Below are 57,671 nucleotides of genomic sequence, written 5' to 3'. Positions count from 1 at the left end.
ACCGGTTGCAACGCGGGACGAGTGCATATGCCCGATCGCGCCATTGCCGAAGCGGCACATCATGTGCACCTGGTCGTCATTGGTGACCTCGCCGCCGGGGCGCTTGGGATGCACCGTTTGCAGTTCCGTCATCACCTCGTCGACCGGCCCCATCAGCGCCAGCGCGCCGTTGAACAGGTGCACCGCAAGGTCGCCCAGGCAGCCATTGGCCAGACCCTGGCAGCGCCAAGCCCAGGGCTCGTTCACATCGGCAAAGAAGTCTTCCGTATGCTCGCCGCGGAACCAGGTGATGTCGCCGATCGCGCCTTCCTGCATCAGCTTGCGGGCATATTGAGTCGCCGGCGAGCGGCTGTAGCAATAAGCGACCTGGTTGATCAAACCGCTCTTCTCAGCGGCTGCAACCATGGCTTCGGAGTCCTCAAGCGAGGCTCCCATGGGCTTTTCGCAGAGCACATGCTTGCCGGCGGCAAAGGCATATTCCGCAATCTCGCGATGGAAGCGCTGCGGCGTTGCGATGATGATCGCGCCAATCGCCGGGTCATCGACCAGCGCGCGCCAATCATCCGTGCAGCGATTGTAGCCAAAGGCCTGGCGGTACTTTTCCGCCAGTTCCATATTGGCTTCGCCGATCATTTCGAGTCGCGGCTTGAGATTGGTTTCAAAGATGGTGCCGACTGCTGCCATGGCCGCCGAATGGGCCTTGCCCATATAGCCGCCACCCAGCATTCCAATTCCGATTTCGGGCATCGCGATCCGCTCCTCCACAGATTCAAATTGCAACCGGTTGCAAAAGTTGTATCCTCAGACTCGGAATTGCGCAAGCGGCAATCGGAAGCAGCCCACCGCCTGCACGCCAATCAAGGGATGGAGACACCTATGAGTGAAGCAACGATCCGGCTGACCACAGCCCAGGCCATCGTGCGTTGGCTGGCCAACCAGTTCATCGAAATCGACGGCGAGGAGTACCGAATCTGCGGAGGTGGTTTCGGAATTTTCGGCCATGGCAATGTGACTTGCCTCGGCGAGGCGCTCTACAACTACCAGGATGAGCTGCCCCTTTATCGCGGCCAGAACGAGCAAAGCATGGGCTTTGCGGCGGCCGCGTATTCGAAGCAATGGCTGCGCCAGCGTTTCATGTTCGCGACCGCCTCGGCCGGCCCCGGCACGTCGAACCTGTTGACCTCCTCGGCGCTGGCCCACGCGAATCGCCTACCGATGCTGATGCTCTGCGGTGACGCCTATGTCACCCGCCTGCCGGACCCGGTCCTGCAGCAGATGGAGAATTTCTACGATCCGACCTTCGGCGTGAATGACGCGTTCAAGCCCGTCACCCGCTACTGGGATCGAATCACCCATCCCGCGCAGATCCTGAACTCGCTGCCCAACGCGCTGGCGACGATGATGGACCCGGCCGATTGCGGCCCCGCCTTCATCGGCCTGCCGCAGGATGTGCAGGGCTGGACCTATGACTACCCGGAGATCTTCTTCGAGAAGAAGGTTCACCGTATCCGTCGCCAGATGCCCGACACGCTGGAAGTCGCCGATGCGGCGGCCCTGCTGAAGACGGCCAAGCGGCCGATGATCATCGCCGGTGGCGGTGTCCAGTATTCGCGCGCGGTCAAGGAACTGACCGAGTTCGCCGAAGCGCATGACATGCCCGTGGTCGAAACCATCGCTGGTCGCGCCAACATGTTGAACGATCACCCGCTGAATATCGGCCCGATCGGCGTCACTGGCTCCGACTCGGCCAACGCGATTGCCGAAAAGGCGGACGTGGTCCTTTGCGTCGGCACCCGGCTTGCGGATTTCATCTCCGGCTCCTGGACGGCTTTCTCGCATGACGCCAAGCTCGTCTCGCTGAACGCCGCGCGCCACGACGCCGGCAAGCACCTCTCCCTGCCCGTCGTCGGCGACGCCAAGCTCGGCCTGCTGGCGCTGGAAGAGGCGATGGCCGATTACAAGACGCCCGAGGACTGGACCGGTTTCGCCAAGAGCGAGCGCAAGACCTGGAACGAATACGTCGTCGAGAATACGTCCTGGGGCACCAACAAGCCCAACACCTATGCCCAGGCTATCGGCATGGTGAACGGGCTCTGCGACAAGCGCGACCGCGTGGTCGTGGCGGCTGGCGGCTTGCCGGCCGAGGTCACCGCGAACTGGCGCACTCTGGATATCGGCACGGTTGATGTCGAGTTCGGCTATTCGTGCATGGGCTACGAGATTGCCGGCGGCTGGGGTGCCCGGATTGCGCAAGCCGAGCGGGAGCCGGACAAGGACACCATCGTCTGGGTCGGTGACGGCGCCTACATGATGCTGAACTCGGATATCTACTCCTCGGTCCTGACCCGGAAGAAGATGATCGTCATGCTGCTCGACAATGGCGGCTGGGCCGTCATCAACAAGCTGCAGAACAATGTGGGCTCCGAGAGCTTCAACTGTCTCTACGAGGATGCGCCGACCATCCCCGAGGCTTTCGACGTCGATTACGAAGCGCATGCCGCCTCCATGGGTGCCACCGCCGAGACCGTCTCCAACCCCGAGGAACTGGGCGAGGCCTTCAAGCGCGCCAAGGCGTCCGACAAGACCTATGTGATCGTTATGAAGGTCGCGGCCTATGACAGCTGGACCGACCAGGGCCACACCTGGTGGGAATGCGGCACACCCGCCGTCTCCGAAAGCGAGAAGGTCCGCGCTGCCCACGAAGATTGGGAATCGGCCCGTCCCAAGCAGCGGAAAGGTGTGTGATCCATGAGCGCTTTGATTGACGGCATCCGCCGCAACAAGTTCGCCGTGTTCGGGCGGGCGGGCATGGACATGTTCGCCGACCCGCAAGGCACGAAGGCGGAGAATGCCGGGATGTTCCGCGCCGATCTGGGCGGCTCCTCGGCCAATATCTGCGCCGGCCTGTGCAAGCTCGGGGGCCAGTCGGCCCTCGTCACCTCCGTCTCCAATGATTGCGTCGGCCGCTTCTGCACCAACAAGCTGCAGCATTACGGCGTCGACACCCAGTATCTGAAGGTGCTGGACGGCGAGTATCGGATCTCGCTCGCGGTCTATGAGAGCGTGCTGGAGGATTTCCAGAACTGCATCTACCGCAACAACGCGGTGGATTTCCAGGTCACCAACGAAGACGTGGACCGGGTGAATTACAGCGAGTTCGGCGCGCTGATCACCGCAGGCACCGTCTTCGCCGCCGAGCCGTCCCGCGGCTCCACCTTCCGGGCGTTCGAAAATGCCCGGAAGGTCGGCATGCCCGTCATCTTCGATGTCGACTACCGTCCCTATTCCTGGCCGTCGCCGGCGGTTGCCGCCGAGGTCCTGTCGCGCGCGGGCGAAGAGAGCGATCTCATCGTCGGCAATGACGAGGAATTCGGCTTCATGGCCGGCGGTATCGAGAAGGGCATGGATAAGGCGCGAGAGCTTGCGCAGCGTCCGGGCCGGATGGTGATCTACAAGATGGGCCAGTCGGGCGCCGTGACCTTCTTCGAAGGCCAGGAAATCCGCACCGGCATCTACCCCGTCACTGCCGTCAAGCCGAATGGCGCGGGCGACAGCTTCATGGCCGGCCTGCTCGCGGGCATCGCCGAAGGCCGCCCGCTCAAGGAAGCCGTCCTGCGCGGCTCCGCCTGTGCCTCCATCGTCGTCTCCCAGCCCGGCTGCGCACCCGCCATGCCGACCACGGCGCAGCTCGACGCGTTCCTTGCAACACATCCCGGCCCGACCGAGGCCTGAAAGGGAGAAGACAATGCACATCCCTCCGTTTGACAACCAGAACAAGCCGATCGTCGATGCCGGCGACAAGCTCGTTCCGCTGAACTACTTCAACATCGTCAAGCTCAAGAAGGGCGATGCCTTCGAATACCAGGTCCCGGGCTACGAGACCTGCGTCGCCCCCGCCACCGGCACGGTCGATCTCGATGTCGAAGGCGTGGCCTTCCCCAAGCTCGGCAATCGCGGCGTTGATGTCTGGGACGGCGAGCCGGAAGGCGTCTATGTGCCCACGGGTGCGAAGGCGACGATGGTCTGCGTCTCCGACGAGGCGGAAGTCTTCGTGGCCGGTGCCAAATACGAGAAGGTGCTGGACCCGTTCGACGTGCGCGGCGACGAGATCGACCTCGTGCAATACGGCTCGGACGACACCAAGACCCACCGCAAGATCAAGCACATCCTCGGCCAGAAGCAGCATGACAAGGTCGGCCGCCTGCTGGTCTCGGAGCTGTTCACGGTCGGGCAGGGCGGCTGGTCCGGTTTCCCGTCGCACAAGCATGACACCGATCGCCTGCCGGACGAGACGCGCCATGACGAGACCTACAATTTCCGCTTCAAGCCGAACTATGGCTCGGGCCTGCAGATGCTCCAGCGCGAGGACAACCTCTCGGGCGATGCCTATCACATCGTCGATGGCTCCACGATCATGATCGACAAGGGCTACCACCCCTGCTGCGTGCTGCCGGGCTATGAAATGTACTACTTCACCATCCTCGGTGGGTTGAGCCAGCGCTCGCTGGTGCAGTATTTCCAGCCGACCCATGCCGCCCAACTCGACACGATCCCGGGCATCAAGGACATGGTGGCGAAGTTCAAATGAGCCTCGTCACTCTCTCCGACGTCCTCCAGCCGGCCCTGCAACAGGGCTATGCCGTGGGTGGCCTCGTCACCCTCGGCTGGGAGGACATGCGCGCCTTTGTCGCCGCCGCCGAAGCCGAGAACTGCCCGGTCATCCTGCAGGCCGGCCCCGGCTGCCGCGAGCACACGCCGTTGCCGATCCTGGCCAGGATGTTCATCACCCTGGCCGAAGAGGCCAGCGTGCCCGTCGTGGCCCATCTGGACCACGGCTACACCCAGGAAGACTGCAAGATCGCGCTCGATTGCGGCTTCACCTCGGTGATGTTCGACGGCTCCCGCAAGCCGCTGCAACAAAACATCGACGAGACCGCCGCCATCGCCCAGATGGCCCATGCCGCCGGTATCTCCTGCGAAGGCGAAATTGGCTTCGTAGGCTATGATGCGGGCGAGGAATCCGCCGGAACCGACCCCGAGGAAGCGGCGAAATTCGCCCGCGAAACCGGGGTGGATGCGATGGCGATCTCGGTCGGTAATGTTCACCTGCAAAAGGAGGACGGCGCCGGGCTCGATCTCGACCGCATCCGCGACATCGAGGCCGTAACGGACGTGCCGCTGGTCATCCATGGCGGCTCCGGCGTGCCGGATGCGCAGCGGCTGGAGCTGTCGCGGAATTCGAAGATCTGCAAGTTCAATATCGGCACCGAGCTGCGAATGGCCTTCGGGGCGGCGCTGCGCGAAGCGGTCAATCGCGACCCTGAGCGTTTCGACCGAGTTTCGATCCTCAAGGAGACCCATGACCCCGTGGTCGCCGCGACCCGCAAGGCGCTTCGGAGCCTCAAACCGGCCTGATGAACAAAGAAAGACCGCGCCGCCCCTCGGGGCAGCGCGGTTCCGGAACCCGACGCAATCTCCTCCCTGCGCCGGGTTCTCTGTCTTGCGGGCCTTCCTTGCATCGGCGGGCTGGCGCTTTGTCACCCGCGCACAACGCCCTGAACTCTTGCGAATCTGCCCGGGATAAAGCGCAGACCACAAATGTCGCAGCGCCACCCCACGGGCAGGCGCTGGCCCGGCTCTGTCCGACTTTCCGCCGCTCTCTCCCGCGTCGTCCTAGTTGCTCAATGCGGTTTCCGCCGGCACGAAATCATAGCCAAGCGCCTCGGCGACGGCTTCACAGGTGATCTTCCCGTCCCAGACATTCAGCCCGTTGCGCAGATGCTCATCCCGCCGCAACGCTTCCTGCCAGCCCAGATCGGCCATGCGCAGCGCATAGGGTAGGGTGACGTTGTTGAGCGCATAGGTAGAGGTGCGCGCCACGCCGCCCGGCATGTTGGCGACGCAGTAATGCACGATCCCGTCGACCTCATAGGTCGGCTCCGCATGGGTCGTGGCATGAGATGTCTCGAAACACCCGCCCTGATCGATGGCAACATCGACCAGCACCGCGCCCGGATTCATCGTTGCCAGATGCTCTCGTGTGACCAGTTTCGGTGCTGCCGCGCCGGGGATCAGCACCGCGCCGACAACGAGATCCGCCTCTGCCACCAGCTCCGCAACGCGGGTCCGGGTCGAATAGGCCGTCTTAGCACGGCTCTCGAAATGCGTTGCCAGCCGTTCCAGCACGTCCGGGTTGCGATCGAGGATGGTCACGTCGGCGCCGAGGCCGACGGCCATCTGTGCTGCGTTGAACCCGACAACACCGCCGCCGAGCACGACAACCTTGCCTGGCCGAACACCCGGCACCCCACCGAGCAGCACGCCGCGCCCGCCATGCGCTTTTTCCAACGCAGTGGCCCCGGCCTGGATCGACATGCGGCCCGCGACCTGACTCATCGGCTTGAGAAGGGGCAGCGCACCGGAGGGGCTGGTGACAGTCTCATAGGCGATGCAGGTCGCTCCGGAGGCGACCAATGCCTTCGTCTGTGCCGGGTCCGGTGCGAGATGCAGATAGGTGTAGAGCAACTGCCCGGGCCGCAGCATGGCGCATTCGTCCGGTTGCGGTTCCTTGACCTTGACGACCATATCAGCGGTGGCAAAGACCTCCGCGGCCGTGGCTGAAATCGTGGCACCAGCGGCCGTGTAGGCCGCATCATCCGCCCCGATTCCAAGCCCCGCTCCGGTCTCGACCAGAACCTTGTGACCATGGGCTACAAATTCGGCCACGGATTCAGGCGTCAGCCCAACGCGATATTCGTGGTTTTTGATTTCCTTGGGGACGCCGATTTGCATGACAGCCTCTTTCTACCTGAACGCGATGGAGAGATTATTGCGCGAAATCTTCCGTTTCTCTTCCCTTTTATCTGCGCCTCCCTGATGTATCATGGGAAAAATTCCGAATATTTCGGCAATAAAGAGAATGAAGACATGGATCGATTCGATGCTCACATCCTGCGTGAACTTCAGAAGGACTCGCATATCGCGGTGGCCGAGCTTGCCGATCGGATCGGCCTGTCGACCTCGGCCTGTCACCGGCGCGTGAAGCTGCTGGAAGCGGGCGGCATGATCGACGGGTACTCCGCTCGCGTGAACCCGCGCGCGCTTGGGCTGGATCTCGAGGTCTTCGTCGATATCACCCTGACCTCACAGAGCCAGGAAGCGATGGACGCGTTCGAGAAGGCCGTACAGCTCTACGACGAGATCCTCGAATGCGTTCTGACGACCGGGACGGCGGATTATATCCTGCGTATCGTCGCCCGCGATGTTGCCCACTACGACAATATCCACCGTCGCTGCCTCGCGCGGCTTCCGGGCGTTTCAGGAATGCAGACCAGCTTCGCCTTGCGCTCGATCAAGTCGTGGCGCGGTTACCCGGTCCCGGGCTGACCCACGCCGCGTAGCGGCGCCATCGCCGCTCGAGCTCTGCTCGGCGGCACGCCCCGCTTGTCGTTGTGCCGGAATCAGCCTTTCTTGGCTCTCGCCCCCCCTGATCCCGGTCTTCTTCCTTGATCTGGCTCCCGCCAGCCTTTCAGGAGATGAAAAGGCCGACCGGGCCGAGTTGCAGTTTCGACTTCACGTACTGCCGGTATTTGGAAAGGGTACACATCTACCCGAAGGACAAGCGCTTCCGCATATCCGGATGGGTGATGATCTGGATATCCGCGGCAATACCGCCGCGCAACAGGTGGCGGGGCATACCCGAGATCTGGTTCTCCCTGCAGGGCGAAGAGCAGACCCTGCTCGGGTTGGAGTTGTGTGGCAAGGTGATCGCGTTGCAGCAAATATCCCACTCTGCGGGTTTCCTGATCTGCAATACGATTCAGACCAACACGGCCTCGATCAAGGCGGGGTGGGCCGCCTTCGTCGAATGGGACGGCGTTCTCATCGGTGTTTCCATCGACGAACCGAAGAAGACCCATGACCGCTATCGCTTTTGCCGGAACGGCATCGGGTCTTCCGACAAGGTCATGGAAGGTATCCGGGTCATGCAGGCGCATGAGGTCGAAAAAATGCCCGCGTCGTCGTGCAGAGCGAGGGCACGGAAGTCGAAGGCGTTCTACCGCTTTCTCAAAACGGTGCGGGTCGAGCATGTCCAACTTACCCCATGATCCAGCGCATTTCCCTGAGGGAGGCTCGCTTGCCGGCCCACCGCAGAAAGATGCCGAGATCGAGGCGCAAGTCTCGTGTGATCCGGTCCTGCTGAAGGACATGGAACGTAGTTGCGATCTCTTTGTCTGCGAATACTATGTTTGTCCGGACCACCGGCCGAGAGCTATCACGGAGAAGAGCGGCCGGACTGTTTCTGCGACGGAGCTTCCCCGGAGGGGCGTCCAGTGGAAAGTGGCATGCATGCCGAGCGCCATAGATCGAACCAGCGGAGCCAGCGCGCCGGTCAGAGACAGGCGGCTCGAACCGATGCGCGACACTCGATCTGTTGTGCCCGGTTCGGGGCGGGGGCTTGCCGCCGAACAAGGTTCGAGCGGCGGCGGCGCCGCTGACGCGGCGCGGGCTCTGGACAGGCTTCCGCCTTGCATGGTCAAGTGGGGTTGCACCGGACCGGGAGGCAGCCATCCTTGACACTCATTATCGCCGACAGCTTTACCGACAGCCTCGCAAAGTTGACCCGGCAGGAGCAGGCTGCTGTCAAGCAGACCGCTTTCGACCTGCAGGTGAACCCGGAGCATCCCGGGCATTCCTTTCATCGGATCGAGAAGTCGAAAGACAAGTATTTCTGGTCCGTTCGGGTCAATCGCGACATCCGCATCATCGTCCACAAGCGCGGTGACAGCCTGCTGCTTGCCTATGTCGATCACCATGACGATTCCTACAAGTGGGCGGAGAAGCGGAGGTTGGACATCCATCCGCGCACTGGAGCCGCACAGATTGTCGAGATCCGCGAGCGGGTCGAGGAGGTTGTCCTGCACCGCTTTGCCGAGACGGCAGCGCCGAAGCCGCTGCTTCTGGACCAGGAGAGTGACGACGTTCTGCTAGATTGCGGTGTTCCCGAGGATTGGCTCGATGAGGTCCGCAAGGCGACCGAGGATAGCCTGCTTGATATCTGCCGCTTCCTGCCTGAGGAAGCGCGCGAGGCGGTACTGAACCTCGCGGTCGGGATCCGCCCGGAGCGGAGGACGAACGCGCCCGATGCGGACCCGTTCGGTCATCCGGATGCGAAGCGCCGCTTCTGGTCGATGAATGACGGCGCGGCCCTGCGCCGGGCGTTTCAGGCCGCAGAAGACCGCCTCGAACTGTCACTGACGATGGGGCACCGGGAGAGCCTCGACAGCTATTTCAGCGCGCGGCGCAGCCTCGAAGACATGGCGCGGGACCGCGAGGACAGGGATTTCTCCGACCGGGAGGCGCTGGATTTCGCGGCCCTTCGTGACCGGAAAGTCGAGGCGCGCAAGGCAAAGCGGGATGTGGGAGCAGAACGCAAACCGCCGGAACGTTCCAAGTGAGGTGGCAGATCAGAAAGCGTCCAGACATGAAAAAGGCCGCGGATGACGCGGCCTCGTTCGAATAGATCTGTCGCTGATATCAGCCCTGGCGGGCCTTGAAGCGGCGCTGGGTCTTGTTGATGACGTATACGCGGCCTTTACGACGCACGATACGGCAATCCCGGTGCCGCGATTTCAGCGAGCGGAGCGAGTTACGGACTTTCATAGTCTTCCCTTTCCTCTGTCGCAGGCGCTGAACGGCGCCGTTTGTTTCGCCAGCGAGCCGTTTCCGACCCGAATTCATGGTGGGCGATACTGGGATCGAACCAGTGACCCCTACGATGTCAACGTAGTGCTCTACCGCTGAGCTAATCGCCCGTCCGCCTTGGGACCGTCTTGACGCCCATCCCTCTCTCCGGCTGCCCGGCTCGAAAGAAAAGGACGCGGTCGATTCCGCGTCGGTGGAGCGCGTATAAAAGGAACGCGCGTCGGGTTCAAGGGCTTTTGGCAAGAGAATTTATGTCGCTATATGGGGGGCAAGGAGAGCCAATGCACAACCCATCTTTTCGCATCGACCAGCCGCGCAACCGCACCACGAGCGTCGTCTTCGCCTCGCCGCATAGCGGGCGAGACTACGGGCTCGAGTTCCTGCGCCGAACCATGCTGGACGAGTTGGGAATCCGTTCCTCCGAGGATGCTTTCGTCGACCGGCTCTTCGATACAGCGCCTGATTATGGCGCCCCTTTGATCGCATGCCACGCTCCGCGCGCCTATGTCGATCTCAACCGGGCGTCCGACGAACTCGATCCGGCCGTGATTCGCGGTTTGCGGGTGCAACGGCACAATCCGCGCGTTTCTTCCGGGTTGGGTGTGATTCCTCGTGTCGTTGCCGGAGGACGGGCTATATATCGCGGCAAGCTGGACCGGGAGGAGGCTCAGCAGCGGCTCGACCGGATCTGGCATCCCTACCATGAAAACTTGCAGCGGTTGCTCGACGAGTCGCGCGCCACGTTCGGTCAGGCGATCCTGGTCGATTGCCATTCGATGCCACATGAGGCTGTCCGTACCGCGCCGGGGCGGGCGGACAAGCGGCCACAGGTCGTTCTGGGCGATCGGTTCGGCGCGGCTTGCGGCAGCGGGATCATGGAACGCATCGAGGGAGCTTTCACTGCGGTGGGGCTGCGTGTGGCGCGCAATGCTCCTTTCGCGGGGGCCTTCATTACTCAGCATTACGGCAGGCCGTCGATTGGGCAGCATGCAATCCAGGTGGAGATCGACCGTTCCCTCTACATGGATGAGACGCGAATTCGTCCGAGCCGCCATTTCCCCGGATTCCGGGACGTGCTGCGCGGCGTGATCGAAGATATCGCTGAAATCGGCCGGGCAGAGGCGCTTCCCGTGGCGGCGGAGTAGCGGACGAAGCGTTTGTGTGCATGGGAAGGGTAGCTTGCCGCCGATCGGGGATCGAGCGGCGGTGGCGCCGCTTCGCGGCGTGGACCTGATTCAGCCGTTCGACGTCGTGGATTGCGATGGTTCCGCCTTCAATCGCATCTCCCGCCAGGCGATGAAGGAGACCGCGCCCATTATCAGCGTGCCGCCGAACACGACCCAACCATCGATCGGTTCGCCGAAAGCCAACCAACCAAGGAGGCTTGCCCAGATGAGCTGCAGGAAGGTGACGGGCTGTGTCACCGCCATCGGCGCGGCCTGGAAGGCGAGGGTCATCATGTAGTGGCCGGTCGTTGCAAAACAGGCGACGAGAAAGAGCCAGGCGAGCTGGGTCAGGCTGGGCGCAACCCAGTCGGCCATCGCGAAGGGCGCGAGGAAGACTGTCACCATGATCGACATCATCGCGACAACCACGCTTGGCGCGACCTCACCGGTCATCCGTTTGGCGACAAGATAGGCGCTGGCAAAGCCGAGCGCGGCGAAGATCATCGCGAAATGGCCCGGATCGAGCGCGCGGTAACCCGGGCGGAGTATGATCAGCGCACCAAGGAAGGCCAGGCCGATGGCTGCCATGCGCCGGGCCGCGAGGCGCTCGCCGAGGAAAAGTGCGGCACCGAGGGTGATATAGATCGGGTTCATGTAGTTCATCGCCGTAACCTCGGCGATGGTGATCCGCGTCATCGCGTAGAACCAGCAGATGACGGCGCCCGCCTGCACCGCGCCGCGCAGGGTGAACAGTGCCCAGGCACGACGTGTCAATTGTGCCCTTCGCAGTTCCGGCCACATTGGAATCAGGAAGACCAGGCCGAGCAGATAGCGCAGAAAGGCCGATTCCGCCGGTGGCATGCCCGGGCCGAGATGCTTCACCGTAGCCTGTACGCCAATGAAGCACAGGCCCGTAACAACCATGCACAGGACGGCCCTGGCGGGGCGATTTTCAGCGGGGAAATCCATGCCGCGACCTGACAGCATTTGCTGTCCAGCCACAAGCGGGATCAGTCAGCCGATCAACAAGCCGATCGCGATGACCCACATCACGAGGCCGATGATCACATCGAGCACACGCCAGGAGATGGGGCGGGCAAAGAGCGGTTGCAGCAGCCGCGCGCCATAGCCCAGCGAGAAGAAGAAGGTGAAGGAGGCGAGGACGGCACCAGCGGCGAAGGCGACCTCGCGGCCGGGAAAGCCGGAGGAGATCGAGCCGATCAGCCCAACCGTGTCGAGATAGACATGCGGGTTTAGCCATGTCAGAGCCAGCAAGACGGTGATCACCTGCCCGAGGCTCTTCGCGCCATTGCCGCCCGCTTCCAACACCTCGCCGCCACGCCAGGCATTGCGGAAACTGAGCGCGCCATAGGCAAACAGGAAGGCCGCGCCTCCCCATTTCATCACCGGAACAAGCCCGGGAATGAGCTTCGAGATCGACGTGAAGGCGAAGACCCCGACCGAGATCAGGATTGCATCCGAGATCGCGCAGGTCAGCACCACCGCCAGCACATGCTCCTGCCGCAGACCTTGTCGTAGCACAAAGGCATTCTGCGCTCCAATTGCCAGGATCAGGCTGAAACTCAGGCCGAATCCCTGAAGAAATGCCTCACTCATGCCGTGTCTCCATTTGTCATGACTTGCGGATAGCGGCTTCAGTGGGGTAAGCCAAATTGAAAACTCTTATCTCAGATTAGAAATGCTTAACGTCGATCCATCTCAGCTTGCGGCCCTCTCCGAGGTGCTCCGAACCGGCAGTTTCGATCGGGCGGCAGCGGTGCTTTCGGTCACGCCTTCCGCGATCTCGCAACGGATCAAGGCACTGGAAGAGCGGCTCGGAACTGTACTGATCCGGCGCGGACAGCCGTGTACCGGCACCGCCGCTGGCCAACGCCTTCTGCGCCATGCGGAGGAGGTCGCGCTGCTTGAACATGCGCTTGCGGCGGATCTCGGACCGGTGCCGGGCGCGACGGGCGTGCACACGGTTCGGATTGCCGCAAATGCCGACAGTCTCGCGACATGGCTGCCAGAAGCACTCGCGGCGGCTTCCCTCGCAGCCCCTGGACTGCTCTTCGACGTTACTCTGGATGATCAGGACCACTCCGCCGAATGGCTGCGGCGAGGCGAAGTCGCGGCGGCTGTGACCTCGCATGCCGATCCGATCCAGGGCTGTGATAGCCTGACGCTCGGTGCTCTACGCTACCATGCGAGCGCCAGCCCCGGGTTTATGGTGCGTCACTTCCCCGACGGGATTTCGGCGGAGGCCTGTGCCAAGGCGCCGATGTTGACCTTCAACCGGAAAGACGAACTGCAATCGCGCTGGCTTTCGGCAAGGTTTAAGCCGCCCCCCGCGCCGCCGACACATTTCCTGCCGGCCAGTCAGGCGTTTGTCGATGCCGCAAAGCTTGGGCTGGGATGGGGAATGAACCCCGAACAACTCTTGCGGGTGCCGCTCGCCAACGGCGAACTGGCATTGCTGGATGTCGCGCAGCCGCTCGACACACCGCTCTACTGGCAGAGTATTCGCGCCGCCCGTCCCGCGCTGGCGCCTTTGACGCGGGCGATCCGGGAAGTCGCACAGCAACAGTTGCGGGTTGGCTAGGAGAGTGGGGATGCGGAAGCGCAGCCACTCTTGAAACTTTCACAGAAAGGCCGCGACAGCGCCAGCCCGCGGGAACGGGCAGGCCTTTGCCACAGATGCTTGTTTCGCCCCTCCCTGATCGGCTCAGAGTTCGGCTGCGACCTCGTCGGAGATCTCCATATTCGCAGTCACGCGCTGGACGTCATCATCATCTTCGAGCACTTCGATCAGCCGCATCAGCTTCTGCGCGCCCTCAAGGTCCAACTCGGTTGTGGTGGTCGGTTTCCAGACCAGCTTGGTGTGCTCGGATTCCCCCAGAGCCGCCTCGAGCGCGTTCGACACATCGTTGAGGTCGGTGTCCGCCGTGTAGATGACATGCAGCTCCTCATCGGATTCCACGTCTTCCGCGCCAGCCTCGATCGCGGCTTCCATCACCGCATCCTCGTCGCCCACGGAGGTTGGATAGGTGATCTCGCCCTTGCGCTCGAACATGAAGCCGACCGAGCCGGTCTCGCCGAGATTTCCGCCATGCTTGGAGAAGGTCGAGCGCACGGTGGAAGCGGTCCGGTTGCGGTTGTCGGTCATCGCCTCGACGATCACAGCGACGCCGCCCGGGCCATAGCCCTCGTAGCGGATCTCTTCGTATTCATCACCATCGCCGGCGACGGACTTCTTGATCGCGCGGTCGATCACGTCCTTGGGGACGGATTGCGACTTGGCTTCCTTGACGGCGAGCCGCAGGCGTGGGTTCTTCTCGGGATCAGGGTCGCCCATCTTCGCGGCGACTGTGATCTCCTTCGAGAGCTTGGAAAACAGTTTCGAGCGGGCGGCATCCTGGCGCCCCTTGCGGTGCTGGATATTCGCCCATTTTGAATGGCCGGCCATGGGTCTTCTCCGTTCGGATCGGGAATTTGCTGCGATTGGCGCGTCCATAGCCCAAAGGAAGGGGGCGGGGCAATCCCGGAGCGCCACCTTGGCCAGGAGCGCACGCCGCGAAGCGGCGCCACCGCCGCTCGATCTGTGATCGGCGGCACGCCCGCGAGACGGATCAGAGGGGCCAGAGGATCGGGATCAGAGCCGAGGCCAGGATCCCGATGGAGAGATTCAACGGAATGCCGACGCGCATGAAATCGGTGAAACGGTAGCCGCCGGGGCCGTAAACCATCATGTTGGTTTGGTAGCCGATGGGTGTCGCAAAACTCGCCGAAGCGGCGACCATGACGGCGATGACCAGTGGGCGGGGGTCGTAGCCGATCGCGGTTGCCAGACCGATGGCGATGGGAGTGACAACAACGGCGACGGCGTTGTTGGAGACCAGCTCGGTCAGAACAGAGGTCAGCAGGTATATTGCCCAGACGATCAGGAAGGGGGGCAGTCCCTTCAGGGCCGGCGCGACGGCTGTGACGATCAACTCGACCGCGCCAGAGGCTTCCAGTGCCGCCCCCACCGCCAGCATCGAGAAGATCAGGGCCAGAAGGCGTCCCTCGACAAAGGAGAAGGCTTCGTCGGCGTCAATACAGCGGGTGACCAACACCAGCGCCACAGCAAGGAAGGAGAGCAGCAGGATTGGCCCGACACCCATCGCGGCCAGTCCGACGATGCCCATGAGTGCAAACAGGGCAATGGGCGCCTTCTCGCGGCGAAAGGCCCGGGCCGAGGGGCGGGCGATATCAACCAGGCCCATATCGGCGGCCAGGCGCTGGATGTCTTCCGGGGCACCTTCCAGCAGCAGCGTATCGCCGACGCGCACGACAAGGTCGTCGAGCTGGCGGCCGATATTCTGGTTCCGTCTGTGCACGGCGAGGGGATACACACCATAGCGCCGCCGTAGGCGCAGCTGCCCGAGCGTCCGACCGACCATGCGCGCACCGGGTGAGATCAGCACCTCGACCGTCTCGGTGCGTACGTGGCTCAGTTTGTCGACCTGACGCAGCGCCTTGTTCTCCTGCAGGCTCAGCAACTCAGCCATCCGCGTGCGCAGGACCACCCGGTCGCCGGCTTCCAGCACAACGCTCTTCATGTCGCGCCGGAGCGAGGCATCGCCCCGCAACACGTCGATCAGCCGGACGCCGTCGCGCTTGAACAACCCGATCTCGACGGCCTTTCGTCCGACCAGGTCGCTGTCCTCTGGCACCGCAAGCTCCGTGAAGAACTTCATTTTACGCTTGTCGGAGAGCAGTCCGGCCATGGAACTGCGGTCCGGCAGCAGGCGGTAGGCGATGAAGCGCAAGTAGATCATGCCCCAGGCGACAAGGAAGATGGCCAGCGGTGTGACTTCGAAAATGCCGAAGGGTTCCAGCCCGTTGGCGCGGGCGACGCCGTCGACCAGCAAGTTGGTCGAGGTGCCGATCAGGGTCAGTGTGCCGCCGAGGATGGCTGCATAGGAGAGCGGGATCAGCATCTTGGAGGCAGGGCGGTCGATGGTACGGGCGATCTGGACCATGACCGGGATCATGACCACGACAACCGGTGTATTGGAGACGATGGCCGAGGCGAGAACGACGAAGAGGATCAATGTGCCGATGGCGACACGCGGGCTCTGTTCAGCCTGTTTTTGAGCGATCTGGGTGAACCAGTCCAGCGCGCCGGTGCGCACCAGTGCTCCCATGACGAGAAACATCATGGCAATGGTCCAGGGGGCTGGATTGGCCAATACGGCGCGGGCGTCGTCGTATGGCAGGATGCCGGTGACAAGCATAACCGCGGCGCCGAGCATTGCCGTGACCTCGGCCGGGAAGACCTCTCGCGAGAAGAGCACGAACATGCTCATAACCACGCAGAGCGCGAGGACGGGTTGGACCGTCGGGCCTAGGCTGAGTAATTCCATGCGCGTCCCGTGACTGCTCCGGAGGCCATCCTTAGCGCTGGTGGAGCGCGGCGCAAGCTTTCAATGGCGCAAGAGAGCGACGGGCGTGCTCCCGCCGGTTTCCCTTGCATCGAAGATGCGCGGGAAACGGTTGGGGGTGGCGCCCTGCGGGCGCAGGGCGATCCAAGCGTCGGATTGTCCTCAGGCCGGCCCCGCTTGTGCCAGCCGCCCGCCCTGTCGGACCATCTCGACCCGGGTCGCGGCGCCGGTCTTGTCATCGGTCTCGACATAGAGGCCGGAAAGCGTCGCCTCGCCAAGTGCCGGTGAGAAACGCCCCTTCGGCATTCCGGTCACGAAACGGCGCATCGGCTCGGCCTTGTCCATGCCAATCACGCTGTTGTAATCGCCGCACATCCCGGCATCGGACAGCATCGCGGTGCCGCCGGGCAGGATCTGCGCATCTGCCGTGGGGATATGTGTATGGGTGCCCACAACCACGCTCGCGCGCCCGTCGCAGAAATGGCCCATCCCCATCTTCTCCGAGGTCGCTTCGCAATGAATGTCGATCAGGCTCGCGGCGACCATCCCGCCGCGCGGATGGGCTCGCAGCAACGCATCCACATCCGAGAACGGGTCGGCAAAGGGCCGCTTCATGAAGACCTGGCCCAGCACCTGCGCCACGAGCACCTTGCGGCCACCGGTTGCCGTGAACACCGCCGCGCCGCGCCCGGGCGCATCCTTGGCATAGTTCATTGGACGCAGAATTCGCTTCTCGCGCTCGATAAACTGCAGCATGTCCTTCTGGTCGAAGGCATGATCGCCCAGGGTTATGCAATCGGCGCCCGCCTCCAGGATTGCCTTCGCATGGGCTCCGGACAGCCCCATGCCGGACGTTGCGTTCTCGCCATTGACCACGACGAAATCCAGTCCCCAGTCGCGCCGCAGCGCGGGAAGCCGTTCGGTGACCGCTGCGCGCCCCGCGCGTCCCATCACATCGCCTAGAAAGAGTATCTTCATGGCGTTTGCCCTAGCCTCGGACCGCCTCGGGGGCAAGCCCTCCGACTGCGTTCTGGCGCAAGCGCCGCGCCCTGTCCAACCTCTTGGGTCCCGTTGTGAAGCTGGTACTTGCCGTCACTGGGGAGGGAGAAAGGCCTATGCGAAACGAGCTGGTTGCTGGCGTTGGAACGAAGTGCTGATTGGCGCGGGTCCGGTCGTTCTGTCTTGCATCCGCAATGACGGGAGCGCTCGATCCTCGCACCAGACCACTTCGGTCAGCACGCCAATCTTTGGTTGGCGTGCCTGCGTCAATCCTCGCACAGGCGCATGCCGAGCTCGGTCACAAGTCCGTCGAGTGGCTGATCTGTCGGTTCAAGCGGCAGCGCGTCGGTGCCTTGCGCCTCATAGGCAAAGCCAAGCGCTTCGACCTGACCGCAGGCCCGCAGCCGCTCCAGCGTCCGGTCATAGAAACCTCCGCCATAGCCGAGGCGATAGAGTTTCCGGTCGAAGGCCACCAGCGGTGCGATGATCAGATCCGGTACAAGATCCGCGCCTTCGACCGGCACCATTACGTCGAACGTGCCCGCCTCCAGCCGGCAACCCGGCCACCACTCTCGAAACAGGAGCGGTAGCCCGGCTCCGGACACGATCGGCATCGCGATCCGATTGTGCCGCGCCAGCATCTCCAGCGCCGGCAGGGGATTGGCCTCGGTGCGGATCGGAAGATAACCACCGACGATCCGGCCCCGTGTCTCAGAAAGATGGGCATTCAAGGCCTCAGAGGCTGCTGCCGCGTGAGCCGAATGTGCGGCTTTGCGCCTTGCGAACGCCGCGCTGCGGGCCGCCTTTTTTGCTTTCGCAAGGGTCATAGCAGGACCATCGAAGCCAAGCCGAGGAAGGCAAAGAAACCAACAACATCTGTCACCGTCGTCACGAATGTTCCGGATGCCAGCGCCGGGTCGACGCCCAGTTTCTCCAACATCACCGGCACCAGGATACCTGCCAGCGCTGCCACCGCCATGTTCACGATCATCGCCAACCCGATGACCAGCCCGATCTGGCCCGAGCCGAACCAGATCAGCGCCACGATCCCCATCACGACGGCGAAGGCCGCCCCGTTGAGAAGCCCCACGACCAGTTCCCGGCCGACAACGCGCCAGACATTCGACCCCGTGAGGTCCTTGGTCGCAATCGCGCGCACCGCGACCGTCAGCGACTGCGTTCCCGCATTGCCGCCCATCGAGGCGACGATCGGCATCAGCACGGCGAGGGCCACGACTTGCCCGATCACGTCCTCGAACAGCGCGATCACCATAGAGGCCAGGATCGCGGTCAGAAGGTTCACCCCCAACCAGGGAAGCCGCAGTTTCGTCGTTTCCAGCGCACTGTCCGACAGCGAACTGTCCTCGGCCACGCCCGCCAGCAGGAGGATGTCCTCCTCGTGTTCCTCGTCGAGCACGGCCATGGCGTCATCGATGGTGATCACGCCGACCAACCGCTCCTCTGCATCGACCACCGGCACCGAAATCAGGTGATACTGGTTAAATAGATAGGCGACCTCCGCCTCGTCCAGTTCCACCGGAACCGTCCGGAAGGAATGCTCACTCACTTCGCGCAGCGACCGCGCGCGCGGCATGGACATCAGCTTTCCAAGCGTCACGTAGCCGGTCGGGCGCATCTTCGGATCGACAAGGATCACGTGATAGAACTGCTCGGGCAGTTGCTCGGCATCTTCGCGTACATAGTCGATCGCCTCGCCGACCGTCCAATGCTCCGGCGCACGCACGACTTCGCGCTGCATCAACCGGCCGGCGGAACTTTCAGGATAGCTCAGCGCCTTCTCGACCGCGACCCGCTCGCTTGCAGGCAGGGCGTCGAGCAGAATGTCCTTCTGTTCTTTCCCCAGATCCTCGACCAGGTCGACGATATCGTCCGATTCCAGGTCGAGCACCGCTTCGCTCAACACCTCGTCGGGCAGAAGCTCGATCACCTCGGCGCGCACGCCCTCGTCGAGCTCCGAAAGGATCTCGCCGTCGATATCCCTGCCCCAGAAACGCAGCAGCAGGTGTCGCGTCTTGTCGCCGACTTGTTCCATGAGGTCGGCCACATCGGCGGGGTGAAGCTCGTCCAGCAACCGGCCCAACCCTGCCGTGTCGCCACGGTTGATCGCCAGCAGCACCTCGCGGACCCGCTCACGGCGCAGCGCGAAGGCGTCGTCGTCACGACCTGCCTTTTCGGCAAACTCTTCGGTCATGGAAGCGCCCTCCGCGTGAACTCCACGCCAGAATAAGCGCCCCGTCGCAGGGCGCAACCGGCGCTTCTCCATTGCCGCGCCCTTGGGCCGCGCCTAGGCTTCCCAACATGAGTGAAAAAGAGACATTGCTGCTGGGGCAGGTGCTGGATATCCATGCCAACCCCTTCGAGGCGCCGCCCGAGGCCGCCGCCCGATATGAACGCCGGGGCGCGGTGTTGCTGCGCGATGGCCGGATCGCGGTCACCGGTGCTGCGGACGCACTGCGCGCGGCCCATCCCCGCGCAAACATCATCGACCATGGCGACGGGCTCATCCTGCCCGGTTTTGTCGATGCCCACGCGCATTATCCGCAAACCGCCATCATCGCCTCCTGGGGCAAGCGGCTGATCGACTGGCTCAACAGCTATACCTTCCCTGAGGAAATGCGCTTCGGAGACCCTGGCTACGCGGCCGAGATCGCGGCCCGCTATCTCGACCTGCTGCTTGCGCATGGGACGACATCCGTGGCCAGCTTCTGCACGATCCACCCGGACTCGGTGGAGGCCTTCTTCGAAGCGGCGGCGGCGCGGAACATGGCCGTGGCGGCGGGGAAGACCTGTATGGATCGCAACGCCCCTGACGGGCTGCGCGATGACGCGCAGTCGGCATATGACCAGAGCAAGGCGCTGCTGGAGCGCTGGCACGGGGTCGGGCGTGCGATTTATGCGATCACGCCCCGCTTCTCGCCGACCTCGACGCCGGAACAACTCCAAGCGCTCGGCGCGCTTTGGAGCGAACATCCGGAATGCCCGATGCAGACTCATCTGAGCGAGCAGACCGACGAGGTCGAGTGGGTGCGCGAGCTGTATCCCTGCAAGAAGGATTATCTCGACACCTACGAGGCAAATGGCCTGCTCGGCCCCGGCGCCATGTTCGGCCACGCCATCTGGTTGACCGATGACGAACGTGCCCGTCTGCGCGCTTCCGGCGCTGCGCTGATCCATTGCCCGACCTCGAACACCTTCATAGGCTCCGGCCTCTTCGACACGGCGCGCGCAATGTCCGAAGGCCAGATCGTCGGGCTTGCGACCGATACCGGCGGCGGTTCGAACTTCTCCATGCTGCACACGATGGCCGCGGCCTACGAGATCGGACAGCTCACCGGCCACGCGCTGCACCCGGCACAGCTGCTCTGGCTGGCAACCGAAGGCTCGGCTCGGTCAATGCGTGCCAGCGACCGGATCGGAACCCTGCGCGACGGCACGGCGGCAGATCTCGTGGTGCTGGACCTCGCCTCGACCCCTGCCATCGCCCAGCGTGTCGACGGGGCGGAGACGATCTGGGAGGCGGTCTTCCCGACGATCATGATGGGGGACGACCGGGCGATCTCGGCGGTCTATGTTGCGGGCGTTCCACAGAGTGGCGCGCCGGAGCTGGGTGCGGATTCGGGGCATAGTCGGGAGGTCAATCCGCTGATCGCGGACAGCCTCGGATTGTGAGAGCGCTCAGCAGCCGGGTTTGGCCAGCACCATCACCCAGATATTGTCTTGCGCACGGGCGAGGCCGAACTCGGTGACCTTCGGCAGCAGGATGTTCTTGCGATGCCCCTTGGACTTCATCCAGCCGTCCATCACCTGGGCGACGGTCGGGTAGCCATTGGCGATATTCTCCGCGATCAGGCAGTAGCGATAACCCGCCCGGCGGGCGCGGTCGCTCGGTTTGGCACCGTTGGGCGAGACATGGGAGAAGTAGTCCCTCGAGGCCATATCCTTGGCGTGGGAGGCGGCGACGGAGTCGAGGCGGGTGGAGCGCTTGATCGGTTTGCGGCCCTTGCTCTTCCGCGCTTCGTTGACGACATCTGTCACGCTGATTGCCTGGCTCGCGACGAGATGGTGCAGGCCCGAGGATCCGGCAGCGGTATGGGGCGGGGGCGCGATATGACCGGCGGCAAGGAGGCCGATGGCCAGAAGGGCGAGACTCAATCGAAGCATTCTGTCTCCATGGTTTTCGTCACTGGGACTATAGACCGTATGGGCTTTCCTGTTGGTTAACTCCAATGGAAGCCGGGATATGCCGTCAAATCACGAATCCGCGCTCGAAAGGGGCGCGCTGGCCGGGAAGTCAGGACAACAGCTCCAGCGCCTCCGCGTGGATCGCGTCATTCGCGGCGGCGATGACGCGGCCACCCTTGTGGGCGGGACCACCTTCCCAATTGGTGACGATTCCGCCGGCGGCCTCGATCACGGCGATGGGGCCGCAAATGTCGTAATCATTCAGGCCGGCTTCGATCACGAGATCGATCTGGCCGAGCGCCAGAAGGCCATAGGCGTAGCAGTCGGTGCCATAGCGGGTGAGGCGGACGGCTTCGGAAACACGTTGGAACCGGGCCCGATCCTGCGCTGTGCCGATCTCGGGGAAGGTCGAGAAGAGGATGGCTTCGCCGATCGGTCGCGGCGCGCGGCTGCACAGGTCCCGGTCGCCATGTGGGCTGCTGTGGCGCGCGACGAGCGGGCCGCCTTGCCAGCGTTCGCCGGTAAAGGGTTGGTCGATGATACCGTGAACCGGCCCGTCCTCGGAGCAAAGCGCAATCAGCGTGCCCCAGCACGGCAGGCCGGAGAGATAGGCGCGCGTGCCGTCGATCGGGTCGAGCACCCAGGTGAAGCCGCTGGTTCCGGGGGTTGAGCCGTATTCCTCGCCTCGGATCGCGTCGAGCGGGCGGCGCTGTGCGAGCACTTCGCGCATGGCGCGCTCGGCGGCGCGGTCGGCTTCCGTGACGGGGTCGAAACCGGTCTCAAGCTTGTTATCTGTCGACAGTTCCGGCGACCGGAAGAGCGACAGCGTGATCGTTCGGGCGGCATCCGCCATCGCAATCGCCGTCGCCTCGATGTCTCGGGCGAACGTTTCAAGGGACAAGGAGCCTTCAGGCGCGGACGTTGGTTCGTCGGTCATTTGCAACACTCCGGGTTGGGCGGGCGGGATCGGCCCTCCCTCGCGCGGTAGCCTTGCGTTGTCCGGGGGTCAAGCGGCGTCGGAGAGAACGCGCGCGAGTTCGAAGAGTTGGCGGCGCTGATTTTCCGGGATCGCGTAATAGCAGCGTACGAGCTCCAACGCTTCGCGGTCGGCCAGAAGGTCACCCGGGGCCGGGGTCTCCCACTCGGTCTCACCTTGCAGCCCTTCGAAGAAGAAAGCGACATTGACCTGTAGGGCGTCCGCTATGTCCCAGAGGCGTGAGGCGCTGATCCGGTTCACGCCGGTTTCGTATTTTTGAATCTGCTGGAATTTGATCCCGACCTTCTCGGCGAGTTGTTGTTGGGTGACCCCAATCATCCATCGCCGGTGGCGGACGCGTTTTCCAACATGAACATCAACAGGGTGGGTCATCTGACCTCCTCCGCAATCGCTACAATCCCAAGTTGCCGACCAAGATATCGTCCTTCGTGGTATTCAATGTACACCGTCGAGACGAACAGATCGTGAAGCAACCTATCTTTTTGTCATCACGAAAGAAAACAATACATCACGGCCATTTGGTCGCGAACCGACAGATTTCTTTCCGAAGATGACACTCGCGCCTGAGGCGAAGTGCAAACTGCAATGCAAAATGCAATCGTTTGAAAGGGAGTCTTTCGGATTGCGCAGGCGCATGGTTGATGGGCTGCCTACCGGCCGGGCAAGGAAACGGTTTCAAGCTTGATTCGTTTTTGCCTAGGATGCGCCGATTCACTGCTGTCCGAGGATACCCTGATGCGCGCCCTGCAGATTTCAGATTTCGAGAGTGACCCGGAATTGGTCGAGATTGCGTCCCCCGAGCCGGCCGCCGGTGACGTCCGGATCGCCGTGCAGGCCTGTGGCCTGAACTTTGCCGACCTTCTGATGTCGCGTGGGAAATACCAGGAACGGCCGGACCCCCCGGTAACCCTGGGGATGGAAATGGCTGGGCGCGTGGAGCGGCTTGGACCCGGTGTGGAGGGGGTTGCCGTTGGCGACAGGGTCGCGGTGTTCAGCGGGCAGGGGGGGCTTGCGGAACAGGCAGTCGTGCCGGCTGCACGATGCGTGAGGCTGCCGGAGGCGATGTCTGCCGTGCATGCGGCGGCGTTCCAGGTGGCCTATGGGACGTCGCATGTCGCGCTGGAGCACAAGGCGCGGCTTCAGCCGGGCGAGCGGTTAGTCGTAACTGGCGCGGCAGGCGGGGTCGGTTTGACGGCGGTGGAGTTCGGCGCATTGATGGGGGCGGAGGTCATTGCCATTGCGCGTGGGACGGAAAAGCTGGAGATCGCCCGTCAGGCGGGCGCGACCCACCTGATCGATGCCGAGAGCGAGGATATTCGCGGTCAGTTGAAGGCGCTGGGCGGGGCCGACGTGGTCTATGAAGCGGTCGGGGGCGATCTGTTCCGACAGTGCTTCCGCGCAACCAACCCGGATGGGCGGATCCTGGTCATCGGTTTCGCCGGCGGCGAGGTTCCGCAGATCCCGGCCAATCACCTGCTGGTAAAGAACCTGTCCGTGATCGGCCTCTATTGGGGGGGGTATCTCGGTTTCGCGCCAGAGGTCCTGACCGGGTCTCTCGCCCGGCTCTTCGATTGGTACGCGGCCGGCCGGCTGCAACCGCATGTCAGCCACGAACTGCCGCTGGATCGTGCCGTCGAAGCGCTGGACCTGCTCAGGCAGCGTCGCTCGACGGGGAAGGTCGTGGTGACGATGCCGTGAGCGTGTCGCTGCGGAATGCCTGTCGCACGAGATCCACCAGCGCGTCCTCGGCACGCCCGCGCGCGAGATCCGAGACATAGAGATTGATCGAATAGCTCGGCAGGTCCGGCAGGTTTCCGTTATGGTCGATCTTTTCGAGGAAGGGGGGCTCGGTCCCTTCCAGCATCAAGGCCACGGCGAGATCGGCCCGGACCGTGGCCTCGATGGTGCGATCCGATTCGGATTCAACGGCCAGTTCCCAAGAGATGCCGCAGCGCTCAAGCCCGCGAATCCCGGTGGAGCGGAACAGGCATTGCCGGCCGGATCCGAAGCGCAGGGGGCGCTGGCGCCAGCAACTTCCGCCTTCCGCACCAACCCAGACCAGTTTCTTTTCCATCAGCACTTCGGCGGCATCGGGGTGGCCGAGTTCGGTGGTCAGGATCATGGCGAACTGGCCGCGCGCGAACTGGTCGAGCAGCGCGCGCGAATAGGAGGAGACGAGATTGACGCGCACGCGCGGGAAGGCGGCGTTGAAGCGGCGCAGCACCTCGGGGATATGCGGGTAAACGATGTCATGGGGAACGCCGAGCATGATCTCACCGCCAAAATCATGCGCTGTGAGCCGGTCAATGGCCTCGTCATTTAGTCGCAGCATGCGGCGGGCGTAGGAAACAAGCTGTTCTCCATTCGAGGTCAAGGAAACGCCGCGCCCGGCGCGATCCAGGAGCTCGACATCGAGAGCCTCTTCTAACCTTTTGATTTGCATGGATACTGCGGATTGGGTGAGGTTCAGGTAGCCCGCGGCCTTGGTGACGCCGCCGCTATCTGCCACGGCAACGAAGGAGCGGAGAGCTGTCAAATCGAGGTTTCGGGGCATTCATCACTCATTTTGATGGATATCTTCAAAAACATTCGCTTTTCAAATGAAGCATACCGCCCCATATAGATCAAGGAAATTGATGGCAGGCGAAGCCTCGTTCACAATATGTTAAGGAAACCGCAATGAGCGCACATACCACAAATACCCCGCTCGTCGGTGCCATGCACCACACGGGGCTCTTCACCTGGATCATGGAAATGGTCGCGGTTCACAAGCAACGCAGGGATCTGGCCAAGCTCGATGATCGCGCTCTGCGTGACATCGGTGTCTCTCGCTACGAGGCCGAACTCGAAGCCACCCGCCCGGCCTGGGATGTGCCGCATCACTGGATCGGCTGACCTGTTCGCCCGGTTCGCAACCTTAGAGGGCGAGAAGGGCTTGAAATAAGGCCTCCGCCGAACGATATTTAAGCCAAAGGCGCCCGCTGCATTCCAGCGGGCGTTTTCGGAACTTGAACGGAGGTAACCATGGCTGAATACGACACGATCCGGACGGTAGGCGTCTCCGGCGCCCGCGCCGCCCAGATCGACGAGGGCCTTCGCGCCCACATGAACAAGGTCTACGGAACGATGTCCGTGGGCATGCTGATCACAGCACTCGCCGCATGGGCCTTCGCCGGTCTGTCGGTGACGTCTGACCCGTCGCAGGCCGCGGCCCAGCTCGGCCCGGATATGTATCTGACGTCCCTTGGGCACGCGATCTTCGTCTCGCCGCTGAAGTGGATCATCATGTTCGCCCCGCTGGCCTTCGTCTTTGGCCTTTCGGCGATGATCAACCGCATGTCGGCCGCAACGGCGCAGCTGGTCTTCTACGCATTCGCCGCGGTGATGGGACTGTCGCTCAGCTCGATCTTCCTCGTCTACACGACGACCTCCATCGCGCAGGTCTTCCTGATCACGGCAATCGCCTTCGCAGGCCTGTCGCTCTATGGCTACACGACCAAGAAGGACCTCTCCGGTTGGGGCACTTTCCTGATGATGGGCCTGATCGGCCTGATCGTTGCTTCGGTTGTGAACATCTTCCTGGCCTCTTCGGCCATGACTTTCGCGATCTCGGTGATCGGTGTGCTGATCTTCGCGGGTCTGACCGCTTACGACACCCAGAAGATCAAGAACACCTATATCCAGATGGCCATGCATGGCGACCAGGAATGGCTGGGCAAGGCCGCGATCATGGGCGCGCTGAGCCTCTACCTGGACTTCATCAACATGTTCCTCATGTTGCTGCAGCTCTTCGGCAATCGCGAGTGATCATCGGATCAGTTGAAACGTCGAACGGCCGGGCCTTGTGCCCGGCCGTTTTCGTTTGGCGATGCCTTGGGACGGGCGACCTCCGCGTGCGGTCTTGCAGTGAATGAAAGGTGTCGCAAGCGGCCATGTGTGTTGAACGCCCATGGGACCGGACACAAGATCAAGGCGTTGGGTCAGTGTATGCCCGTCCCGGCGGGGGTGCGCTTCGTCCTCCACGCGTGACGAGCTATCATCTTATGGTTGGCTGGGGCAAAGCGCAGGCCGCAGCCGTTTTGCCGCCAACCCACGCGAGTCCACAAGAAACTCAAGTTCAGGTGAGGAGGGCGAGGACTGCGGCCACGGCGCAGATCCCGGCCCAGCTGCGCCAGAGCGCGGCGGTCGCCTGATCAATTGCCTCGGGGCCGGGAGTCCTGTTGCCCTCGGGATGGACAAAGGGATAGTCGCGCAATTCACCCTCGTAGCTGCGTGGACCGGACAGCGCGACGCCAAGGCAACGGGCCATGGCCGCCTCTGGCCAACCCGCATTGGGCGAACGGTGCAGGCGCGCTTCCCTGGAGACCGCGCCCCAATCCGCGAACCGGCCATGGGTCAGCAGGATCAGCAGCGCGGTCACCCGAGCCGGAATCCAGTTGAGCAGGTCGTCGAACCGCGCCGAGGCCCAGCCAAACTCCGCATGACGCTCGGTGCGATAGCCGATCATGCTGTCGGCGGTATTGGTCACCTTGTAGATCAGGATGCCCGGCAGCCCCCCCAGCAGGTACCAGAAGACCGGAGCGGTGACGCCATCGGAGAGGTTCTCCGCGGCGCTCTCGATTCCGGACCGGACCACCGCCGGTTCGTCCATCTCGGCCGTGTCGCGCCCGACGATCATTGCCACGGCCCGACGTCCGGCAGCCAGGCTCTCGCGCAGCCCGGCGGCGACCGCCGCCACATGCTGAACCAAGGACTTATGTGCCACCAGGATCGCGACGAGGAGGAGCTCGGCCATCCGCCAGGGCAACAGCACCTCAAGCAACCAGCCCAACAGACCGGCGCCGAGCACAAGGGCGCAGAGCACGGCAATGCCGGCCCGCCGCTTATGCGCGCCACGGTTGAATCGTGTATCCGCCCAGCCGATGAGCCACCCCATGAGCACGGCCGGATGCGGCAGCCGCGCCCAGAGCCAGGCCGGTTCGCCCAGCGCCGCGTCGAGCAGCAGCGCCAGCAGCAAGATCTCCGGCGCGCCGGTCATGACAGCGCTTCTGTCAGCTGTTGCCAGTTGTTTTCGCTGCCGGGCAGGCCGAGGCGCAGCCAGGTATCGGAATAGGGGAAGACGCGCGACCAGACCCGACCGCGCGCCAGCCGGGCCTGCATTTCCGTCGCGCTGCCGACCCTGTAGAGGCGGAAGAGAGGCGTGCCGCCTTCCAACTCGCCACCAGCGTCTGCGATCAGCGCATCGAGCCGGGCCCCATCGCGCGCGAGCCGAACCCGACTGTCCTCGGCCCACTCCCGGTCCTCCAGCGCCGCAGCGCCAATCTCCAGTGCCGGACCGGAAACGGCCCAGGGTCCGATCATCTCTCGCAAGGGGGTAATGAGCGCTGGCGCGCCGATGGCAAATCCGAGCCGCAGCCCCGCCAGGCCCCAGAACTTTCCAAAACTCTTGAGCAGGATCGTCTGGTTCCGCGTTGTGACATGCCGGATCAAGCTGGCCTCTGGCGCGATGTCGCAGAAGCTTTCGTCGAGTACCAGGAAGCCTTCGGCGGGAAGCTCGCCGGCTTGCCAGAGCCGCCCGTCCGGATTGTTCGGATGCACGCATACGGTGGCTGTTTGGGCGTCCTTTGGCTCGGTCGTCACCTGCCATCCGGCGGCGCGAAAGGCGGCGGCATGTTCGTTATAGGTCGGTTGCGGGATGTGAACCTGCCCTGTCGGGGCGCTGCCGAGCAGCGCAGGCAGCCGGGCAATTGGCGCCGAGGCTCCGGGCGTGGCGAGAATCTCCAACCCGTCCGGGACAGACCAGAATTGCCGTGCGGCCTTTACAAGCCGGGCCTGTGCGCCCGCGTCCGGCAGGGCCGTCCATGCCTCCGCGGATAGCGGGGGGCGCGGATACGGGACGGGGTTGATCCCGGTCGAGAGGTCCAGCCAGTCCGATCGATCGCCGCCCCATCGGGACCGCGCCGCGTCCAGCCCGCCGCCATGGTCTCGCCCGCCTGTCTCGCCCGAACCTGTCGTCATGCCGTCTTCCCATGCTCTCCTGACGCTGCTTCTGTCGCGTTTGCGGCGGGAAGGGAAGACGGGAACATGACCGAATGGTGCGTTAAAGAGCCGTTAACGAACAACACGCAGGAAGTGGTAAAGTGCTGGCAGGACACGGTCGTGGAGGCAGTATGCATATTCTCATCGTCCAGAGCTGCTGTGACCTTGGGCAACTCTGGAAACGACATCTCGAACGGCAAGGATGCGCGGTCTCGTTGGTGCAGGGACAGGATGCGGCTGCAGACGTGCTCCGCAACCGGGACGTGCAGGCCATCGTCCTTGATGTCGAGATCGCGGAGGGGAGCGCACTGGCCGTCGCGGATTTCGCCTCTTACCGACGGCCGAAGGCACGGGTGATCTTCGTGACCCGCAGGAGTTTCTTCTCCGACGGCTCCATCTTCAATCTCGCCGCCAATGCCTGCGCCTACCTGCCCGCCGCGACCCCACCCGAGGATCTCGCGGTGATGGTCGAGTATCACGCCACCGCGGCACTCTGACCTCCGATTGCCGTCCCTTCGGACAACGCCTCGCGACCATGCCGCGCGAGCCAGTCGATCTGCGGGGCGATGGGCACGATCCGGGCCGGGTTGATCATGTCGTGACTGAAATAATAGTGGCGCCGGATGTGGTCGAAATCGACCGTGTCGGATACGCCGGGCCACTGGAAAAGCTCGCGGGTGTAGGCGAAGATGTTGGGCATCTCCGTCAACCGGTTGCGGGCGCATTTAAAGTGGCCGTGATAGACCGGATCGAAACGTATCAGGGTCGTAAAGGCGCGCCAGTCCGCCTCGGTCACCCGGTCGCCGGCAAGGTAGCGTTGACGCGAGAGGCGGTCTTCGATCCAGTCAAGCGTGTCGAACAGCTCTGTCACGGCGCGCTCATATGCGGCTTGAGTGGTGGCGAAACCGGCGCGGTAGACGCCGTTGTTGAGCCCGGGATAGAGCCGATCATTGATTGCATCGATCTCTGCGGCGAGGGTTGCCGGCCGCAGGTCCAGCCGATTGCCGGTCAGACCGTCAAAGGCGCTGCCGAACATGCGGATGATCTCCGAGCTCTCGTTGGACACGATACGGCCGCGCTGTTTGTCCCAGAGAATCGGCACAGTGACCCGGCCCGTGAAATCGGTCGTGTCGCGTGTATAGATGTCGCGCAGGAAGCTGTGGCCGAAGAGCGTGTCCCCGGTGGCACCAGGATAGTCCTGTGCAAAGGTCCAGCCTTCCGAGAGCATGTCCGGGTGCACGACAGAGACGGAGATGTGGTTCTCAAGTCCCTTGAGGCGGCGATAGATTAGCGTGCGATGCGCCCAGGGGCAGGCCAGCGAGACATAGAGGTGGTAGCGTCCGCTCTCTGCCTCGAAGCCGTCCTCTCCGGACGGGCCGGCTGTGCCATCCGCGGTCACCCAGTTGCGAAACACCGCCTCGGTACGACGGAACTCGCCTCCGGTCTTGCCGGTTTCGTACCAGCTGTCATGCCATGTGCCGTCGATCAGCAGTCCCATCCTGTTCGCCTCCCTGTTTCCTGACCTTCATTTATCCGATTGCGCCGACGGGAAAAGCCGTACCGGCGCAGGGGGCGTCACGGTTTTCCGCACATGCTGTCATGTGTTTGAAATGCTGCTGTTTTCACAAGCACCGCGACGTCGCCGTTGACTCCCATGCGCTCGCTTCGCTCAATGGGGCCTCGGGAAAGGGAGTCGAGCATGTCCGAGTTTCTGCCGCAGGAAGTCCGAGACGAGATGGCGCGGGCGCGCAGGGCGCAGGCGCGCAAGCGGACGCACATGCGGGTCGTTGCCGAGGGGCGAGATCACGCGATCCTGCGTTATTGGGAGGGCGGGTTCGCGGTCGATGCCGAAGCCGCCGCAGGGCTGCGTGGGCTGGTCGAGATCCACGACCGGGGGCGGCCAGTCTGCCAGGCGCTGATCGTGACGTCTTCCGAGCGAGAGGGCGAGCGGCTTTTCGAATTCAAGGTGACCAATCCAGCCGACCGGACGGGGCCGCCGGCGGATTTCGTGCGCGAGAGACCCGAGCCGGTGGGGCTACTGCCGCGGGAGTGATTGCAGACGGCGGGGCAGAGCCCGAAGATGCCTCGCCGGGTGATTCCGTGCCAATGGGGGGCGCTTCGGTCCGGTCAGGGGAGTTGGGGCCAAACTCCCGTGCTGACCACCGCTTCTGCGACCTGCGCAACAAGGGATTTCTCCGAACTCGGCACACACCGCTGCTAAGGGCTTGCGCCCCCCTGCGCGCTGTCTATAACGCAGTCAATTTGCCGCCAGCCGCCCGGAGTAGAGCCCATGCCCAAACGTACCGATATCTCGTCCATCATGATCATCGGAGCGGGACCCATCGTCATCGGGCAGGCCTGCGAATTCGACTATTCCGGCGCCCAGGCCTGCAAGGCGCTGCGCGAGGAAGGGTACCGGGTCATCCTGGTCAACTCGAACCCGGCCACGATCATGACCGATCCGGACATGGCCGACGCCACCTATATCGAGCCCATCACCCCCGAGATCGTCGCCAAGATCATCGAGAAGGAACGCCCGGACGCGCTGCTGCCGACCATGGGCGGGCAGACAGGCCTCAACACCTCGCTGGCGTTGGCCGATATGGGCGTGCTGCACAAATACGGGGTCGAACTGATCGGCGCCAACCGCGCCGCCATCGAGATGGCCGAGGACCGCAAGCTCTTCCGCGAGGCGATGGACCGGATCGGGCTGGAAAACCCGAAAGCCGTCATCGCCAACACGATGGAAGAATGCCTCGACGCGCTGGAGCATGTCGGCCTTCCGGCGATCATCCGTCCCGCCTTCACGCTTGGCGGCACCGGCGGCGGCGTTGCCTATAACCGCGACGATTACGAGTATTACTGCAAGACCGGGCTGGACGCCTCGCCCGTCGACCAGATCCTGATCGACCAGAGCCTGCTGGGCTGGAAAGAATTCGAGATGGAGGTGGTCCGAGACCGCGCGGACAATGCGATCATCGTCTGCGCCATCGAGAACGTGGACCCGATGGGCGTCCATACCGGCGACTCGATCACCGTCGCCCCGGCGCTGACCCTGACCGACAAGGAATACCAGATCATGCGCAACGGCTCGATTGCCGTTCTGCGCGAGATCGGCGTCGAGACCGGCGGCTCCAACGTGCAATGGGCGATCAACCCCGAGGATGGCCGGATGGTCGTCATCGAGATGAACCCGCGCGTCTCCCGCTCCTCGGCGCTGGCCTCCAAGGCCACCGGCTTCCCTATCGCCAAGATCGCCGCCAAGCTCGCCGTAGGCTACACGCTGGACGAGCTGGACAATGACATCACCAAGGTCACGCCCGCGAGCTTCGAGCCGACCATCGACTATGTCGTCACCAAGATCCCGCGTTTCGCCTTCGAGAAATTCCCCGGCTCCAAGCCGGAGCTGACCACGGCGATGAAGTCGGTCGGCGAGGTGATGGCCATCGGCAGGACGATCCACGAGTCGCTGCAAAAGGCGCTGGCGTCGATGGAAACCGGCCTCACCGGTTTCGACGAGGTCGATATCGATGGCCTGCCGGGCTCCGAGAACATGATCCTCGCCGAAAGCGACGAGGAAGTGATCCAGCACATCCTCAAGGGCAAGACCGAGACGGACCAGATGTCCATCGACAAGGCTGTCACCCGCGCGCTGGCGCAGAAGACGCCGGACCGGCTGAGGGTCATCGCCCACGCGATGCGTTTTGGCTTCTCCAACGAGGAAATCCGGGAGATCACGGATTTCGACCCGTGGTTCCTCGCCCGCATCCGCGAGATCATCGGCGCCGAAGCCAAGATCCGCAAGGAAGGCATCCCGCATAACGACAAGGACCTGCGGGCGCTGAAGATGATGGGCTTTTCGGATGCCCGCCTCGCCAAGCTCACGGGGCGCGACGAATCCAATATCCGCCGCGCCCGGCAGAATCTCGGCGTCGTGGCCCAGTTCAAGCGCATCGACACCTGTGCCGCGGAGTTCGAAGCCCAGACGCCTTATATGTATTCGACGTACGAAGCCCCGGCGATGGGCGATGTCGAATGCGAGGCGCGCCCCTCGGACAAGAAGAAGGTCGTTATCCTTGGTGGCGGTCCGAACCGGATCGGCCAGGGGATCGAGTTCGACTATTGCTGCTGTCATGCCTGTTTCGCGCTCACCGAGGCCGGCTACGAGACCATCATGGTCAACTGCAACCCCGAGACCGTCTCCACAGATTACGACACCTCGGACCGCCTCTATTTCGAGCCGCTGACCTTCGAGCACGTGATGGAGATCCTCCGCGTCGAGCAGGAAAACGGCACGTTGCATGGCGTCATCGTCCAGTTTGGTGGCCAGACCCCGCTGAAGCTCGCCAATGATCTCGAAGAGGCGGGTATCCCGATCCTCGGCACCACGCCGGACGCGATCGACCTCGCCGAGGACCGCGAGCGCTTCCAGGCGCTGGTCAACGATCTCGGCCTGACCCAGCCCCGCAACGGCATCGCCTCCACCGACGCAGAAGCCATCCGCATCGCCGACGAGATCGGCTTCCCGCTGGTCATCCGCCCCTCCTACGTGCTGGGCGGGCGCGCGATGGAGATCGTCCGCGATCACCCGCAGCTCGAGCGCTACATCTCCGAGGCGGTCGTTGTTTCCGGCGACAGCCCGGTTCTGCTGGACAGCTATCTCTCCGGCGCCATCGAGATCGATGTCGACGCGCTTTGCGACGGCAAACAGGTCCATGTCGCCGGCATCATGCAGCATATCGAGGAGGCCGGCGTCCATTCCGGCGACTCGGCCTGCTCGCTGCCGCCCTATTCGCTCTCGGCCGAAATGGTCGCGGAGCTGAAGCGCCAGACCAAGGCGCTGGCGCTCGGCCTCAACGTGGTCGGTCTGATGAATGTGCAATTCGCGATCAAGGGCGACACGGTCTATCTCATCGAGGTCAACCCGCGCGCCTCGCGCACGGTGCCCTTCGTCGCCAAGGCCGTCCGCTCGCCCATCGCCTCCATTGCCGCCCGCCTCATGGCTGGCGAAAAGCTCGACGTGTTCGACCTCGTCGATCCGCAGATCGACACTTATGCCGTCAAGGAAGCCGTGCTTCCCTTCGCCCGGTTCCCCGGCGTGGACACGATCCTCGGCCCGGAAATGCGCTCCACCGGCGAGGTCATGGGCTCCGATGCCAGCTTCCCGCGCGCCTTCCTCAAGGCCCAGATCGGCGCAGGTGCAGACTTGCCGACGGAAGGTTGCGTCTTCATGTCGATCAAGCCCGACGACAAGAGCGACCAGCTTCTGGAAACCGGTCGCACCCTTCATGAGCTTGGCTTCGAGATCATCGCCACCCGCGGCACGGCGAAATACCTCGAAGGCGAAGGCATCCCGGCCAAGATCGTCAACAAGGTCTATGAAGGCCGCCCGAATATCGTCGACATCATGAAGGACAAGAAGGTCCACCTGGTGATGAACACGACCGAGGGCGCGCAGGCCGTCGAAGATTCGCGCTCCATGCGGGCCGTGGCGCTGATGGATCGTATTCCCTATTTCACCACGCTCGCCGCCGCCCATGCCGCCGCTTTGGCGATGAAGGCGCGGGAAGAAGGGGAAATCGGGGTGCAGTCGCTTCAGGAAGCCTGATACGGCGCTTGTGGGGCGAGGCCGGATTGGTCCGGACGCCGCGCGTGCAACCGCATGAAAAAGGGGGCGCCTGTCGATGACAGGCGCCCCCGAATTGTCTGGCCATCCGTTTAGTGGACGACGGCATCTTCCGGCGGATGCCGGTTGGTCGAACCGATATGGTCGCCGATGATCAGCCCCTCGGCACCGGCCGTCACCTCGATCACCGAGCCATCCACGAGATCGCCCGCGAGGATCAGCTCCGCAAGCTCGTCCTGGAGCGCCTTCTGGATCACCCGCTTGAGCGGACGTGCCCCGAAGACCGGGTCATAGCCTTCATCGGCGAGCCATTGCTTCGCGGCGTCGTCGAGCGTGAGCGCAATGCCGCGCCGCGCCAACCGGCCGTCGAGCTGGCCGAGCTGGATATCGACGATTCCGTCCATGTCGCCCCGGCTGAGCCGGTCGAAGATGATGATCTCATCCAGCCGGTTGAGGAACTCCGGCCGGAAATGTGCCTTCACGGCATCCATCACGTCGCGCCGCGCGTCCGACGCATCCGCCCCTTCCGGCAGTTGGCTCAGCGACTGCGCCCCGAGATTGGACGTCAGGATGATCAGCGTCTGCTTGAAGTCGACCGTGCGGCCCTGACCATCTGTCAGCTGCCCGTCATCGAGCACCTGCAAGAGCACGTTGAACACGTCCGGATGCGCCTTCTCGACCTCGTCGAACAGCACGACCTGATAGGGCCGACGCCGCACGGCTTCGGTCAGCACACCGCCCTCGTCGTAACCGACATAGCCCGGAGGGGCGCCGATCAACCGAGCCACGGAGTGTTTCTCCATGAATTCCGACATGTCGATGCGGACCATCGCGCTGTCATCGTCGAAGAGGAACTCCGCCAGCGCCTTGGTCAGCTCGGTCTTGCCGACCCCGGTCGGGCCGAGGAACAGGAACGACCCAAGCGGCCGCGTCTCCTCGTTCAGCCCCGCCCGCGCCCGCCGCACGGCGTTGGACACCGCCGACATCGCCTCGCGCTGGCCGATCACCCGGCGTCCGAGCTCGTCTTCCATGCGCAAGAGCTTCTCGCGCTCGCCTTCGAGCATCTTGGTCGTCGGAATCCCGGTCCAGCGCTCGACCACCTCGGCGATCTGCTCCGGCCGGACGGCCTCCTCGACCATGAGGTCGCCCTCGGCCGCTTCCGCGTCGCCAAGCTGCTTCTCAAGCTGCGGGATGATGCCATAGGAAAGCTCGCCGGCCTTGGCGAGATTGCCCTCGCGTTTGGCGATCTCCAACTCGGCCCGCGCTGCGTCAAGCTGTTCCTTGAGCCCGCGTGCGCTTTCCAGCTTGTCCCGCTCGGACTGCCATTGCGCCGTCATCTCGGCCGAGCGCTGCTGAAGATTGCTCAGTTCCTCTTCCAGCTTGTCCAGCCGGCTGACGGACGCCGCATCGTCTTCCTTTTTCAGCGCTTCCGCCTCGATCTGCTTTTGCAGGATCTCGCGGTCCAGTGCGTCCAACGCCTCGGGCTTGCTGTCCACGGCCATGCGCAACCGGCTCGCGGCCTCATCCATCAGGTCGATGGCCTTGTCGGGCAGGAAACGGTCGGTGATGTAGCGATGCGAAAGCGTGGAGGCGGCCACCAGCGCGGAATCGGAGATCCGGACGCCGTGATGCAGCTCGTATTTCTCCTTGATGCCGCGCAGGATCGAGATCGTGTCTTCGACCGTCGGCTCCGCGATCACGACCGGTTGGAAACGACGGGCCAGGGCCGCGTCCTTCTCCACATGCTTGCGGTACTCATCGAGCGTGGTCGCGCCCACGCAATGCAATTCGCCCCGCGCAAGCGCAGGCTTGAGCAGGTTGGACGCATCCATCGCGCCATCGGCCTTGCCGGCGCCCACGAGCGTGTGCATCTCGTCGATGAAGAGGATGATCTCGCCGGCAGCGGAGGTGACTTCCGAGAGCACGGCCTTCAGCCGCTCCTCGAACTCGCCGCGATATTTCGCGCCCGCAATCAGCGCGCCCATGTCGAGCGCCATCAGCTTCTTGTTGCGCAGGCTCTCGGGCACATCGCCATTGACGATGCGCAGCGCCAGCCCTTCGGCGATAGCGGTCTTTCCGACCCCCGGCTCGCCGATCAGGACGGGATTGTTCTTGGTCCGGCGGCTCAGAACCTGCATCGAGCGACGGATCTCCTCGTCGCGGCCGATGATCGGGTCGATCTTGCCCTCGCGGGCGACCTCGGTCAGGTCGCGGGCATATTTCTTGAGCGCGTCATAGCCCTCTTCGGCGCTGGCGCTGTCAGCGGTGCGCCCCTTTCGGACATCGTTGATCGCCGCGTTGAGCCCTTGTGCCGTCACGGCCCCGGCCTCCAGCGCCTCCTTGGCGCCCGAGCGTACGACCGCCAACGCGGTCAGGATCCGTTCCACGGGGACGAAACTGTCACCGGCCTTGCTGGCGATCTTTTCCGCCTCGTCGAGCACGCGGGACAACTTCTGATCGAGATAGACCTGCGCCCCGTCGCCAGACACCTTCGGCTGTTTGGCAAGCGCCGCGTCCAGGGCCTCTGTGACCCGTGCCGGAGCCCCGCCCGCGCGCGAAATCAGGTTGGAGGCCAGCCCTTCCTCGTCATCCAGGAAAGCTTTCAGCAGATGCTCGGGCACCAGCCGCTGGTGCTCCTCGCGCATCGCGATAGTCTGGGCGGCCTGAAGGAAGCCGCGCGAGCGTTCCGTGAACTTTTCCATGTTCATCTGTAAGTCTCCTTGTCAAAGCGCCTGCAGGAAAAAACGCCGCCCGAAATCGGCACGGCGAAGGCGCAGGCCTCTGCTTCGATATGGGGCGCAAGGGCGGGTGGCTCAACCCTCTATGTGTCATTTTTCCCACAGCCCGGCTTGACCCGCCCGGGAGAGGGGCCGATGCTGGCGCCGAAGAGCGTTGAGGAGGCCACCATGTCCCGTTTCGACAGCATTCGGCGCCAGAGCCGTTGGCGCGATATTCTCGAAGGCCAGCCTCAGCATCTCCTGATGACCGCGCTGATGCTCTGCGGTGCGGCCTTCCTGTTGCAGGGAAGCCAAGGGCAGGGACGGTTTCTGGGCCTGAGCGGTGTTGGCTGGGCCTGGCTTTCGATCTGGCTGGCGGTGCTGCACCAGGTCGTCGTTGCACTTGGCTTCCGTCTGCAATTGCATCGCGCTGTGTTCACCCGTGTCTTTGGATCGCGGGATTTCGCGGTCTGGCGCGCGATCTTCCTGCCGCTTTTGATCGCTCGGCCGATCACGGTGCTGATCACGGCCTGCGTGGATGCTGGCAGCCTCGAGACCTGGCGGGTGGCGCAGATCCTGTTGGGTGGAGCGCTCTTGGTGCCGGCGATCTACACGCTGCATTCGGTCGTGACCCATTTCACCGTTATCCGTGCAACCGGCGCCGACCATTTCCGCGAGAGCTATCTCTCCTTGCCAATGGTCCGGAAGGGCGCCTTCCGTTGGTCCGGCAACTCGATGTATTCCTTCGCGTTTCTTGGCCTCTGGGGAATAGCGCTTCTGGCCGGTTCCCGCGATGCGCTGATCGTCGCCTTCTTCCAGCACGCCTATATCTGGGTCCATATGTATACGGTCGAGGCGCCGGATATGCGCTGGCTCTACGGTCCGGAGTCAATGTCTTCGACGCCGTCAGACGAGGAAACGCGCGGTTAGGAATGCGTCGCGATCTGTTGGGTCATTGCCATGAGACATCGGATCGGGCGTTGAACGGCCTGTAGTCAAGCCGCCGGTCAGATGTTGCTGCGCCAGCCGAGGTTTCGGGGGTGGCACAGCACCCGTTCTTGTCCTGCGGACAGCCGTGTTTTCTAGTCGGCCGTTTCCGGAACCGGCGGCGTCGCCGGCGTTCCTCCGCGGTCGCTGCGGACTTTCCCGCGCACGCCCCGGCTGGCGGCGATCTTCTTTTCGCCGGTAAACGCCTCGTGGTTTTTCTCGGTCTGGCCGCGATCGTAGAGGTAATTGACCATCATGCCGCTCGACTGATTCATGCCGTTCTCGGAGATATCCGCACCGGCATGGACGTCATGAATGATCGCCCCGTTGCCGAGATGGAACCGCGCCACCGGATCGCGCGGGAAGCCGTCCGGACGGCGCGCTTCCAGAAGGTAGCGCGCGGCCAGCGCCTCCGCCTCGGCCTCGCTTGCTTCGCCGGCCAGCAGGCGGGCGGCTTTCGCGTCGCCGTCCAGCGTCTTGAGCCAGCGGTTCAGCCCCGGCATCGGCGACAGGGTGACGAAGGTGTTCAACCCCGGCAGTTCCTGGCTCAGTTCGGTGACCACCTGCTTGATCAGGAAGTTGCCGAAGGAGATCCCTTTCAGACCCTTCTGGCAGTTGGAAATCGAGTAGAAGACGGCCGTGTTGGCTTCCTCGGCGGCCAGCGCCTCGCGCTCGTCGGCCAGCAACCCCTGGATAGACCCAGGCACGCCTTTGGTCAGCGCCACTTCGACGAAGATCAGCGGCTCGTCCGGCATGGCCGGGTGGAAGAAGGCAAAGCAGCGGCGATCGGCGGGGTGCAGCCGTCGGCGCAGATCGTCCCAGTCGTGGATCTCATGCACGGCTTCATAGGCGACGACCTTTTCCAGCAACGTCGCGGAGGTGTTCCAGTCGATCTGCTGAATGGTCAGGAAGCCGCGATTGAACCAGCTCCGCAGCAGGTGGACGAGGTCCATATCGGTGCGCTTCAGCTCCGGGTGGTCGCGGAGCATGTCCAGCAGGTCGAGGCGCGCCGCGACCAGCGCGGCGGTCGCCTCAGGCACCTCGTGGAGGCGGCGGAAGAGCTCTTGCCGACGCGGCTCCGCTGCGCGGACGAGGGCGGAGAAATTCTCCGTCGACGGATCTTCGGAATAGGCCTGGGCCAGTCCCGCGACCTTGGCCGCGTCGACATCAAGCTCCTCGTTGAGGAAGGTGAAAAAAGCGAATTTCTCCTCGGTCGTCATCTGTTGATAGCGGCCAAAGATGCTGGCAGCGAGACGAAGCCCTGCGACTTCGCCGGCGCTTGAGAGCAGCGCCCGGCAGAGATCCTCGATGGATCGCCGGTCGCCGCCGAGCGGCCAGCGGCTGAGGCCATAGAGGTTGGAGACCAGATCCCCGAGAAAACTAGTACGTGCCATGAGCCGACTCCGTTGTGTCTGCTTGTCTGTCGGGGAGAGCTTAGCCCGTCACCACGGCAGGTGCAGCCCCCATCCGACGGCGCGTGGGTCAAACAGCCGTGTGCGCGGCCTAGAGAGGCAGCGGGCGCTGTTCCGTGATCGCTTCCATGGCAAAATAGGAAGTCACGGAGTCCAGTTCGACCTTGGAGATCAACCTTTGGTAGACGGCGTCATAGCTGTCCATCGATTCCGTGACAACCTTGAGAAGGTAGTCGTAGTCGCCTCCGATTCGGAAGAAGTCGACCACTTCCGGGATGGTCTGCACATGGCGCCGAAAATCATCGAGCCAGTCTGCGGAATGGTGCCGCGTGCGCAGCATGACGAAGACAACCAGCCCGAGGCCAAGCGCCTTGCGGTCGATCCGCGCGGACGACCCCTGAAGAATTCCGGCACTGTCGAGCGCGCGCAGACGGCGCCAACAGGCATTTTGCGAAATCCCGACCCGTTCGGCGAGGTCACGCTGCGATTGCGAGGCATCGCGTTGGAGCTCTCGCAGGAGTGATCGATCAATCTGATCTATAATTCTGTCCTTCATGGGTCATATAATCTGATTTTTGAGAAAAATATCAACTAAAAGGGAATGAAACCTTCGATTCAAGTGGTCATCTTTCCTGTAAAGGAGACGCCAATGCCGCTTGAGAGTTTCAAGGCCAGCCTGCAGACCGATGACGCGATCGCCGCCCTGCGCGCCGGATTGATCGGAGAGGGCGTGGAGATTCCCGGGCTCGATGGGCCCGTCCGGCTGGTCTATGCCGACTATGTCGCCTCTGGGCGGGCGTTGCGGCAGGTCGAGGATTTCGTGGCCGAGCAGGTGCTGCCCTATTACGCCAATTCCCATACCGAGGCTTCGTGGTGCGGCAGTTACATGACCCGGTTGCGGGCGGAAGCACGAGCAGAGATCGCTCGGCTGACGCGGGCAGGCGAGGACTGCGCGGTGATCTTCGCGGGTTCGGGGGCGACGGCGGGGCTGAACCGGCTGGTGACGCTTCTGGGGGTCGAGAAGGCGGAGACGCCGGTGGTCTTCATCGGCCCGTATGAGCATCACTCCAACATCCTGCCCTGGCGCGAGAGCAGGGCGACAGTGGTCGAGATCCCCGAGGGGGAGGGCGGAGGCCCCGATCTCGCGGCGCTTGAGGCTGCGCTTGAGGAACATGCTGGCGCGGACCTGAAGATCGGGAGCTTTTCGGCGGCCTCGAACGTGACCGGGATCGTGACGGACGATATTGCCGTGACCCGGCTGCTCAAGCGGCACAGCGCGCTGTCGGTCTGGGATTATGCCGGCGGCGGCCCCTATCTGGAGATGGATATGGGGGCGGGCGAGATCGCGAAGGATGCGATCGTTGTTTCGCCGCACAAGTTCCCGGGGGGGCCGGGCGCCTCGGGCGTGTTGGTGCTGCGCAAATCTGCGGTCGCACGGGCACGTCCGAGCTGGCCGGGAGGGGGCACGGTCTCCTTCGTCTCGCCCTGGTCGCACAGCTACACGGAGGACCTCGCGGCTCGGGAAGAGGCCGGGACGCCCAATATCATCGGCGATATCCGTGCGGCCCTGGTCTTTCTCGTCAAGGAGGCCGTCGGTCAGGAGCGCTTGGACCGGCGGGAAGATGAGCTGAATGCGATGGCCAAGGCGGCCTGGCTCGATCACCCGCAATTGACCCTGCTTGGGTGCGAAAAAGCGCGCCGCCTGCCGATCTTCTCCTTCCTTGTGCGCGACGGGGCCGGGCAGCCGGTGCACCAGCAGCTCTTCACCCGGATGCTCTCCGATCTTTACGGCATCCAGACCCGCGGTGGCTGCGCCTGTGCCGGGCCCTATGCGCACCGGTTGCTTGGGATCGATCGGGCGGCCTCGGAACAGCTGCACCGCGAACTGCGAGCCGGGCACGAACTGGAGAAGCCGGGCTGGATCCGGCTCAATTTCACGGCCCTGATGGATGACGTTACGGCGCGCTACATCATCACGTCAGTGTTGGACCTTTTGGCACGGCTGGACGAGGTCGTGCCCCGCTACCAATGCGATCCCTCGACCGCGCGATTCAAGGCGGTTGCCTGAGGGCGCATTGCGCTTCACCACTCACGAAGCAATGACCGGCCCGGAAACGGGCCGGTCGTCTTTTTGGGACTGCGCTTCCGGATCCGACGGCTTGACGATTGACGCGACGGGGTTCAGCTGTTCCAAGGCGCGCGAACCGCCAGAATGCCTTGGACCACAGGAAGACCACGCCATGACTGCCAAACCCCGCATCGTTCTCTCCAGCGACCATTCCGCCATCGAGCTTCGTCAGGCCATCGCCGCCCATGTCGCAACGTTGGGCTGGGAGCCGGTCGATGTCGGGCCGGTGACGCCGGAGAGCACCCATTACCCCGAGCATGGCAAGGCCGCCGCGCAGCGTGTCGCCTCCGGGGATTGCCAACTCGGAATCATCCTCTGCGGAACGGGGCAGGGCATCATGATGGCGGCGAACAAGGTGCCCGGCATCCGCTGCGGTGTCTGCATGGACACGTTTTCCGCCCGCATGATCCGTCAGCACAACGACGCCAACATCCTGTCGATCGGCGCGCGGGTTGTTGGCGAAGGGCTGGCGCTAGACATCGTGGACGCTTTCCTGAACGCCGAGTTCGAAGGCGGCCGGCACGCAACCCGTGTCGGGATGATCGAAGGCTGAACCGCCAGCCCCGGCGCGCCATCGCGGAGCGCCGGGCTTTCGTGCCGATCAGACCTTCACGCGCTCCGATTTCGGATCATAAAGCGGCTTGAGCGAGGCTTCCGCCGCCACCCGCACGCCCGCGACCTCGATCTCGTAGCTTGAGGCCAGAAGCTCCGCCGGTTTCTCGCCGAGGCAGGGGACGTAGCCCATGCCGACAGCGCCGCCCAACGTGTGACCGTAACTGCCCGAGGTCAGGTGCCCGACCACCTCGCCGTCACGCAGGATCGGCTCGGCATGGTAGAGCAGCGGCTCGGGCTCCTTGAGCAGGAACTGCACCATGCGTTTCTCCAGCCCCGCCTCGCGCTTGGCCAGCACCGCGTCACGGCCGATGAAATCGGGCTTGTCACGGGCGACGGCAAAGCCGAGGCCGGCTTCGAGGACATGGTCCTCGCAGGTGATGTCATGGCCGAAATGGCGGAAGCCTTTCTCGATCCGGCAGCTATCCATCATATGCATGCCGCAGAGCTTCACGCCCATCCCGTCGCCCGCCTCAATCAGCGTCTCGAAGACATGCCCGGCCATGTCGGCGGAGGCATAGACCTCCCAGCCAAGCTCGCCGACATAGGTCACCCGGTGGACGCGGGCGAGTCCCATGCCGATCTCGATCTCCTGCGCCGTGCCAAAAGGGTTGGCCGCGTTTGAGAAGTTATTCGGCGAGACGGCCTGCAGCAGCCGTCGCGCATTCGGCCCCATCACCGCCATGACGGCCTCGCCGGCGGTCACATCGGTGATCACCACGCGGTACTCGCCAACATGACGGCGTAGCCACGTTTCGTCCGCCAGCCGGGTCGCGGCGGGGGTGACGACGAGATAGGCAGTCTCGGAGAGACGCGTGATGGTGACATCGGCCTCGATCCCGGCGCGGCTGTTCAGGAGCTGCGTGTAGACGATCTTTCCCACCGGCACCGAGTAATTGCCGCCGCCGACATAGTTGAGGAAGGCCTCCGCCTCCGGTCCCTCGATGCGCAGCTTGCCGAAGGAGGACATGTCGTAGAGCCCGACATTCTCCCGCACGGCGCGGTGCTCGGCGGCGGAATTTTCGAACCAGTTCTGGCGTTTCCACGTGTAGCGGTACTCCCGCTCCTGGCCTTCATTGGCAAACCAGTTTGCCCGTTCCCATCCCGCGAGTTCACCGAAGACAGCGCCGCGAGCTTTGAGGTGTTCATGCAGCGGCGTCCGCCGCACGCCGCGCGCGGTGGCCTTCTGGCGATAGGGAAAATGGTCGGCATAGAGCAGGCCGAGCGTCTCCTTGCTGCGCTCGAAGAGGTAGTGCTTGTTGCCCTGGAAGGGCTGCATGCGAGAGATGTCGACATCGCCGAGATCGAAGGGTTTCTCGCCGGTCTCCATCCAGTCGGCCAGCGCCATGCCCGCACCGCCCGCGGACTGGATACCCACGGAGTTGAACCCGGCGGCGACCCAGACATTGTCCATCTCCGGGCAGAGGCCGAGGTGGTAGGCATCATCGGGCGTGAAGCTCTCGGGACCGTTGAAGAAGGTCTGGATGCCGGCCTCGGCCAGCATCGGCATGCGGTTGATCGCCCATTCGAGGATCGGCTCGAAATGGTCGAAATCATCCGGGAGCTGGTCAAACTCGAACTCCTCGGGGATGCCCTTCATGCCCCATGGCTTTGCGTGCGGCTCGAAGGCGCCAAGCATGATCGCGCCGGCCTCTTCCTTGTAATAGGCACATTCGTCGGGCACGCGCAGGACGGGGAGCTGTTCCAGCCCCTTGATCTTGTCCGAGACGATATAGAAATGTTCGCAGGCATGGAGCGGGACGTTGGTCCCGGCCATGCGCCCGACCTCGTGGCCCCACATGCCGCCGCAATTGACGACATGATCGCAGCTGATCGTGCCGGCGCCTTCAGCGCTTTCCCAGCTCACCCCCGTGATCCGGCGCCCTTCACGCTGCATGCCTGTGACCTTCACATGCTCGCAGACCACGGCGCCGCGATTCTTCGCCCCGCGCATCATCGAGAGCGTGATATTCGATGGATCGCCTTGTCCGTCCTTGGGCAGGTAGACGCCGCCGACCACGCCATCACAGTTCAGATGCTCGTAGCGGGCCTTCACTTCGGAGGGGGAGATCGGTTCGACATCGACGCCGAAGGCGCGGGCCATGGAGGCCTGCCGCAGGATCTCCTCATGGCGCTCCTCGGTCAGCGCAACGGTGATCGAGCCGACCCGGCGGAAACCGGTCGACATGCCCGTTTCGGCCTCCAACTCGCCATAAAGCTCCTGCGAATACTTCGCCAGCCGGGTCATGTTCTGCGTCGCGCGAAGCTGCGCGATCAGGCCGGCGGCGTGCCATGTCGTGCCGGAACAGAACTGCTTGCGGTCCAGCAGCACGACATCGCTCCAGCCGAGCTTCGTCAGGTGATAGGCAACGGAGGCACCGACAACGCCGCCGCCGACGATGACGACGCGGGCGTGGGAGGGGATCGAGGGCATGGGTCTTTGGGTCCTTACGGTCGGGAGAGGGGGCGCAGATCGAAGCGGGCGCGCAGCGCGGCTTCCTGCGTGTCGGTGAATTTATGGCCGTCGCGTCCGAGGATCGCGGCCACACGTGCCTTGGCGTTGTCGATGAGGAGCGGCTTGCCCTTCTCGACCCATTCCTTGGGCGAGGAGCGGTCCGCGATCTCGGGATAAATGTACTCGCTCTGCATCAGGCGCAGCGTCTGGTCATGGCCGAGATAGTGGCCCGGCCCGTCGAGCACGACGGATTTCATCGTCTCGATGGAGACATATTCCTCCAACACCTCGACCCCGCGCACGCAGCGCTGGACCTGGCCGAGCATGTCATTGCCGAGCACCAGGCTTTCGAAGCAAAACCCCATGAGCGAGGCGTGCATGCCGGCAGCTTCGTAGACCATGTTCAGCCCCGCCAGCCCGGCCATGACATTGGAGATCGCCTGTTCCCAGCCAGCCTGCATATCCGGGAGCTTGCTGTCGGCGATACCGGCGGCCGCGCCCCCGGGCAGGCCGTAGAACTGGTGCATCTGGGCGCAGGCGGCGGTCAGCAGCGCCTGCTCGCCGGAACCGCCGGACATCGCGCCGGTGCGCAGGTCCGACACGAAAGGCCAGGTGCCGAACATCGCGGTATGGCCCGGCGCCAGCGCGTTGACATAGACCACCGCGGCGAGGCACTCGGCCACGGCCTGCACAACGGCTGTTGCGATGGGCGCGGGGGCGGTGGCGCCGGCCTGTCCGGCGGAGAGCAACAGCACGGGCATGCCACCGTGGATGCAGGCTTCCATGACCTCGCAGCTTTCCTCGGCGAAGGTCAGCGGCGGGACGACGAAACAGTTGGAATTGGAAACGAAGGGGCGGGCGCGGAACGCGTCTTCGCCGCCTGCGATCTCGTGCAGAAGCTCAAGGCAGGGTCCGACATTGGCGGCCTCGGTGAAAGAGGTGCCGACATGTTTGGTGGTGCCGGCACAGGCGGCGTAGAGCGTGTGCAGGTCCAGTTCCAGGTTGTCCTCGAACTCGCGGCAGACAACGGGGCGCTGAAAGAAATGCAGGTTGTCGAGGCTCTCGACAATGCGGGCCGCGTCGTAGAGATCCTGCATCGAGGGCTCGCGATAATCGCCCGTGTCGACATTGACCATGTGGACGGCAGCGCCCGCCGTGCCGAAATGGGTGTTCGTGCCCTGCAGTGAGATGTCATGTGCGGGGTCGCGCCCGCACAGCGTGATACCGCGCGCGGCAATGGCCAGCATGTCCTCGACCAGGGCGCGGGGGAAGCGGATGCGGCCATCGTCGCCCATGATCGCGCCCGCGCCGGTCAGGATCTCGACGCCGGAGGGCGGGGCGCTGGCAAAGCCGATCTCCTCCAGCGCGGTCAGCGCGGCTTCGTTTATCCGGGCCACGTCCACCTCCGAAAGCGGCCGGTACTGGCCACCGGGCAGGCCGGGGCGGACCGGGCGCTTGTCGACGTCCAGCTTCTGGGAACGGGCCGCTGTCCGGGCGGCACGACCGCCGGAGCGGCGGCGGGATTTGGGGGCATCACTCATTCTGACCTCGTCGCGCAGGAGGTGGGGAACTGTCCGGGCCCGCCGGGGCCCGAACGCGTGTCAGTCCCTTGGGATCAGGCCCGGATGCGGGCGTTTTCTGGATCCCAGAGCGGTTGGTCGGGTTGGACCACGGCCTTGTATCGCTTGCCGAAGATCTCGATCTCCAGCTCCGTGCCCGGCACGGCCAGCTCTGCCTTCACCGTGCCGAAGGCGATGGAGGCGCCGACACGGTAGCCCCAGTCGCCCGAGGTGGTCTCGCCGACGATGGCGTCGTCCGACCAGATGGTCGACATATAAGGTGCATCGGCTTCGCCGGCTTCGACGATCATCTGTACGAAACGCTTGGCCACGCCGCGCTGTCGCTCTGTCAAAAGCGCCGTTTTGCCGGGGAAGTCCTGCGTCTTGTCGAACTTGACGAAACGATCCAGCCCGCCTTCGAGCAGGGTGTAATCGGTGGACAGGTCACCCTTCCAGGACCGGTAGCCCTTCTCGATCCGCAACGAATTGAGCGCGAACATGCCGAAGGGCTTGGCGCCGCATGCCAGAACAGCGTCATAGATCGCTGGCATGTCCTCGAAGGAGGCATGGACCTCCCAGCCCAGCTCGCCCGCAAAGGAGACGCGGACAAGCATCGCGGGTTTGCCCGCAACGGTGGCCTGCTGATGGGTTAGCCAGCCACGCGCCAGATCGCCATCCGAGATCTCCGCGAAGAGAACGCGGGACTTCGGACCGGTGACAATCAGTGTCGACAACTCCCGGGTTCGGTCGACAAGGGCCAACCCTTCGGGCAGCGCGTTTTTCAGCACTTCGAAATCGTGCCATTGCGCGGCGGCGGCGGTGATAAGGGTGAACTCCTCCTCGCCGTGGCGCAGAATCGACATCTCTGTCAGGATGCGGCCGCGCGCATCGGCGAAATAGGCCAGCGTCATGCGGCCGATCTTGCAGAGCGACCCCGCGATCCGTCCGCGCAACCATTCCGCGGCACCGTCCCCGGAGAGGGAGAAACGCGAAAAGCCCGGCAGGTCGAGCACGCCAACGCCATCGCGCACCGCCTCGCATTCTTCCCTGACCCGGAGCGTCCAGGGGCCGGTGCGGTCCCATGTGTGGGTTGCCGCCTCGGAGGTGTCGTCGCCCTCCTGCGCGAACCAATTGGCCCGTTCCCAGCCGTTGAAGGCGTCCATCTGCCCGCCGAGTTCGACGACCTTGGCATGGACCGGCGACAGCTTTCGGTTCCGCGCCGCCGGCCAGACATGATGCGGGAAATGCATCGCGTATTCATTGCCATAGATCTCCATGGCCTTGTCGATGCAATACTGCTGATCCGTGTAGTCGGTGTAGCGCCGCGGGTCGCAGGACCACATGTCCCACTCGGTCATGCCCTCGATGATCCACTCGGCCGCCACCTTGCCGGCACCGCCGCCCTGCGCGATGCCGAAGGTGAAGCTGTGCGCCTCGAAAGCGTTCGGAACGCCCGGCATCGGGCCGATCATCGGGTTGCCATCTGGGGCATAGGGGATTGGCCCGTTGATATTGCGCTGCACGCCCTGGCTGCCAAGGATCGGCACGCGGGCCATCGCGTCCTCGATATGCCACTCGATGCGGTCGAAATCGTCCGGGTAGAGCTGGAAGGAGAAATCCTCCGGCATCGGGTCGTCCGGCGTGATCCAATGCGCCTTGCAGGTGTTCTCATAGGGACCGAGATTGAGGCTGAACGTGTCCTGGCGCAGGTAATAGGAACTGTCCACGTCGCGCAGAAGCGGCAGTTTGCCATTCTCCTGCGTCCAGGCCCTCAGCTCGGGGATCTCCTCGGTGAGGAAATACTGGTGCGCCATGACGGCAGCCGGGGTCTGGCGCCCGCCAAAGGGGATGAACCACTCGGAGACCTTCTGGGCGTAGTAACCGGCGGCGTTCACGACGATCTCGCAGCGGATATCACCCTTTTCGGTGTGTACGATCCACTCACCATTCTCGCGGCTGACACCCTTGGCCGGGCAGAAACGCTCGATATGGGCGCCGAGATCCCGCGCGCCCTTGGCCATCGCCTGGGTGAGCTGCGAGGGGTCGATATCGCCATCGACAGGATCCCAGAGGCCGCCGGCGAGGTCATGGGTCTCCATGAAGGGATGATACTGCTGAAGCTCCTCGGGGGAGCAGATCTTCATGTCGATCCCCTGGTAGCGGCCCATGCCGGCGACCTTCTCGAACTCCTGCATCCGCGCGTCGGAATGGGCGAGACGCACGGAGCCGGTGACGTTGTAGTTGATCGGGTACTCCACGTCCTCGGCCAGCGTGGTATACATCTCCAGCCCATAGCGCTGCATGTTCATGACCGACCAGGAGGCGGAGAAGCTCGGACAGTTGCCGGCGGCATGCCAGGTCGAACCGGCGGTCAGCTCGTTCTTCTCCAGCAGGACGCAATCGGTCCAGCCGGCCTTGGCAAGGTGATAGAGCGTCGAAACGCCGACGACGCCGCCGCCGATGATGACGACTCGTGCTGTGGAAGGAAGGGACATGCGCGGTTCCTCAGTAGACGGGCGGAGAAATCACCCAGATTGCAATGGCGGGGGCTTCGTAGGGATTGGCCCAGCGATAGGTCTGTTCACGAATGCGAAAGCTGTCGCCGGCGGCGACGGTGAAGGGTTCTTCGTTCAGCCAGATGTCGAGCTTTCCCGAAACGAGATAGGCGACCTCCTGCGTCGGCCGGGCGATCGGGCGCGGGCGCGACGAGCCCGGCTGAAAGGTCGAATGGATGACCTCGAAACTGTCGGTGAGGTCGGGAGAGATCAGCGTTTCGATCAGTCCCTTGTCCTGCTCGCCCATAACCCGTCGGACCGAGGCGCGCACGATCCGCCCCTTCTCGTTCTCCGGCGCAGAGGCATTGCCAAAAAGCAGCGAGAGGGGGACGTCGAAGATATCGGCGATCTCGCGCAGGTCCGACAGGCGCGGCGTGGAGATGTCGCGCTCGACCTGGCTCAGCCAGCCGACAGAGCGGTCCAGACGTGTCGCCAGCTCCTCCAGCGTCATCTTGCGAGACGTTCGGAGGGCACGGAGGTCTCGGCCGAGTGTGTTCGAGCGTGTCATGGTCTGGGGTGGATCTCGTGAAATAATGAGGTCAGATTTCACGAAAGATCGTGAAATTGTCAAAAGAAATTTCACGATCGCCGCCCTGAACCCGCAGTTTTTCTTGCGGACGCCCACGTGCCCGGCGCCGAACTCGGCACCGGCGTGGCGATACCACTGTGCGTCCGGGCAGTTCTGAAACGATGGGACGCGAACCGAAGAGGTCAGCCGATCAGGGTGATTCCGATCAGGATGAAACAGCCGATGAAGAGCGTCTCCGCGATAATCTGGGCGATGGCAGCAGGGCCGACGCCGAGTACTTCCTTGAGATGTGTTTTCATTCCCACTGCGGCGATGGCGGTGAGCAGCAGCCAGCGGGAGCATTGCGACAGGAAGCTGGCCGCACTTTCAGGGATCAGGTGAAAGGAGTTGATCGTCGCGAGCACGAGGAAGCCGATGACGAACCCCGGGAGCAGCGGAGGGCGCTTGCCGTCGACAGGGGCTTCGGCGAAGGCGCGGATCAGCAGCGAGGCGGTGAGTACGACCGGGGCAAGCATGGAAACGCGGATCAGCTTGACGAGCGTGGCGGTGTCGCCGGTGGTCTCGGAGATGGAGAAACCCGCACCGACAACCTGCGCCACGTCATGGATCGTGCCGCCGAGGAAGACCCCGCCCTGCTGCTCGTCGAGGCCGAGCGTGTTCACAAGGATCGGGTAAAGGACCATGGCGATTGTGGAGAGCACTGTTACGCCGAGCACGGTGAAGATGAGCCGTTCCTCGGAGCGGTCGTCCTTGGGCAGGATGGCCGAGATGGCCATGGCCGCGGAGGCACCGCAAATGGCGACGGAGCCGGCCGTCAGCAGAGAGAAGCGCCATTTGTGGCCAAAGACCCGTCCGGCGGCGAGGCCGAAGAGAATGGTTCCGATCACACCGGCGATGACGAGGCCGATGAGCTGCGGGCCGAGATCGGCCATGAGATCGACCGAGATGCGGACGCCAAGCAACGCCACGCCGAGGCGCAGGAGCGATTTCGCCGAGAAGGCGATGCCGGGAGCGTTGACGCCCTCCTCGCCGAGGAAATTGACTGCGATGCCAAGGAGCAAGGCGAGCAGCATGGCCGGGGTGGCGTAATGCTCGGCGAGGAACTGTGCGGTGATGGCGACAAGGACCGAGACAGTGATACCAGGCGCGAGGTGGTGGACCTGCTCCTGAATCTTGCCGAAGCGGGATATCGTGGCGTCTGACATCGGTCTTTCTCTAACAGTCGCAGGTTTTCGGGCCGTTGGGCCAAAAGTGGTAGCAGGGGGCAGCCGGGCCCGGAACCACAGCCTGAACAAGCCATGCCAGCAGCGGACCGTCCCAGCGGCAATGCGCCCTCGTGGGACATTTCTGCACCGGGCCTCGGTTCGGCGCTGGCACGGCTTCCCTTGGTGACTCTTGCAAGAGCCTCCAAGGAAAACCGTGGCGGCAACGCTGGCCTCAGGCCCCGGCTTGCGGTGTCATATCCGCCGGATCGATGCCGGCAACTTCCACCGGCTTCTTCATCGCGTCACGCCGGAATGGGTCGCCGAGCTCCTGGTTGATCATCGCTTCGATCAGCGTGGACTTGCCCTCGGCCTGATCCTTGAGCGCTTGCGCCAACGCGGCGGTCAGCTCTTCCATCGTGCGCGCCTGCACCCCTTGAAGCCCGCAGGCCTGGGCGATTCCGGCATAGGAGACGCCGTCATTCAGTTCGGTTCCCACAAAGTTGTCGTCATACCAGAGGGTCGAATTCCGCTTTTCGGCCCCCCACTGGTAATTGCGGAAGACGATCTGGGTGATGGCGGGCCATTCCTCGCGGCCGATGGCGGTCAGTTCCGTCACCGCGATGCCGAAGGCGCCATCGCCCGAGAAACCCACGACCGGCGTGTCCGGACAGGCGATCTTGGCACCGATAACGGAGGGCAGGCCGTAGCCGCAGGGGCCGAAGAGCCCGGGAGCAAGATATTTCCGCCCTTCCTCGAAGCTCGGGTAGGCGTTGCCGATGGCGCAGTTATTGCCGATATCGGAGGAGATGATCGCCTCCTTGGGCAGCGCCGACTGGATCGCCCGCCAGGCCATGCGCGGGCTCATCCATTCGGGCTTCGCGGCGCGGGCGCGCTCGTTCCAGGTCGTGCCGGGATCGTCCTCCTCGTGATCCATCGAGGAGAGCTGCTGTGCCCAGGTCGACTTGGTTGTGGCGATGAGGTTCTTGCGATCCTCGCGCCCCTCGTCGCCCGCCGTGTCGGAGAGTTTTTCGAGGATCGCGGTGGCAACCTTCTTCGAATCCCCCACGATGCCGACCGTCACCGGCTTGGTCAGCCCGATCCGGTCGGGATTGATGTCGACCTGGATGATTTTCGCCTGCGTCGGCCAGTAATCGACGCCATAGCCCGGCAGGGTCGAGAACGGGTTGAGCCGGGTGCCGAGGGCGAGGACGACATCGGCCTTCGCGATCAACTCCATGCCGGCCTTGTTGCCGTTATAGCCGAGCGGGCCGGCGAAGAGCGGGTGCGAGCCGGGGAAGGCATCATTGTGCTGGTAGCCGCAGCAGACCGGGGCGGTGAGCCGCTCGGCCAGTTCGATGGAGGCCGGGATGGCGCCGCCGAGAACGACGCCGGCGCCGTTGAGGATCACCGGGAATTTCGCGCCCGAGAGCAGCGCGGCGGCTTCCGAAATCGCGGCCTCGCCGCCCGTCGGGCGTTCGAATTCGACAATCGGCGGCAGGGTGATATCGACCACATGGGTAAAGAAATCGCGCGGGACGTTGATTTGCGCCGGCGCCGAGGCGCGCTTGGCGTTGAGGATCACGCGGTTGAGGACTTCGGCCATGCGGGACGGGTCGCGAACCTCTTCCTGATAGGCGACCATGTCCTTGAACAGCGCCATCTGCTCGACTTCCTGGAAGCCGCCCTGGCCCAGCGTCTTGTTGGCGGCCTGCGGCGTGACCAGCAACAGCGGGGTGTGGTTCCAGTAGGCCGTTTTCACGGCGGTGACGAAATTGGTGATGCCGGGGCCGTTCTGGGCGATCATCATCGACATCTTGCCGGAAGCGCGGGTGTAGCCATCGGCCATCATTCCGCCGGAGCCTTCATGGGCGCAGTCCCAGAAGGAGATGCCAGCCTTGGGGAAGAGATCGGAAATCGGCATGAAAGCCGAGCCGATAATGCCGAACGCATGTTCGATCCCATGCATCTGGAGGGTTTTGACGAAAGCCTCCTCGGTCGTCATCTTCATCGGCGGAACTCCTGCAACCATTGGCCCCGGGACCGGGGCATTTCACCCGAACTTGTAGCGACGAAGCGCCCGGGGAAGATAGGGCCAGATGTGTCGCGACGATAGGTCCAGAAGGCCGGTCGGGTCTGGGGCTAGCGGTCGCTCCGAGCTGTCCAGATGAGGTAGCCGGGCAGGATTGTCACGATCTCGAGTTCGTCGAGATAGGGAGATATCCGTTCGAGGTCTCGTGCGTTGCACAGACCGCGGATCGGACCGGCGCTGGCGGCGTCTGCGAGATCGTTTTGAACTGACCGCAGGTCGCCGTTGAGCCGGTGGAACGGTCGTCCATTGGCGGCAAGATGGGAGGCCAGGGCCGGAATGATCCGGTCTGGACCGCCGAACAAGCACAGGACCAGCGATTCCCGGGGGCGCAGTTGGGTGCCGAGGCGCGTCAGGGCCACGGTCTGCTGCCGGTTGTTCTCACTTGTCGCGATGTCGAGATCCGCCTCGGTCTTCACCGGCCCGCCCACGGCAAGGGCAAACACGGCGACGGCGGCAAGGCCGGGCCAGCCACGCGGGGCGAAGGAGACGATCAGGCAGGAAAGCGCCACCGCCAGCAGGGGCAGAAAGAACAGGCTGTAGCGCGGTGTGACATGGCCTCCAGCCAACAGAAGCGCCAGCGCATAGAGACCGAGCAGGGCAGGGAGGGGACGCAGCTCAGGCCGGTCGAGTCGCCAGGGCAGCCAGATCAGCGCGGCGATCCCGGCCAGTCGGAGAATGGGTTCCTGTCCGATCAGCAATTCGCGCAGGTCATGCGCGGAGCGGATCTCGTTGACCTTGTCGGTCGGGGTGAACCGTTGGAGCATCTGCTTGCCGATCAGCTCCTGCACGGCGTCGGCGCTGTAGGCGAGGCTCTCGAAGAGCGGCCAGGCCAATGTGCCAAGCAGGGCGATCCAGAGGGCACGGCGGAAATGTCGGTTGGCGCGGATCTGCCGGACATGCAGCCGGTCGGTGCGGCGGTCGAGCGGCAGGAAGGCGAGAAAAAGCCCGACGAGGATGAGCCCGACCGGGGCTTTTTGCAGCGCCCCGAGCGCGATGGCCACGGCCGCCACGTACCACCAGCGCGGGCGTTCCAGCGCGAGCAAGGTGGCGGCGAGGGCGAGGGTGGAGAAAAAGACCGCGCCGCTGTCGAGCATGGCCGAGAGGGCGTGTTCCCAATACATGCCGGAGCTGGCGAAGAGCAGCACCGCGCCGGGCGCGGCCCAGACGTTCCAGGGCATGACGGCGACGGCCAGAAGCGCGACCGCGAGAAGGCAGCCCAGCGAGAAGACCAATGAGGGGAGGCGCAACGCGACAAGCTCGTCCAGCCCGGTTTCCAGCAGCCCGGCGGTGATCCAGTATTGCAGCGGCGGCTTGCGGAAGCTCTCCTCCTGCATCGAGTGGACCACGAGCCAGTCGTCATGGGTCGCGAACGCGGAGGAGCGGTCCAGCGTGTGGAACTCGTCGTAGAAATGGTAGCCGCCGACGGGCAGGAGTTGCACTTGCGCGCTCCAGACAAGCGCGATCGAGAGGGCGGTGATCGTCCAGGGAAGCCAGCGCCACGCGACAGCGCCATTCTCAACCGAGTTGCCAGCGTGCTGGGCTATACTCATGACTTGTCTCTACACTCTGATCGGAACCGTGGCGGTGCCACGTAATGACCCGAGTATCACAGCCTTTCGCGTCGTCAATCGTGGTATGGTAGCCTCGGCGACGAATTGCCGGCCTGCGCATTCGAGCGTCAGCGTCCGGTGCGAATCGCCTCCGAAAGCAGCCGAATTCCCTTGGGGATTCGCTCCGAGGCGATAGAGGAATAGGCGAGCCGGAAGTGGCGGCAGTCGTCCTGGGCACCAAAGAAAGCGCCCCCCGGCTCGATCAGCACGCCCTGTTCGCGCAGGCTCAACGCCAGCCGGTTCGTGTTGATCCCGTGCGGTGCTTTCATCCAATAGGACGAGCCGCCGAAGGTCTCTCCGCCAGCATGAGGCACCTCGTTTTCCCGCAAGGCCTGTTCCATGATCGCCCGCCGCTTGGCGAAGGCCCGGCCCGTGCGGGCGATCTGCGCGTCGTAATGGCCGAGCGAGAGGAAATAAGCGACCGTGCGCTGGATATGGCCGGGCGGGTGGCGCAACACCAGTGCGCGCAAGGCACGGGCCTCGGTGATGAAGGGCTCGGGCGCGACGAGATAGCCGAGGCGCAGTCCCGGGAAGAGCGACTTGGAGAAGGAGCCGGTGTAGATGACCGAACCACTCCGGTCGAGTGACTTGAGCGCCGGGGACGGGGAGCGGCCAAAGGCGATCTCGAACTCGTAGTCATCCTCGACGATCAGGAAACCTTCGGCGGAGGCACGTTCCAGTAGCTTCCGTCGCCGCTCGAGCGGCAGGGTGACATTGGTCGGGCAATGGTGGCTCGGGGTGGTGAAGACCACGTCGACGCCGTCGGGCAGTGTGTCGGGCGGCAGCCCCTCTGCATCGACATCAATGGCGACGGTGTTGCAGCGGGTCTGGGTCAGGATCTCGCGCAGGCCGGGATAGCAGGGGGTCTCATGTGCGGCGGTGCGGCGCTGGGTGAGCAGGATCTGCGCCGTGATCCAGAGGGCGTTCTGCGAACCCATGGTGAGCAGGATCTCGGAGGGTTTCGCGGCAATTCCCCGCCGAGGGAGGATGTGCCGGAGGATGTATTCGACAAGCTGCGGGTCGTCGCGCTCATAGTAATCCGATGTGAGCGCTGCGAAATCCTTCTGGCCGAGGGCCTGGAGCGCGCAGAGTCGCCAGTTCTGGTGGTCGAAAAGACGCGGATCGGCCTGTCCGTAGATGAAGGGGTAGCGATAGTTGCGCCAATCTGGCGGGCGGATGAGCGGTGCATAGCCGGAGAACCGCCGGCCAAGGGCGCGGGACCAGTCGACCTGTCCGGTCTGTGGCGACGGGGTAGTGATGAAATCCGGTGGGCGCGGGGCGTTCTCGGAGATGAAGAAACCCGAACGCCCGCGCGAGACGAGGTACTCATTCGCCACGAGTTCGGTAAAGGCGATGGTGACCGTGATGCGGGCGATGCCGAGATGTTCAGCCAGACGGCGCGTGGAGGGCATCTTCTCGCCGGGCCGAAACCGGCCAGCCAGAACCGCTTCGGCGACGCATTGTTGGATCTGCTTTTGCAGCGAGCGCTCGCTGTTGGGATCGAGGAGAAAGGCTGCGGCCGGAATCGCCATGGTGTTTTGAAGCTCTGTCGGGTGCTGTGAGACTAGCGGGTGTCGGCCCGGAGGGCCACCTGTCGAACAATGACAGAGAAAGGGACCGTCGCGTGCAGGGCGCGATTGGAACCCGGTTTGAACCGGGCGTCGATTGGCACGGCCTCAAGATCGGACGCTGCCATGCCCGAGCCTCGCCGTTGCAGCGTGCTGGCGTTCTGCCAACCGCGCGGCGCTGTCCGCAAATGACCACGGTCGCAATCGAATGCCGCGAGCGACACAAGGTTGAAATCAACCTTGTCACGTCCCGGAGGCAGGAAAACCGGCCAGGGATGGCCCCCGTGACCCAAAGTCGAAACCCAACGCCACCGCGTCCGCGCCGCAGGCGCGGCCACCCCCAACCGTTTTCCAAGCATCTCCGATGCGCGGGAAACCGGCGGGAGCGCCCGATTGCCTGCTAGCCAAAGACCTTGGACAAGGCATTGTCGATCGCATCCGTGATCCGGTCGATATCCTCCGGCGTGGCGATCAGCGCGGGCGACAGGCAGAGCGTGTTGTTCAGCCCCGTCAGCGAGCGGTTGGTCACGCCGATGATAACGCCCTGCGCACCGCAGTCGGCAACAACGGCCTGTGCGAGTTTCTCGTCCACAGGTTCCTTCGTCTCCCGGTCCACGACCAGTTCGGCGCCGCAGAAAAGACCCTTGCCACGCACATCGCCGATCACGGCATGTTTCTCCATCAGTGTGTGCAGATTGCCCATCAGCCGCTCGCCCATCGCGGTGGTGTTCTCGAGCAGCCCCTCCTCCTCGATGATCCGCATGTTCTCCAGCGCCGCCGAAGGCCCTGCCGTGCAACCGCCAAAGGTCGAGATATCGCGGAAATAGTTCATCGGATCGGCCGCGTCGTCCTTGAACATCTCGAAGACTTCCTCCGTCGTCACCATGCAGGCAATCGCCGCGTAGCCGGAGGCAACGCCTTTCGCCATGGTCACGAAATCGGGCTTGATGCCGTAATGCTGGTAACCGAACCATTTGCCCGTCCGGCCGACCCCGCAGACAACCTCGTCAATATGCAGCAGGATGTCGTATTTCGTGCAGATCTCCTGCACCCGCTCCCAGTAGCCCTCCGGCGGTGTGATCACGCCGCCACCCGCCGTCACCGGCTCCAGGCAGAGCGCGCCCACCGTCTCTGGTCCCTCGCGCAGAATTACTTCCTCGATCGCATCCGCGGCCCGCTTGCCATACTCCTCAACGTCCCACTGGGCGCGATATTCGCAACAATGCGGCACCTCGACGAAACCCGGCGTATAGGGCCCGTATTGTGCATTCCGCTCCGGCTGCCCGCCGGCGGAGATCGTGGTGATGGTCGAGCCATGATAGTCGCGCTCGCGGAACAGGATCTTGTGCTTCTTTCCGCCATAGCGCTTGTGGGCGATCTGCCGGACCATCTTGAAGACCTTCTCATTGGCCTCTGAACCCGAATTCACGTAATAGACCCGGCTCATCCCCGGCATCTTCGAGATCAGTTTCTCGGCGAAGAGCGAGCCCGGGATGGAGCCTGCGGACTGCGCGAAATAGTTCAGCTTCACGAGCTGGTCGCGCACTGCGTCGGCAATGCTCTCGCGGCCATAGCCGACATTCACCGTCCAGACACCGCCCGACACCGCGTCGAGATATTCCTTGCCGGCAGCATCCCAGACCTTGATGCCCTTGCCCTCGACGATAATGCGCGGGTCGTTCTCCTCCAGCGGCTTGTGCTGCAGCAGGTGGTGCCAGATATGGGCACGGTCGGCTTCGATGACCCGGGAGAGATCGTTGCTGGGCAGGTCGAGCGTCATGGGAGGGATCCTCGGCAAAGGGGTGGAATGGAAAAAGACGCCGGACAGATGGCGGCGCATTTCTCCTCAAACTGCACGGAAAACAGACCTGTTATAGGTCCAGAATCGCATTTGGAATAGATCCAGTAGAGGAGACCTGTTGCCACACCCCTGCTCTTGGTTACGGTTTTGTCCGTGCAGAGAGGCCTTTCGGGCCTGCCAGACGGAAACATCCGCATGTCTGCACCGCAACAGGAGAGAGAAACGCATGACACTGAAAACTGGAATTCTTGGCGCGACCGCTGGTCTCGCCCTTCTCGCAGGC

48 protein-coding genes and 1 tRNA gene (1 of these 49 running past the window's edge) are annotated in these 57,671 nt (G+C 63.7%); 19 read left to right on the top strand and 30 right to left on the bottom strand.

The genetic code is table 11. The features are described from left to right. On the bottom strand, positions 1-747 hold the 5' portion of the coding sequence (locus R3X27_RS11665; RefSeq protein ID WP_317709036.1) for a Gfo/Idh/MocA family oxidoreductase. It extends 348 nt beyond the left edge of the window; 747 of the gene's 1,095 nt are visible here — the first part of the coding sequence; it begins with the start codon at positions 745-747; its stop codon lies beyond the left edge, outside the window. 129 nt (positions 748-876) lie between these two features. On the opposite strand from R3X27_RS11665, the gene iolD reads away from it, so the two are divergent. Genes iolD through R3X27_RS11645 form a run of 4 tightly spaced genes read left to right on the top strand, consistent with a single transcriptional unit; the run spans position 877 to position 5,415 of the window. Then, positions 877-2,745 carry a 3D-(3,5/4)-trihydroxycyclohexane-1,2-dione acylhydrolase (decyclizing) gene (gene iolD / locus R3X27_RS11660; RefSeq protein WP_317709035.1) on the top strand — a complete coding sequence of 623 codons (1,869 nt, stop codon included), beginning with the start codon at positions 877-879 and terminating at the stop codon, positions 2,743-2,745. A 3-nt stretch (positions 2,746-2,748) separates the two neighbouring features. Further along, on the top strand, positions 2,749-3,732 hold the full coding sequence (iolC, locus tag R3X27_RS11655) for a 5-dehydro-2-deoxygluconokinase (protein WP_317709034.1): 984 nt from the start codon (positions 2,749-2,751) through the stop codon (positions 3,730-3,732). A 13-nt stretch (positions 3,733-3,745) separates the two neighbouring features. Continuing rightward, positions 3,746-4,588 carry a 5-deoxy-glucuronate isomerase gene (locus tag R3X27_RS11650; protein WP_317709033.1) on the top strand — a complete coding sequence of 281 codons (843 nt, stop codon included), beginning with the start codon at positions 3,746-3,748 and terminating at the stop codon, positions 4,586-4,588. Beyond that, positions 4,585-5,415: a class II fructose-bisphosphate aldolase gene (locus tag R3X27_RS11645; RefSeq protein WP_317709032.1), complete on the top strand. Its 831-nt coding sequence runs from the start codon at positions 4,585-4,587 to the stop codon at positions 5,413-5,415. The genes R3X27_RS11650 and R3X27_RS11645 overlap by 4 nt, the downstream gene beginning before the upstream one ends. Positions 5,416-5,673: 258 nt before the next feature. Here R3X27_RS11645 and ald read toward each other — a convergent pair whose 3' ends face one another. Continuing rightward, the gene (gene ald / locus R3X27_RS11640) at positions 5,674-6,792 is read right to left on the bottom strand and encodes an alanine dehydrogenase (protein WP_317709031.1); all 1,119 of its coding nucleotides are present in this window, start codon (positions 6,790-6,792) and stop codon (positions 5,674-5,676) included. A gap of 135 nt (positions 6,793-6,927) precedes the next feature. Between ald and R3X27_RS11635 the strand changes: the two genes are divergently transcribed. From R3X27_RS11635 to R3X27_RS11625, 3 genes are all read left to right on the top strand, one after another. Beyond that, positions 6,928-7,386, top strand: a complete 459-nt coding sequence (locus tag R3X27_RS11635; protein ID WP_317709030.1) for an Lrp/AsnC family transcriptional regulator — start codon at positions 6,928-6,930, stop codon at positions 7,384-7,386. A 119-nt stretch (positions 7,387-7,505) separates the two neighbouring features. Further along, positions 7,506-8,108 (top strand): hypothetical protein, encoded by a 603-nt coding sequence (locus R3X27_RS11630; RefSeq protein ID WP_317709029.1) that lies wholly within the window; start codon positions 7,506-7,508, stop codon positions 8,106-8,108. A 465-nt stretch (positions 8,109-8,573) separates the two neighbouring features. Beyond that, positions 8,574-9,458 carry a hypothetical protein gene (locus R3X27_RS11625; RefSeq protein ID WP_317709028.1) on the top strand — a complete coding sequence of 295 codons (885 nt, stop codon included), beginning with the start codon at positions 8,574-8,576 and terminating at the stop codon, positions 9,456-9,458. Between the two features lie 79 nt (positions 9,459-9,537). Here R3X27_RS11625 and ykgO read toward each other — a convergent pair whose 3' ends face one another. Then, positions 9,538-9,663, bottom strand: a complete 126-nt coding sequence (gene ykgO, locus R3X27_RS11620) for a type B 50S ribosomal protein L36 (RefSeq protein WP_089233906.1) — start codon at positions 9,661-9,663, stop codon at positions 9,538-9,540. Between the two features lie 77 nt (positions 9,664-9,740). Beyond that, positions 9,741-9,815: transfer RNA gene (locus R3X27_RS11615), tRNA-Val, on the bottom strand. A gap of 171 nt (positions 9,816-9,986) precedes the next feature. Between R3X27_RS11615 and R3X27_RS11610 the strand changes: the two genes are divergently transcribed. Further along, on the top strand, positions 9,987-10,850 hold the full coding sequence (locus R3X27_RS11610) for an N-formylglutamate amidohydrolase (protein ID WP_317709027.1): 864 nt from the start codon (positions 9,987-9,989) through the stop codon (positions 10,848-10,850). Between the two features lie 90 nt (positions 10,851-10,940). Here the strand turns inward: R3X27_RS11610 and R3X27_RS11605 are convergent, their stop codons facing one another. Continuing rightward, entirely contained in the window at positions 10,941-11,795 is an 855-nt protein-coding gene (locus R3X27_RS11605; RefSeq protein WP_317709126.1) for a DMT family transporter, read from the bottom strand. A 90-nt stretch (positions 11,796-11,885) separates the two neighbouring features. Then, entirely contained in the window at positions 11,886-12,488 is a 603-nt protein-coding gene (locus R3X27_RS11600) for a LysE/ArgO family amino acid transporter (RefSeq protein ID WP_317709026.1), read from the bottom strand. Positions 12,489-12,570: 82 nt separating this feature from the next. Between R3X27_RS11600 and R3X27_RS11595 the strand changes: the two genes are divergently transcribed. Next, on the top strand, positions 12,571-13,473 hold the full coding sequence (locus tag R3X27_RS11595) for a LysR family transcriptional regulator ArgP (RefSeq protein ID WP_317709025.1): 903 nt from the start codon (positions 12,571-12,573) through the stop codon (positions 13,471-13,473). 123 nt (positions 13,474-13,596) lie between these two features. Here the strand turns inward: R3X27_RS11595 and R3X27_RS11590 are convergent, their stop codons facing one another. From R3X27_RS11590 to mgtE, 5 genes are all read right to left on the bottom strand, one after another. Further along, entirely contained in the window at positions 13,597-14,337 is a 741-nt protein-coding gene (locus tag R3X27_RS11590) for a YebC/PmpR family DNA-binding transcriptional regulator (RefSeq protein ID WP_317709024.1), read from the bottom strand. A gap of 163 nt (positions 14,338-14,500) precedes the next feature. Further along, positions 14,501-16,279 (bottom strand): SLC13 family permease, encoded by a 1,779-nt coding sequence (locus R3X27_RS11585; protein ID WP_317709023.1) that lies wholly within the window; start codon positions 16,277-16,279, stop codon positions 14,501-14,503. A 180-nt stretch (positions 16,280-16,459) separates the two neighbouring features. Continuing rightward, entirely contained in the window at positions 16,460-17,275 is an 816-nt protein-coding gene (locus R3X27_RS11580; protein WP_317709022.1) for a TIGR00282 family metallophosphoesterase, read from the bottom strand. Between the two features lie 287 nt (positions 17,276-17,562). Next, a complete protein-coding gene (locus R3X27_RS11575; protein WP_317709021.1) occupies positions 17,563-18,123 on the bottom strand; it encodes a 5-formyltetrahydrofolate cyclo-ligase in 561 nt (186 codons plus the stop codon). Further along, positions 18,120-19,508, bottom strand: a complete 1,389-nt coding sequence (mgtE, locus tag R3X27_RS11570) for a magnesium transporter (RefSeq protein ID WP_317709020.1) — start codon at positions 19,506-19,508, stop codon at positions 18,120-18,122. Before mgtE ends, R3X27_RS11575 begins: the two co-directional genes overlap by 4 nt. Positions 19,509-19,615: 107 nt before the next feature. On the opposite strand from mgtE, the gene guaD reads away from it, so the two are divergent. After that, entirely contained in the window at positions 19,616-20,986 is a 1,371-nt protein-coding gene (gene guaD, locus R3X27_RS11565; protein ID WP_317709019.1) for a guanine deaminase, read from the top strand. A gap of 6 nt (positions 20,987-20,992) precedes the next feature. Here guaD and R3X27_RS11560 read toward each other — a convergent pair whose 3' ends face one another. The 3 genes from R3X27_RS11560 to R3X27_RS11550 form a co-directional block, all read right to left on the bottom strand. Then, positions 20,993-21,478 carry a CAP domain-containing protein gene (locus tag R3X27_RS11560; RefSeq protein WP_317709018.1) on the bottom strand — a complete coding sequence of 162 codons (486 nt, stop codon included), beginning with the start codon at positions 21,476-21,478 and terminating at the stop codon, positions 20,993-20,995. A gap of 130 nt (positions 21,479-21,608) precedes the next feature. Continuing rightward, a complete protein-coding gene (locus tag R3X27_RS11555) occupies positions 21,609-22,436 on the bottom strand; it encodes an inositol monophosphatase family protein (RefSeq protein ID WP_317709017.1) in 828 nt (275 codons plus the stop codon). Positions 22,437-22,505: 69 nt separating this feature from the next. Further along, positions 22,506-22,868, bottom strand: a complete 363-nt coding sequence (locus R3X27_RS11550; protein ID WP_317709016.1) for a helix-turn-helix domain-containing protein — start codon at positions 22,866-22,868, stop codon at positions 22,506-22,508. A gap of 363 nt (positions 22,869-23,231) precedes the next feature. On the opposite strand from R3X27_RS11550, the gene R3X27_RS11545 reads away from it, so the two are divergent. After that, positions 23,232-24,194 (top strand): NADPH:quinone oxidoreductase family protein, encoded by a 963-nt coding sequence (locus R3X27_RS11545; protein ID WP_317709015.1) that lies wholly within the window; start codon positions 23,232-23,234, stop codon positions 24,192-24,194. On the opposite strand, the gene R3X27_RS11540 is transcribed toward R3X27_RS11545, so the two are convergent. After that, positions 24,148-25,050 carry a LysR family transcriptional regulator gene (locus R3X27_RS11540; protein WP_317709014.1) on the bottom strand — a complete coding sequence of 301 codons (903 nt, stop codon included), beginning with the start codon at positions 25,048-25,050 and terminating at the stop codon, positions 24,148-24,150. The two genes, R3X27_RS11545 and R3X27_RS11540, sit on opposite strands and share 47 nt — an antisense overlap. A gap of 125 nt (positions 25,051-25,175) precedes the next feature. On the opposite strand from R3X27_RS11540, the gene R3X27_RS11535 reads away from it, so the two are divergent. Next, entirely contained in the window at positions 25,176-25,391 is a 216-nt protein-coding gene (locus R3X27_RS11535) for a DUF1127 domain-containing protein (RefSeq protein WP_317709013.1), read from the top strand. Positions 25,392-25,520: 129 nt separating this feature from the next. Continuing rightward, on the top strand, positions 25,521-26,303 hold the full coding sequence (locus tag R3X27_RS11530) for a Bax inhibitor-1/YccA family protein (RefSeq protein WP_317709012.1): 783 nt from the start codon (positions 25,521-25,523) through the stop codon (positions 26,301-26,303). A 310-nt stretch (positions 26,304-26,613) separates the two neighbouring features. On the opposite strand, the gene cbiB is transcribed toward R3X27_RS11530, so the two are convergent. Continuing rightward, the gene (gene cbiB, locus R3X27_RS11525; protein WP_317709011.1) at positions 26,614-27,534 is read right to left on the bottom strand and encodes an adenosylcobinamide-phosphate synthase CbiB; all 921 of its coding nucleotides are present in this window, start codon (positions 27,532-27,534) and stop codon (positions 26,614-26,616) included. Further along, the gene (locus R3X27_RS11520) at positions 27,531-28,514 is read right to left on the bottom strand and encodes a threonine-phosphate decarboxylase (protein WP_317709010.1); all 984 of its coding nucleotides are present in this window, start codon (positions 28,512-28,514) and stop codon (positions 27,531-27,533) included. The genes cbiB and R3X27_RS11520 overlap by 4 nt, the downstream gene beginning before the upstream one ends. A 152-nt stretch (positions 28,515-28,666) precedes the next feature. Here R3X27_RS11520 and R3X27_RS11515 point away from each other — a divergent pair, with 152 nt between their 5' ends. After that, positions 28,667-29,032: a hypothetical protein gene (locus tag R3X27_RS11515; protein WP_317709009.1), complete on the top strand. Its 366-nt coding sequence runs from the start codon at positions 28,667-28,669 to the stop codon at positions 29,030-29,032. Here the strand turns inward: R3X27_RS11515 and R3X27_RS11510 are convergent. Continuing rightward, positions 29,011-30,033: a glutathione S-transferase family protein gene (locus R3X27_RS11510; RefSeq protein ID WP_317709008.1), complete on the bottom strand. Its 1,023-nt coding sequence runs from the start codon at positions 30,031-30,033 to the stop codon at positions 29,011-29,013. The two genes, R3X27_RS11515 and R3X27_RS11510, sit on opposite strands and share 22 nt — an antisense overlap. A 201-nt stretch (positions 30,034-30,234) precedes the next feature. Here R3X27_RS11510 and R3X27_RS11505 point away from each other — a divergent pair, with 201 nt between their 5' ends. Beyond that, the gene (locus R3X27_RS11505; protein WP_317709007.1) at positions 30,235-30,588 is read left to right on the top strand and encodes a hypothetical protein; all 354 of its coding nucleotides are present in this window, start codon (positions 30,235-30,237) and stop codon (positions 30,586-30,588) included. A gap of 237 nt (positions 30,589-30,825) precedes the next feature. Beyond that, positions 30,826-34,143 (top strand): carbamoyl-phosphate synthase large subunit, encoded by a 3,318-nt coding sequence (carB, locus tag R3X27_RS11500; protein WP_317709006.1) that lies wholly within the window; start codon positions 30,826-30,828, stop codon positions 34,141-34,143. Between the two features lie 110 nt (positions 34,144-34,253). Here the strand turns inward: carB and clpB are convergent, their stop codons facing one another. Beyond that, positions 34,254-36,869 (bottom strand): ATP-dependent chaperone ClpB, encoded by a 2,616-nt coding sequence (gene clpB / locus R3X27_RS11495; protein ID WP_317709005.1) that lies wholly within the window; start codon positions 36,867-36,869, stop codon positions 34,254-34,256. Between the two features lie 165 nt (positions 36,870-37,034). On the opposite strand from clpB, the gene R3X27_RS11490 reads away from it, so the two are divergent. Next, positions 37,035-37,808: a methyltransferase gene (locus R3X27_RS11490; protein WP_317709004.1), complete on the top strand. Its 774-nt coding sequence runs from the start codon at positions 37,035-37,037 to the stop codon at positions 37,806-37,808. A 152-nt stretch (positions 37,809-37,960) separates the two neighbouring features. Here the strand turns inward: R3X27_RS11490 and R3X27_RS11485 are convergent, their stop codons facing one another. Then, a complete protein-coding gene (locus tag R3X27_RS11485) occupies positions 37,961-39,259 on the bottom strand; it encodes a malonyl-CoA decarboxylase domain-containing protein (RefSeq protein ID WP_317709003.1) in 1,299 nt (432 codons plus the stop codon). A 109-nt stretch (positions 39,260-39,368) separates the two neighbouring features. Then, on the bottom strand, positions 39,369-39,833 hold the full coding sequence (locus R3X27_RS11480) for an Lrp/AsnC family transcriptional regulator (RefSeq protein ID WP_317709002.1): 465 nt from the start codon (positions 39,831-39,833) through the stop codon (positions 39,369-39,371). Between the two features lie 93 nt (positions 39,834-39,926). Here R3X27_RS11480 and R3X27_RS11475 point away from each other — a divergent pair, with 93 nt between their 5' ends. Next, positions 39,927-41,345, top strand: a complete 1,419-nt coding sequence (locus R3X27_RS11475) for an aminotransferase class V-fold PLP-dependent enzyme (RefSeq protein WP_317709001.1) — start codon at positions 39,927-39,929, stop codon at positions 41,343-41,345. Between the two features lie 172 nt (positions 41,346-41,517). Further along, the gene (gene rpiB, locus R3X27_RS11470) at positions 41,518-41,958 is read left to right on the top strand and encodes a ribose 5-phosphate isomerase B (RefSeq protein ID WP_317709000.1); all 441 of its coding nucleotides are present in this window, start codon (positions 41,518-41,520) and stop codon (positions 41,956-41,958) included. Between the two features lie 48 nt (positions 41,959-42,006). On the opposite strand, the gene R3X27_RS11465 is transcribed toward rpiB, so the two are convergent. From R3X27_RS11465 to R3X27_RS11425, 9 genes are all read right to left on the bottom strand, one after another. Then, positions 42,007-44,451, bottom strand: a complete 2,445-nt coding sequence (locus tag R3X27_RS11465) for an FAD-dependent oxidoreductase (RefSeq protein WP_317708999.1) — start codon at positions 44,449-44,451, stop codon at positions 42,007-42,009. A gap of 14 nt (positions 44,452-44,465) precedes the next feature. After that, positions 44,466-46,013, bottom strand: a complete 1,548-nt coding sequence (locus R3X27_RS11460; protein WP_317708998.1) for a trimethylamine methyltransferase family protein — start codon at positions 46,011-46,013, stop codon at positions 44,466-44,468. 74 nt (positions 46,014-46,087) lie between these two features. After that, entirely contained in the window at positions 46,088-48,526 is a 2,439-nt protein-coding gene (locus R3X27_RS11455) for an FAD-dependent oxidoreductase (RefSeq protein ID WP_317708997.1), read from the bottom strand. A gap of 10 nt (positions 48,527-48,536) precedes the next feature. Further along, a complete protein-coding gene (locus R3X27_RS11450; RefSeq protein WP_317708996.1) occupies positions 48,537-49,094 on the bottom strand; it encodes an XRE family transcriptional regulator in 558 nt (185 codons plus the stop codon). Between the two features lie 203 nt (positions 49,095-49,297). Continuing rightward, positions 49,298-50,320: a YeiH family protein gene (locus R3X27_RS11445; protein ID WP_317708995.1), complete on the bottom strand. Its 1,023-nt coding sequence runs from the start codon at positions 50,318-50,320 to the stop codon at positions 49,298-49,300. 232 nt (positions 50,321-50,552) lie between these two features. Beyond that, positions 50,553-52,328, bottom strand: coding sequence for a sulfoacetaldehyde acetyltransferase (gene xsc / locus R3X27_RS11440; protein WP_317708994.1), 1,776 nt, complete (start codon positions 52,326-52,328; stop codon positions 50,553-50,555). 131 nt (positions 52,329-52,459) lie between these two features. After that, complete coding sequence (locus R3X27_RS11435) at positions 52,460-53,959, bottom strand: ArnT family glycosyltransferase (RefSeq protein ID WP_317708993.1); 1,500 nt, start codon at positions 53,957-53,959, stop codon at positions 52,460-52,462. Between the two features lie 128 nt (positions 53,960-54,087). Then, entirely contained in the window at positions 54,088-55,551 is a 1,464-nt protein-coding gene (locus R3X27_RS11430; protein ID WP_317708992.1) for a PLP-dependent aminotransferase family protein, read from the bottom strand. Between the two features lie 436 nt (positions 55,552-55,987). Then, positions 55,988-57,367 carry an aspartate aminotransferase family protein gene (locus R3X27_RS11425; protein WP_317708991.1) on the bottom strand — a complete coding sequence of 460 codons (1,380 nt, stop codon included), beginning with the start codon at positions 57,365-57,367 and terminating at the stop codon, positions 55,988-55,990. Positions 57,368-57,671: the final 304 nt, after the last annotated feature.

It is taken from the genome of Tropicimonas sp. TH_r6 (assembly GCF_033101155.1).
Lineage (GTDB): Bacteria > Pseudomonadota > Alphaproteobacteria > Rhodobacterales > Rhodobacteraceae > Tropicimonas.
Note: the sequence above shows the minus strand (reverse complement) of the source record. Positions and strands in the feature narration are given on the sequence as shown.

Bases quoted from the DNA above. Each gene is read 5' to 3' on its own strand.
- rpiB (WP_317709000.1), top strand. From the start codon at position 41,518: ATGACTGCCAAACCCCGCATCGTTCTCTCCAGCGACCATTCCGCCATC.
- R3X27_RS11445 (WP_317708995.1), bottom strand. From the start codon at position 50,320: ATGTCAGACGCCACGATATCCCGCTTCGGCAAGATTCAGGAGCAGGTC.
- R3X27_RS11605 (WP_317709126.1), bottom strand. From the start codon at position 11,795: ATGGTTGTTACGGGCCTGTGCTTCATTGGCGTACAGGCTACGGTGAAG.
- R3X27_RS11455 (WP_317708997.1), bottom strand. From the start codon at position 48,526: ATGTCCCTTCCTTCCACAGCACGAGTCGTCATCATCGGCGGCGGCGTC.
- R3X27_RS11465 (WP_317708999.1), bottom strand. From the start codon at position 44,451: ATGCCCTCGATCCCCTCCCACGCCCGCGTCGTCATCGTCGGCGGCGGC.
- R3X27_RS11515 (WP_317709009.1), top strand. From the start codon at position 28,667: ATGCATATTCTCATCGTCCAGAGCTGCTGTGACCTTGGGCAACTCTGG.
- ald (WP_317709031.1), bottom strand. From the start codon at position 6,792: ATGCAAATCGGCGTCCCCAAGGAAATCAAAAACCACGAATATCGCGTT.
- R3X27_RS11480 (WP_317709002.1), bottom strand. From the start codon at position 39,833: ATGAAGGACAGAATTATAGATCAGATTGATCGATCACTCCTGCGAGAG.
- R3X27_RS11555 (WP_317709017.1), bottom strand. From the start codon at position 22,436: ATGACCGACGAACCAACGTCCGCGCCTGAAGGCTCCTTGTCCCTTGAA.
- R3X27_RS11535 (WP_317709013.1), top strand. From the start codon at position 25,176: ATGAGCGCACATACCACAAATACCCCGCTCGTCGGTGCCATGCACCAC.
- R3X27_RS11435 (WP_317708993.1), bottom strand. From the start codon at position 53,959: ATGAGTATAGCCCAGCACGCTGGCAACTCGGTTGAGAATGGCGCTGTC.
- R3X27_RS11635 (WP_317709030.1), top strand. From the start codon at position 6,928: ATGGATCGATTCGATGCTCACATCCTGCGTGAACTTCAGAAGGACTCG.
- R3X27_RS11550 (WP_317709016.1), bottom strand. From the start codon at position 22,868: ATGACCCACCCTGTTGATGTTCATGTTGGAAAACGCGTCCGCCACCGG.
- R3X27_RS11610 (WP_317709027.1), top strand. From the start codon at position 9,987: ATGCACAACCCATCTTTTCGCATCGACCAGCCGCGCAACCGCACCACG.
- clpB (WP_317709005.1), bottom strand. From the start codon at position 36,869: ATGAACATGGAAAAGTTCACGGAACGCTCGCGCGGCTTCCTTCAGGCC.
- iolC (WP_317709034.1), top strand. From the start codon at position 2,749: ATGAGCGCTTTGATTGACGGCATCCGCCGCAACAAGTTCGCCGTGTTC.
- R3X27_RS11450 (WP_317708996.1), bottom strand. From the start codon at position 49,094: ATGACACGCTCGAACACACTCGGCCGAGACCTCCGTGCCCTCCGAACG.
- cbiB (WP_317709011.1), bottom strand. From the start codon at position 27,534: ATGACCGGCGCGCCGGAGATCTTGCTGCTGGCGCTGCTGCTCGACGCG.
- guaD (WP_317709019.1), top strand. From the start codon at position 19,616: ATGAGTGAAAAAGAGACATTGCTGCTGGGGCAGGTGCTGGATATCCAT.
- R3X27_RS11505 (WP_317709007.1), top strand. From the start codon at position 30,235: ATGTCCGAGTTTCTGCCGCAGGAAGTCCGAGACGAGATGGCGCGGGCG.
- R3X27_RS11510 (WP_317709008.1), bottom strand. From the start codon at position 30,033: ATGGGACTGCTGATCGACGGCACATGGCATGACAGCTGGTACGAAACC.
- R3X27_RS11650 (WP_317709033.1), top strand. From the start codon at position 3,746: ATGCACATCCCTCCGTTTGACAACCAGAACAAGCCGATCGTCGATGCC.
- R3X27_RS11600 (WP_317709026.1), bottom strand. From the start codon at position 12,488: ATGAGTGAGGCATTTCTTCAGGGATTCGGCCTGAGTTTCAGCCTGATC.
- carB (WP_317709006.1), top strand. From the start codon at position 30,826: ATGCCCAAACGTACCGATATCTCGTCCATCATGATCATCGGAGCGGGA.
- iolD (WP_317709035.1), top strand. From the start codon at position 877: ATGAGTGAAGCAACGATCCGGCTGACCACAGCCCAGGCCATCGTGCGT.
- R3X27_RS11425 (WP_317708991.1), bottom strand. From the start codon at position 57,367: ATGACGCTCGACCTGCCCAGCAACGATCTCTCCCGGGTCATCGAAGCC.
- R3X27_RS11585 (WP_317709023.1), bottom strand. From the start codon at position 16,279: ATGGAATTACTCAGCCTAGGCCCGACGGTCCAACCCGTCCTCGCGCTC.
- R3X27_RS11540 (WP_317709014.1), bottom strand. From the start codon at position 25,050: ATGCCCCGAAACCTCGATTTGACAGCTCTCCGCTCCTTCGTTGCCGTG.
- ykgO (WP_089233906.1), bottom strand. From the start codon at position 9,663: ATGAAAGTCCGTAACTCGCTCCGCTCGCTGAAATCGCGGCACCGGGAT.
- mgtE (WP_317709020.1), bottom strand. From the start codon at position 19,508: ATGACCGAAGAGTTTGCCGAAAAGGCAGGTCGTGACGACGACGCCTTC.
- R3X27_RS11590 (WP_317709024.1), bottom strand. From the start codon at position 14,337: ATGGCCGGCCATTCAAAATGGGCGAATATCCAGCACCGCAAGGGGCGC.
- R3X27_RS11645 (WP_317709032.1), top strand. From the start codon at position 4,585: ATGAGCCTCGTCACTCTCTCCGACGTCCTCCAGCCGGCCCTGCAACAG.
- R3X27_RS11490 (WP_317709004.1), top strand. From the start codon at position 37,035: ATGCTGGCGCCGAAGAGCGTTGAGGAGGCCACCATGTCCCGTTTCGAC.
- R3X27_RS11595 (WP_317709025.1), top strand. From the start codon at position 12,571: ATGCTTAACGTCGATCCATCTCAGCTTGCGGCCCTCTCCGAGGTGCTC.
- R3X27_RS11520 (WP_317709010.1), bottom strand. From the start codon at position 28,514: ATGACGACAGGTTCGGGCGAGACAGGCGGGCGAGACCATGGCGGCGGG.
- R3X27_RS11575 (WP_317709021.1), bottom strand. From the start codon at position 18,123: ATGACCCTTGCGAAAGCAAAAAAGGCGGCCCGCAGCGCGGCGTTCGCA.
- R3X27_RS11545 (WP_317709015.1), top strand. From the start codon at position 23,232: ATGCGCGCCCTGCAGATTTCAGATTTCGAGAGTGACCCGGAATTGGTC.
- R3X27_RS11460 (WP_317708998.1), bottom strand. From the start codon at position 46,013: ATGAGTGATGCCCCCAAATCCCGCCGCCGCTCCGGCGGTCGTGCCGCC.
- R3X27_RS11475 (WP_317709001.1), top strand. From the start codon at position 39,927: ATGCCGCTTGAGAGTTTCAAGGCCAGCCTGCAGACCGATGACGCGATC.
- R3X27_RS11580 (WP_317709022.1), bottom strand. From the start codon at position 17,275: ATGAAGATACTCTTTCTAGGCGATGTGATGGGACGCGCGGGGCGCGCA.
- xsc (WP_317708994.1), bottom strand. From the start codon at position 52,328: ATGAAGATGACGACCGAGGAGGCTTTCGTCAAAACCCTCCAGATGCAT.
- R3X27_RS11485 (WP_317709003.1), bottom strand. From the start codon at position 39,259: ATGGCACGTACTAGTTTTCTCGGGGATCTGGTCTCCAACCTCTATGGC.
- R3X27_RS11560 (WP_317709018.1), bottom strand. From the start codon at position 21,478: ATGCTTCGATTGAGTCTCGCCCTTCTGGCCATCGGCCTCCTTGCCGCC.
- R3X27_RS11530 (WP_317709012.1), top strand. From the start codon at position 25,521: ATGGCTGAATACGACACGATCCGGACGGTAGGCGTCTCCGGCGCCCGC.
- R3X27_RS11430 (WP_317708992.1), bottom strand. From the start codon at position 55,551: ATGGCGATTCCGGCCGCAGCCTTTCTCCTCGATCCCAACAGCGAGCGC.